The sequence below is a fragment of the Pseudomonas sp. ERMR1:02 genome (genome assembly GCF_002277815.1).
Classification (GTDB): Bacteria; Pseudomonadota; Gammaproteobacteria; order Pseudomonadales; family Pseudomonadaceae; genus Aquipseudomonas.
Window position 1 is genome coordinate 1 of record NZ_NKJI01000012.1, and the last position, 57,671, is coordinate 57,671.

Annotated in this window: 50 protein-coding genes and 5 pseudogenes (1 of these 55 running past the window's edge); 42 read left to right on the top strand and 13 right to left on the bottom strand. The window is 57.9% G+C overall.

The features are described from left to right. Positions 1 to 168 precede the first annotated feature (168 nt). From CES87_RS20280 to map, 7 genes and pseudogenes are all read right to left on the bottom strand, one after another. A pseudogene (locus tag CES87_RS20280) lies at positions 169 to 572 on the bottom strand (SufE family protein). Further along, positions 569 to 1,774, bottom strand: a complete 1,206-nt coding sequence (locus CES87_RS20285) for an aminotransferase class V-fold PLP-dependent enzyme (protein ID WP_128607511.1) — start codon at positions 1,772 to 1,774, stop codon at positions 569 to 571. Before CES87_RS20285 ends, CES87_RS20280 begins: the two are co-directional and overlap by 4 nt. 147 nt (positions 1,775 to 1,921) lie before the next feature. Further along, positions 1,922 to 2,956: a 2,3,4,5-tetrahydropyridine-2,6-dicarboxylate N-succinyltransferase gene (dapD, locus tag CES87_RS20290; protein WP_128607512.1), complete on the bottom strand. Its 1,035-nt coding sequence runs from the start codon at positions 2,954 to 2,956 to the stop codon at positions 1,922 to 1,924. 32 nt (positions 2,957 to 2,988) lie between these two features. Then, positions 2,989 to 3,351, bottom strand: coding sequence for an ArsC family reductase (locus tag CES87_RS20295; protein ID WP_128607513.1), 363 nt, complete (start codon positions 3,349 to 3,351; stop codon positions 2,989 to 2,991). Between the two features lie 157 nt (positions 3,352 to 3,508). Further along, a complete protein-coding gene (dapC, locus tag CES87_RS20300; protein ID WP_128607514.1) occupies positions 3,509 to 4,705 on the bottom strand; it encodes a succinyldiaminopimelate transaminase in 1,197 nt (398 codons plus the stop codon). A gap of 135 nt (positions 4,706 to 4,840) precedes the next feature. Next, positions 4,841 to 7,543 (bottom strand): [protein-PII] uridylyltransferase, encoded by a 2,703-nt coding sequence (locus tag CES87_RS20305; protein WP_128607515.1) that lies wholly within the window; start codon positions 7,541 to 7,543, stop codon positions 4,841 to 4,843. Between the two features lie 44 nt (positions 7,544 to 7,587). Further along, a complete protein-coding gene (gene map / locus CES87_RS20310; RefSeq protein ID WP_128607516.1) occupies positions 7,588 to 8,370 on the bottom strand; it encodes a type I methionyl aminopeptidase in 783 nt (260 codons plus the stop codon). 371 nt (positions 8,371 to 8,741) lie between these two features. Between map and rpsB the strand changes: the two genes are divergently transcribed. The 23 genes and pseudogenes from rpsB to ispD all read left to right on the top strand — a co-directional run bounded on the left by rpsB (position 8,742) and on the right by ispD (position 34,878). Further along, positions 8,742 to 9,479, top strand: coding sequence for a 30S ribosomal protein S2 (gene rpsB, locus CES87_RS20315; protein ID WP_019581025.1), 738 nt, complete (start codon positions 8,742 to 8,744; stop codon positions 9,477 to 9,479). Between the two features lie 190 nt (positions 9,480 to 9,669). Beyond that, complete coding sequence (gene tsf, locus CES87_RS20320; protein ID WP_128607517.1) at positions 9,670 to 10,533, top strand: translation elongation factor Ts; 864 nt, start codon at positions 9,670 to 9,672, stop codon at positions 10,531 to 10,533. Between the two features lie 211 nt (positions 10,534 to 10,744). After that, positions 10,745 to 11,488, top strand: a complete 744-nt coding sequence (gene pyrH / locus CES87_RS20325; protein WP_003189161.1) for a UMP kinase — start codon at positions 10,745 to 10,747, stop codon at positions 11,486 to 11,488. Then, positions 11,485 to 12,042: a ribosome recycling factor gene (frr, locus tag CES87_RS20330; protein ID WP_008000041.1), complete on the top strand. Its 558-nt coding sequence runs from the start codon at positions 11,485 to 11,487 to the stop codon at positions 12,040 to 12,042. Before pyrH ends, frr begins: the two co-directional genes overlap by 4 nt. Positions 12,043 to 12,055: 13 nt before the next feature. Continuing rightward, a complete protein-coding gene (gene uppS, locus CES87_RS20335; RefSeq protein WP_128607518.1) occupies positions 12,056 to 12,811 on the top strand; it encodes a polyprenyl diphosphate synthase in 756 nt (251 codons plus the stop codon). Continuing rightward, positions 12,812 to 13,618 carry a phosphatidate cytidylyltransferase gene (locus CES87_RS20340; protein WP_128607519.1) on the top strand — a complete coding sequence of 269 codons (807 nt, stop codon included), beginning with the start codon at positions 12,812 to 12,814 and terminating at the stop codon, positions 13,616 to 13,618. Beyond that, positions 13,615 to 14,802 (top strand): annotated as a pseudogene (gene ispC / locus CES87_RS20345) (1-deoxy-D-xylulose-5-phosphate reductoisomerase). The gene CES87_RS20340 and the pseudogene ispC overlap by 4 nt, the downstream one beginning before the upstream one ends. Before the next feature lie 53 nt (positions 14,803 to 14,855). Beyond that, positions 14,856 to 16,207 (top strand): annotated as a pseudogene (gene rseP / locus CES87_RS20350) (sigma E protease regulator RseP). Between the two features lie 72 nt (positions 16,208 to 16,279). Further along, positions 16,280 to 18,658 carry an outer membrane protein assembly factor BamA gene (bamA, locus tag CES87_RS20355; RefSeq protein ID WP_128607520.1) on the top strand — a complete coding sequence of 793 codons (2,379 nt, stop codon included), beginning with the start codon at positions 16,280 to 16,282 and terminating at the stop codon, positions 18,656 to 18,658. Positions 18,659 to 18,703: 45 nt separating this feature from the next. After that, the gene (locus tag CES87_RS20360) at positions 18,704 to 19,207 is read left to right on the top strand and encodes an OmpH family outer membrane protein (RefSeq protein WP_095197086.1); all 504 of its coding nucleotides are present in this window, start codon (positions 18,704 to 18,706) and stop codon (positions 19,205 to 19,207) included. A 3-nt stretch (positions 19,208 to 19,210) separates the two neighbouring features. Further along, positions 19,211 to 20,266 (top strand): UDP-3-O-(3-hydroxymyristoyl)glucosamine N-acyltransferase, encoded by a 1,056-nt coding sequence (gene lpxD, locus CES87_RS20365; protein WP_128607521.1) that lies wholly within the window; start codon positions 19,211 to 19,213, stop codon positions 20,264 to 20,266. 108 nt (positions 20,267 to 20,374) lie between these two features. Next, the gene (gene fabZ / locus CES87_RS20370) at positions 20,375 to 20,815 is read left to right on the top strand and encodes a 3-hydroxyacyl-ACP dehydratase FabZ (protein ID WP_128607522.1); all 441 of its coding nucleotides are present in this window, start codon (positions 20,375 to 20,377) and stop codon (positions 20,813 to 20,815) included. Beyond that, positions 20,812 to 21,588, top strand: a complete 777-nt coding sequence (gene lpxA, locus CES87_RS20375; RefSeq protein ID WP_128607523.1) for an acyl-ACP--UDP-N-acetylglucosamine O-acyltransferase — start codon at positions 20,812 to 20,814, stop codon at positions 21,586 to 21,588. Before fabZ ends, lpxA begins: the two co-directional genes overlap by 4 nt. A gap of 2 nt (positions 21,589 to 21,590) precedes the next feature. Then, the gene (gene lpxB / locus CES87_RS20380) at positions 21,591 to 22,721 is read left to right on the top strand and encodes a lipid-A-disaccharide synthase (protein WP_128607524.1); all 1,131 of its coding nucleotides are present in this window, start codon (positions 21,591 to 21,593) and stop codon (positions 22,719 to 22,721) included. Between the two features lie 11 nt (positions 22,722 to 22,732). Further along, on the top strand, positions 22,733 to 23,359 hold the full coding sequence (gene rnhB / locus CES87_RS20385; RefSeq protein WP_128607631.1) for a ribonuclease HII: 627 nt from the start codon (positions 22,733 to 22,735) through the stop codon (positions 23,357 to 23,359). A gap of 77 nt (positions 23,360 to 23,436) precedes the next feature. Beyond that, positions 23,437 to 26,958 carry a DNA polymerase III subunit alpha gene (dnaE, locus tag CES87_RS20390; RefSeq protein WP_128607525.1) on the top strand — a complete coding sequence of 1,174 codons (3,522 nt, stop codon included), beginning with the start codon at positions 23,437 to 23,439 and terminating at the stop codon, positions 26,956 to 26,958. A gap of 153 nt (positions 26,959 to 27,111) precedes the next feature. After that, positions 27,112 to 28,059, top strand: a complete 948-nt coding sequence (locus CES87_RS20395; RefSeq protein WP_128607526.1) for an acetyl-CoA carboxylase carboxyltransferase subunit alpha — start codon at positions 27,112 to 27,114, stop codon at positions 28,057 to 28,059. Between the two features lie 149 nt (positions 28,060 to 28,208). Next, positions 28,209 to 29,525 (top strand): tRNA lysidine(34) synthetase TilS, encoded by a 1,317-nt coding sequence (gene tilS / locus CES87_RS20400; protein WP_128607527.1) that lies wholly within the window; start codon positions 28,209 to 28,211, stop codon positions 29,523 to 29,525. 274 nt (positions 29,526 to 29,799) lie between these two features. Then, positions 29,800 to 31,431: a CTP synthase gene (locus CES87_RS20405; RefSeq protein WP_128607528.1), complete on the top strand. Its 1,632-nt coding sequence runs from the start codon at positions 29,800 to 29,802 to the stop codon at positions 31,429 to 31,431. A gap of 5 nt (positions 31,432 to 31,436) precedes the next feature. After that, on the top strand, positions 31,437 to 32,282 hold the full coding sequence (gene kdsA / locus CES87_RS20410; RefSeq protein WP_128607529.1) for a 3-deoxy-8-phosphooctulonate synthase: 846 nt from the start codon (positions 31,437 to 31,439) through the stop codon (positions 32,280 to 32,282). A 153-nt stretch (positions 32,283 to 32,435) separates the two neighbouring features. Then, positions 32,436 to 33,724 (top strand): annotated as a pseudogene (gene eno / locus CES87_RS20415) (phosphopyruvate hydratase). 171 nt (positions 33,725 to 33,895) lie between these two features. Beyond that, the gene (ftsB, locus tag CES87_RS20420) at positions 33,896 to 34,174 is read left to right on the top strand and encodes a cell division protein FtsB (protein ID WP_095058905.1); all 279 of its coding nucleotides are present in this window, start codon (positions 33,896 to 33,898) and stop codon (positions 34,172 to 34,174) included. Next, complete coding sequence (gene ispD / locus CES87_RS20425) at positions 34,171 to 34,878, top strand: 2-C-methyl-D-erythritol 4-phosphate cytidylyltransferase (protein ID WP_128607530.1); 708 nt, start codon at positions 34,171 to 34,173, stop codon at positions 34,876 to 34,878. The genes ftsB and ispD overlap by 4 nt, the downstream gene beginning before the upstream one ends. A gap of 78 nt (positions 34,879 to 34,956) precedes the next feature. Here the strand turns inward: ispD and CES87_RS20430 are convergent. After that, a pseudogene (locus tag CES87_RS20430) lies at positions 34,957 to 35,852 on the bottom strand (LysR substrate-binding domain-containing protein). A 107-nt stretch (positions 35,853 to 35,959) separates the two neighbouring features. Here CES87_RS20430 and CES87_RS20435 point away from each other — a divergent pair. The 8 genes from CES87_RS20435 (at position 35,960) to rpoS (ending at position 43,098) form a co-directional block, all read left to right on the top strand. Beyond that, positions 35,960 to 37,072 (top strand): S-(hydroxymethyl)glutathione dehydrogenase/class III alcohol dehydrogenase, encoded by a 1,113-nt coding sequence (locus tag CES87_RS20435; RefSeq protein WP_128607531.1) that lies wholly within the window; start codon positions 35,960 to 35,962, stop codon positions 37,070 to 37,072. Between the two features lie 8 nt (positions 37,073 to 37,080). Further along, positions 37,081 to 37,926, top strand: coding sequence for an S-formylglutathione hydrolase (fghA, locus tag CES87_RS20440; RefSeq protein ID WP_128607532.1), 846 nt, complete (start codon positions 37,081 to 37,083; stop codon positions 37,924 to 37,926). 43 nt (positions 37,927 to 37,969) lie between these two features. Further along, positions 37,970 to 38,443, top strand: a complete 474-nt coding sequence (gene ispF / locus CES87_RS20445) for a 2-C-methyl-D-erythritol 2,4-cyclodiphosphate synthase (RefSeq protein WP_128607533.1) — start codon at positions 37,970 to 37,972, stop codon at positions 38,441 to 38,443. After that, positions 38,440 to 39,498 (top strand): tRNA pseudouridine(13) synthase TruD, encoded by a 1,059-nt coding sequence (truD, locus tag CES87_RS20450; protein WP_128607534.1) that lies wholly within the window; start codon positions 38,440 to 38,442, stop codon positions 39,496 to 39,498. Before ispF ends, truD begins: the two co-directional genes overlap by 4 nt. After that, entirely contained in the window at positions 39,486 to 40,235 is a 750-nt protein-coding gene (surE, locus tag CES87_RS20455; RefSeq protein ID WP_128607535.1) for a 5'/3'-nucleotidase SurE, read from the top strand. The genes truD and surE overlap by 13 nt, the downstream gene beginning before the upstream one ends. Positions 40,236 to 40,276: 41 nt before the next feature. Further along, positions 40,277 to 40,912, top strand: coding sequence for a protein-L-isoaspartate(D-aspartate) O-methyltransferase (locus CES87_RS20460; protein WP_172901226.1), 636 nt, complete (start codon positions 40,277 to 40,279; stop codon positions 40,910 to 40,912). A 211-nt stretch (positions 40,913 to 41,123) separates the two neighbouring features. Further along, the gene (locus CES87_RS20465) at positions 41,124 to 41,981 is read left to right on the top strand and encodes a peptidoglycan DD-metalloendopeptidase family protein (RefSeq protein ID WP_128607536.1); all 858 of its coding nucleotides are present in this window, start codon (positions 41,124 to 41,126) and stop codon (positions 41,979 to 41,981) included. 109 nt (positions 41,982 to 42,090) lie between these two features. Continuing rightward, a complete protein-coding gene (gene rpoS / locus CES87_RS20470; protein WP_128607537.1) occupies positions 42,091 to 43,098 on the top strand; it encodes an RNA polymerase sigma factor RpoS in 1,008 nt (335 codons plus the stop codon). Between the two features lie 609 nt (positions 43,099 to 43,707). On the opposite strand, the gene fdxA is transcribed toward rpoS, so the two are convergent. Both fdxA and mutS read right to left on the bottom strand, forming a co-directional pair. Then, a complete protein-coding gene (gene fdxA / locus CES87_RS20475) occupies positions 43,708 to 44,031 on the bottom strand; it encodes a ferredoxin FdxA (RefSeq protein WP_128607538.1) in 324 nt (107 codons plus the stop codon). A gap of 141 nt (positions 44,032 to 44,172) precedes the next feature. Then, a complete protein-coding gene (mutS, locus tag CES87_RS20480) occupies positions 44,173 to 46,752 on the bottom strand; it encodes a DNA mismatch repair protein MutS (protein ID WP_128607539.1) in 2,580 nt (859 codons plus the stop codon). A gap of 187 nt (positions 46,753 to 46,939) precedes the next feature. Here mutS and CES87_RS20485 point away from each other — a divergent pair, with 187 nt between their 5' ends. The 5 genes from CES87_RS20485 (at position 46,940) to recX (ending at position 50,972) form a co-directional block, all read left to right on the top strand. After that, positions 46,940 to 47,674 (top strand): XRE family transcriptional regulator, encoded by a 735-nt coding sequence (locus CES87_RS20485; RefSeq protein WP_128607632.1) that lies wholly within the window; start codon positions 46,940 to 46,942, stop codon positions 47,672 to 47,674. A gap of 441 nt (positions 47,675 to 48,115) precedes the next feature. Continuing rightward, a complete protein-coding gene (locus CES87_RS20490; protein ID WP_128607540.1) occupies positions 48,116 to 48,679 on the top strand; it encodes a glycoside hydrolase family 19 protein in 564 nt (187 codons plus the stop codon). Between the two features lie 171 nt (positions 48,680 to 48,850). Then, complete coding sequence (locus CES87_RS20495) at positions 48,851 to 49,351, top strand: CinA family protein (protein WP_128607541.1); 501 nt, start codon at positions 48,851 to 48,853, stop codon at positions 49,349 to 49,351. Between the two features lie 83 nt (positions 49,352 to 49,434). Beyond that, positions 49,435 to 50,493 carry a recombinase RecA gene (recA, locus tag CES87_RS20500; protein ID WP_128607542.1) on the top strand — a complete coding sequence of 353 codons (1,059 nt, stop codon included), beginning with the start codon at positions 49,435 to 49,437 and terminating at the stop codon, positions 50,491 to 50,493. Between the two features lie 8 nt (positions 50,494 to 50,501). Then, positions 50,502 to 50,972: a recombination regulator RecX gene (gene recX, locus CES87_RS20505; protein ID WP_128607543.1), complete on the top strand. Its 471-nt coding sequence runs from the start codon at positions 50,502 to 50,504 to the stop codon at positions 50,970 to 50,972. A gap of 43 nt (positions 50,973 to 51,015) precedes the next feature. Here the strand turns inward: recX and CES87_RS20510 are convergent, their stop codons facing one another. Further along, positions 51,016 to 52,134 (bottom strand): TIGR00730 family Rossman fold protein, encoded by a 1,119-nt coding sequence (locus CES87_RS20510; RefSeq protein WP_128607544.1) that lies wholly within the window; start codon positions 52,132 to 52,134, stop codon positions 51,016 to 51,018. A 482-nt stretch (positions 52,135 to 52,616) separates the two neighbouring features. On the opposite strand from CES87_RS20510, the gene CES87_RS20515 reads away from it, so the two are divergent. Continuing rightward, the gene (locus tag CES87_RS20515) at positions 52,617 to 52,817 is read left to right on the top strand and encodes a hypothetical protein (protein WP_128607545.1); all 201 of its coding nucleotides are present in this window, start codon (positions 52,617 to 52,619) and stop codon (positions 52,815 to 52,817) included. Here CES87_RS20515 and CES87_RS20520 read toward each other — a convergent pair whose 3' ends face one another. Then, the gene (locus CES87_RS20520) at positions 52,818 to 53,243 is read right to left on the bottom strand and encodes a PA3611 family quorum-sensing-regulated virulence factor (protein ID WP_128607546.1); all 426 of its coding nucleotides are present in this window, start codon (positions 53,241 to 53,243) and stop codon (positions 52,818 to 52,820) included. A 186-nt stretch (positions 53,244 to 53,429) separates the two neighbouring features. Here CES87_RS20520 and CES87_RS20525 point away from each other — a divergent pair, with 186 nt between their 5' ends. From CES87_RS20525 to CES87_RS20535, 3 genes are all read left to right on the top strand, one after another. Continuing rightward, complete coding sequence (locus CES87_RS20525) at positions 53,430 to 54,173, top strand: tRNA-uridine aminocarboxypropyltransferase (RefSeq protein ID WP_128607547.1); 744 nt, start codon at positions 53,430 to 53,432, stop codon at positions 54,171 to 54,173. A 231-nt stretch (positions 54,174 to 54,404) separates the two neighbouring features. Next, positions 54,405 to 55,055 (top strand): response regulator transcription factor ErdR, encoded by a 651-nt coding sequence (erdR, locus tag CES87_RS20530; RefSeq protein WP_128607548.1) that lies wholly within the window; start codon positions 54,405 to 54,407, stop codon positions 55,053 to 55,055. A 75-nt stretch (positions 55,056 to 55,130) separates the two neighbouring features. After that, a complete protein-coding gene (locus CES87_RS20535; RefSeq protein WP_095197038.1) occupies positions 55,131 to 55,493 on the top strand; it encodes a diacylglycerol kinase in 363 nt (120 codons plus the stop codon). Here the strand turns inward: CES87_RS20535 and CES87_RS20540 are convergent. Then, positions 55,490 to 56,416, bottom strand: a complete 927-nt coding sequence (locus tag CES87_RS20540; protein ID WP_128607549.1) for a LysR family transcriptional regulator — start codon at positions 56,414 to 56,416, stop codon at positions 55,490 to 55,492. The genes CES87_RS20535 and CES87_RS20540 overlap by 4 nt on opposite strands. A 133-nt stretch (positions 56,417 to 56,549) precedes the next feature. On the opposite strand from CES87_RS20540, the gene fpr reads away from it, so the two are divergent. Both fpr and CES87_RS20550 read left to right on the top strand, forming a co-directional pair. Next, positions 56,550 to 57,329 carry a ferredoxin-NADP reductase gene (gene fpr / locus CES87_RS20545; protein WP_008054100.1) on the top strand — a complete coding sequence of 260 codons (780 nt, stop codon included), beginning with the start codon at positions 56,550 to 56,552 and terminating at the stop codon, positions 57,327 to 57,329. A 141-nt stretch (positions 57,330 to 57,470) separates the two neighbouring features. After that, a protein-coding gene (locus tag CES87_RS20550) for an IS110 family transposase (RefSeq protein ID WP_128605370.1) crosses the window boundary here: on the top strand, positions 57,471 to 57,671 show its 5' portion. It continues 858 nt past the right edge of the window; the window shows 201 of its 1,059 coding nt (coding positions 1-201); the start codon lies at positions 57,471 to 57,473; the stop codon falls past the right edge of the window.

Consider the following 57,671-nt stretch of genomic DNA (forward strand, 5'->3'; position numbering starts at 1 on the left):
CGACCAAGGCTGTGGACAAGATTGTGGCTGGGGTGAGGCGGCCGGCGGAGCGCGTCAAACCCACCTGACCCCAATAGATGCAAAACCTGTAGGAGCGAGGCTTGCCGCGAAGGCGTCCTGCCTGACACACCGCTTTCGCGGGCAAGCCTCGCTCCTACAGGTGCAGAGTTAACCAGCCAACTCATTCATTCGCTGAAGCACCGCATTCAGACCATTGCTACGCGACTGGGACAACTGGCGACCGAGCCCCAGTTGATTAAACCAGTCCGGCAAATCCACCTGCTGCAACTCAACCGCTGACAATCCATTACCCGTGCAAGCAGCAGCGCCACCAATCCGCGTATCAGCCGCGCGTCACTATTGGCATGGAACTGCCAATGACCGTCGTGCAGTTTGCCCACCAGCCACACCTGGCTTTCACAGCCGTGCACGCGGTTGGTGTCGCACATTTCTTCGTCGCTCAACGCAGGCAGGCGCTCGCCCCATTGCATCAACAGGCGGGCCCGTTGTTCCCAGCCCGCGGCTTTCTGAAAGGTATCCAGCGCTATCACGGCTTCGGCAGGCAAGCTCATCGCAGCAACTCCAGCGCCTGGTCCAGCGCGTCAAAGAACCGTTCCAGATCTTCGGAATCGTTATACAACGCCAACGAAACCCGAATCGCCCCGGCCAGTTCGAAGCTTTTGAGCAGCGGCATGGCGCAGTGGTGACCGGCGCGTACCGCGATCCCTTGTTCTGTCAGCAAGTGCGCCAGATCTGAGTTATGCACGCCCTCGACGGTAAAACTGGCCAGTGCCAAATGCGGCTTGCCCAACAGTCGAATGCCGTTGCGGGCCTCAAGACCCTTGAGCAGATAGTCATGTAGCGCCACTTCATGGGCAGACACGGCATCCTGATCGAGCCCGGCGAGGTAATCCAGAGTTGCGCCCAGGCCAATCACGCTGGCAATCGGCGGCGTGCCCGCCTCGAAACCCAGCGGTGCCGGGCGGAAGCGTGCATCGTGATAGTTGGCGTCCAGCACCATCTCGCCGCCGAACTGCCAGGGGCGCAGTTGTTGCAGTGCTTCGTTGCGCCCGAACAACACGCCCAGGCCATCGGGGCCGTACAGTTTGTGACTGGAGAAGACATAAAAGTCGCACCCCAGTGACTGCACGTCATGTCGGCCATGGACTACGCCCTGAGCGCCGTCGATTACCGTCAAAGCGTTGTGCGCCTTGGCCATCGCCAGCAGCGCGGACAGTGGTTGCCAGGCGCCGATCACGTTGGACAACTGGCTGACCGCCAACAAGCGCGTGCGTGGGCCGATCAATCGAATGGCCGCGTCGAGGTCGATTACGCCGTCCGCATCCAGTGGCAGGATCACCAGTTTCAGTTCGCGGCGGTGAGCCAGTTGCTGCCACGGCAGCAGGTTGGCGTGATGTTCCAGGGCGCTGATGACAATTTCATCGCCCGGATGGAATAGATGTTCCAGACCATAGGCCAGGAGGTTCAGCGCAGAAGTCGCGCCGTGGGTAAAGATGATCTGTCCGCTGTCACCGGCATTGAGCCATTGCGCGGCTTTGCGGCGGCTGTCCTCGAACGCCTGGGTGGCGTGGGCGCCGGGCAGGTGTTGCGCCCGATGCACGTTGGCCGCGCCGTTGGCGTAGTAATGCGCCAGGGCGTCGAGCAAGGCTTGAGGTTTTTGCGTGGTGGCGGCGTTGTCCAGATAGGTCTGGTCTTGCCGTTGCAGAGCGGCGATGGCCGGAAAATCGGCGCGCCAGGGGGAAGGAATCATCATGTTGTCGGGCCCTGCGGGGGGTGCCTCTGACCCTGTAGGAGCGAGCATGCTCGCGAAAAACGCGTCGACGACACGGGCTACCTGATGCCCTGCGTTATCGTTAACGTCCATCGCGAGCATGCTCGCTCCTACAGGAATCTGCTGCGCTTAGTTGTGAGCGTGCAGCGCTTCGTTCAGTTCGATGGCCGACTTGTGGGTTTTGCATTCCACGGCGCCGGTTTCCGAATTGCGGCGGAACAGCAGGTCGGTCTGACCAGCCAATTCACGGGCCTTCACAACTTTGACCAGTTGGTTCTTCTCGTCCAGCAGTGCCACTTTGGTGCCAGCGGTGACGTACAGGCCCGATTCAACAGTATTGCGGTCGCCCAACGGGATGCCGATACCGGCGTTGGCGCCGATCAGGCAGCCTTCGCCAACCTTGATCACGATATTGCCGCCGCCCGACAGGGTGCCCATGGTCGAGCAACCGCCGCCCAGGTCCGAACCCTTGCCGACGAATACGCCAGCGGATACGCGACCTTCGATCATGCCCGGGCCTTCGGTACCAGCGTTGAAATTGATGAAACCTTCGTGCATCACGGTGGTGCCTTCGCCGACGTAGGCGCCCAGACGCAGACGGGCCGCATCAGCGATACGCACGCCGGCCGGTACCACGTAGTCGGTCATTTTCGGGAACTTGTCCACCGAGAACACTTCCAGCAGCTCGCCGCGCAGGCGCGCTTCCAGTTGATGCTCGGCCAGTTCGGTCAGATCGATGGCGCCCTGGCTGGTCCAGGCAACGTTCGGTAGCAACGGGAAGATGCCAGCCAGGTTCAGGCCGTGTGGCTTGACCAGGCGATGGGATAGCAGGTGCAGCTTGAGGTATGCCTCTGGGGTGGACGACAGCTGGGCATCTTCGGCCAGAAGGGTGGCGACCAGCGGCTTGTGGCTTTCGGCCAGACGAGTCAATAGGGCAGCCTGGGCCGCATCTACGCCTTTGACGGCTTCAGCCAGTTGCGCTGCCTGAGTATTGCTGAAGGCAATGGCCTGGTTGCCTTCGCTGTAACCCAGGATCGGCGCGATGGCCGCGACCAGTTCGGCCGATGGGTTGAGCAATGGTTGCGCGTAAAACACTTCCAGCCATGCGCCTTGACGGTTTTGAGTGCCGAGACCAAAGGCCAGGCTGAACAGGGTAGTGGACATGTTGATACCTCTAACAAATTGAAACGGGCTGCTTACTTGAGTGCGGCCGCGTAGATATCTGGCTTGAAGCCAATCAGGGTTCGGTCACCGAGATCGAGCACCGGGCGCTTGATCATCGACGGTTGTGCGAGCATCAGTTCAATGGCTTTCGACTGGTCGAGATCGGCTTTGCGTTCGTCGTCGAGCTTGCGAAAGGTCGTGCCTGCACGGTTCAACACCACTTCCCAGCCGTGCTCGTTGCACCATTGGGCCAGGTGTTCACGGTCAATACCGACCGCTTTGTAATCATGAAAGTCATAGCTGACAGCGTGTTCATCGAGCCAGGTGCGCGCCTTTTTCATGGTGTCGCAGGCTTTGATGCCGAAAAGGTGCAACGTTTTGCTTGAAACGGTCAAGGAATCGCCCCCTTTACAGGTGCTGGATAAAAAAGGTGTCGGATTATGCCATGACCGGACGGTTTCGCGTCGGCTGTGGTCTCGCGATGGTCGTCAACGATAACACTGGCGGCTTGGCATCGCGGCGTTATCGAAACCATCGCGAGCAAGCTCGCTCCTACCGGCGCTGGATGAAGTCGCGAATGCGCTCGGCGGCTTCAACACACTCGGCCAGCGGCGCAACCAATGCCATGCGCACACGCCCGGCACCTGGATTAACGCCATCCACATCGCGCGACAGGTAGGAGCCCGGTACCACCGTCACATGCTCCTGCTCGAATAGGTCGCGGCAGAAGGCTGCGTCGTCACCGGCCACATTCGGCCACAGATAGAAGCTGCCATCAGGGCGTTGCACGTCCAGAACCGGCTCGAGGATTTCCAGTACAGCGTCGAACTTCTCTCGATACAGCGTGCGGTTGGCGCGCACGTGCTCTTCATCGTTCCACGCGGCAACGCTGGCCAGTTGCGTCTGAACCGGCATCGCGCAGCCGTGGTACGTGCGATAGAGCAGGAAACCTTTGAGGATATCCGCATCACCGGCGACAAAACCGGAGCGCAGCCCCGGCAGGTTGGAGCGCTTGGACAGGCTGTGGAACACCACGCAGCGCTTGAAGTCCTTGCGGCCCAGTTCCGCGCAGGCGCTGAGCAGGCCCGGTGGCGGGGTTTGTTCGTCGAAGTACAGCTCGCTGTAGCACTCGTCGGCGGCGATTACGAAGTCATGTTCGTCGGCCAGGGCGATCAGTTTTTTCAGGGTGTCGACCGGGATCAACGCACCGGTCGGGTTGCCCGGCGAGCACAGGAACAGGATCTGGCAGCGTTTCCAGATGTCCGGTGAAACCGCATCGAAATCCGGGTTGAAGCCGTTTTCATCCAGGCATGGCAGGTAATGCGGCTTGGCGCCAGCGAGAAACGCCGCACCTTCATAGATCTGATAGAACGGATTCGGACTGACAACCAGCGCGTCGTCGCCACGGTTGACCACGGTCTGGGTGAAGGCGAACAGCGCTTCACGGGTACCGTTGACCGGCAGCACGTTGCGCGCCGGGTCGATCCAGCCATTGGGAACACCGAAACGGCGCTCGCACCAGGCGGCAATGGCTTCACGCAAAGCCGGGATACCGAGGGTGGTCGGGTATACGGCCATTTGATCCAGATTGCTGGCCAGTGCCTCGGCGACAAAACTTGGCGAGCGGTGCTTTGGCTCACCGATGGACAATGCGATAGGGCGCTTGTCCGGGTTGGGCGTGACGCTGCCGAGCAGGGCGCGCAGTTTCTCGAACGGGTAGGGCTGGAGCTGGGTCAGAGCGTTGTTCATCGATAAATCTCGTTCGGTGTAGGAGCTGGCTTGCCAGCGATGGTCGTTAACGATAACCCGTGCTTGCCGGGTAAACGCGGTGCCTGTGAATCCATCGCTGGCAAGCCAGCTCCTACAAAAGGGCGGGCTGTTGATTCAGATGCTGATGCGCGACAGTTTGATATCGGGGTCCTGGTTGACGCTCAGTTGTTCGACGATAGCGTCCTGCAAGCGACTGCAAAGCAGCGGATCGGACAGCGGCTGATTATTGGCGTCAGTGATGAAGAACACGTCTTCCACGCGCTCGCCGAGGGTGGCGATCTTGGCGTTTTGCAACGACAGGTCGAATTCCAGGAATATCGTGCCAATCCGCGCCAGCAGGCCAGGGCGGTCGGGGGCTGTCAGTTCCAGCACGGTCACCTGGCGTTGCGCATCGTTGTGAATCGTCACCTGCGGTGCGAAGGCGAAATGCTTGAGCTGTCGCGGTACCCGGCGCTGGATGATCGTCGGGTAGTCATCCGGGTTGCGCAGGGCTTCGGTCAGGCCGTCGCGGATCTGTTTGACCCGCGTCGGGTTATCGCCGATCGAGTCGCCGTCGGTATCGAGCACGATGTAGGTGTCGAGGGTGAACTGACTGCTGGAGGTGATGACCCGGGCGTCATGGATGTTCAGGTTGAGCTGGTCCATCGCGGCTACGGTCACCGCGAAGAAGTCGTGCTGGTCCGGCGCATAGATGAAGATCTGCGTGCCACCCTCGAATTCTCGTTGTGTGGTTTCCTTGATCAGTACCAGCGGCCCGCCTTCGGCCGGTTGCTGGAGGATCGCGTCGGTGTGCCAGGCGACATCGCCAGCGGTGTGACGCAAAAAATAGTCATCGCCCAACTGTGCCCACAACTGCTCGACATCGTCTGGATCGGTGCCGCCGCGTACCAGGATGTCCAGAGCAGCGCTTTGGGTCTGGCGGATCTGTTCTTCGCGGTCCACCGGGTTTTCCAGGCCACGACGCAACGCGCGTTTGGTCTCGGTGTAGAGCTGACGCAACAAGCTGGCACGCCAGGAGTTCCACAGCGTGGGGTTGGTGGCGTTGATGTCGGCGACAGTCAGCACGTACAGATAATCAAGGTGGGTTTCGTCACCGACGGTCTGCGCAAAATCGTGGATCACCTGTGGGTCGGACAAGTCCTTGCGCTGGGCGGTGGTCGACATCACCAGATGGTTCTGCACCAGCCAGACGATCAAGCGGCTGTCCCATACGGGAAGCTGGTGACGCTGGCAAAAAGCCTCGGCGTCTACCGCGCCGATTTCCGAGTGGTCGCCATGCCGGCCCTTGCCGATGTCATGGTACAGGCCGGCCAGATAGATCAATTCAGGTTTGGGCAGCTTGCCCATGAGCTTGCTGGCCAACGGGAATTTTTCTGACACCTGTGTGTACTGCAATTTACGCAGGTGTTTGATCAGGTTTAGGGTGTGCGCATCGACCGTATAGATGTGAAACAGATCGTGTTGCATCTGCCCGACGATAAAGCCAAATTCCGGGAGATAACGCCCGAGAATGCCGTAGCGGTTCATCCGGCGCAGGTTGCGGTGAATGCCGATCTTGCACTTGAACAGCTCGATGAACAGGCTGGTGTTGCGGATGTCGTTGCGGAAATCGTCGTCGATCAGGTGGCGGTTTTCGCGCAGCAGGCGAATAGTATCGGCGCGCACGCCCTTGATTTCTGGCTGTTGTGCCATCAGCACAAAGATTTCCAGCATGGCGAACGGGGTGCGGCGAAACACGTTGTCATTGCGCGCTTCGATATAACCGTCGTGCAGCTGGAAGCGCGAGTTGATCGGTTGTGGCGGGGCCTCATCTTCCGGGGCGAGGATGACTTCTTCAAAGTGCTGGATGATCAAGTCGCTGAGCTGGGCAATGCTCATCACCACGCGGTAATACTGTTGCATGAAGTTTTCGATAGCCTGCTTGGCGTCGTCACCTTCGAATCCCAGTAGCTTGGCGATGGTGCGCTGGTGATCAAACAGCAGCCGGTCTTCGGAGCGCCCGGCGAGCATGTGCAGGGCATAACGCACTTTCCACAGAAACTCCTGGGAAGAAGCCAGCAGGGCGTTTTCGCTTTCGACCAGGAAACCTTCGCCCGCCAGTGCCCGCAGGTTCAGGGTGCCGTACTCGCGACGGGCCACCCAGAGAATCGTCTGGATGTCCCGCAGGCCACCAGGCGAGCCTTTGACGTTGGGTTCCAGGTTGTATTCGGTGTCGTTGTACTTGTGGTGACGGGCTTTCTGCTCGGCGTGTTTGGCCAGGAAGAAATCCTTGCTCGGCCACATGTGTGCCGTGCTAGTGACATCCAGCATGCGTTGGCGCAGATGTTCCGGGCCGGTAATGGTTCGGCTTTCCATCAGGTTGGTCACCACCGTCAGGTCGGCGCGGGCCTCGACGGCGCATTCGTCGACCGAACGAACGCTTTGACCGACTTCCAGGCCTATGTCCCACAGCAGCGTGAGAAAACGCTCGATGGAATCGCGGAAAACCTCATGGTCGGCGCTGTCCAGCAGGATCAACAGATCGATGTCGGAGTATGGGTGCAGCTCGCCTCGACCGTAGCCGCCGACCGCGACCAGTGCGATATCAGCGTCTTCACTCCAGTTGAATTGGTCCCAGGCCTTTTGCAGGATGTTATCGACGAACCAGGCACGATCCTCGATCAACCGGCGAATGTCACGGCCGTTGCGAAAGCGCGTGTCGAGCACTTCGCGGGCCTGGCGGATCGCCTTCTTGAAGGCCGCGATCGGGCTTGCCTTCAAGGCCAGTTCAGCCTGGAACTGGCCGCGGTCGAAGAGTTCGGGATCCACCTGCGGCATCGATTGGCTTTCCTATCTATAAGGCTGGGAGCTGTGCGGTCGGATCAGGCCGAAACGCGCGCGATGGTGTCGTCGTTGCGCAAAGTGAAGATCTCGTAACCGGTCTCGGTCACCAGCAGGGTGTGTTCCCACTGTGCCGACAGCTTGCGGTCCTTGGTGATCGCAGTCCAGCCATCGCCCAGCACCTTGGTGTCGGCACGGCCCTGGTTGATCATCGGTTCGATGGTGAAGGTCATGCCGGCCTTCAATTCCATGCCGGTGCCGGCGCGACCGTAGTGCAGGATCTGCGGTTCTTCGTGGAAGACTTTACCGATACCGTGGCCGCAGAATTCGCGAACCACCGAGAAACCGTTCCTTTCAGCGTGCTTCTGGATGATTTCGCCGATGTCGCCGAGGCGGCAGCCGGGTTTGACGATTTCAATCGCCTTGTACATGCATTCCTGGGTCACTTGTGACAGGCGCTCGGCCCATACCGGTACAGTGCCGACGTGGAACATGCGACTGGTATCGCCGTGGTAACCGTCCTTGATGACGGTGACGTCGATGTTGAGGGTGTCGCCATCTTTCAGCGGCTTATCGTTCGGGATGCCGTGGCATACGACGTGGTTGATCGAAGTGCAAATCGACTTCGGGTAGCCCTTGTAGTTGAGCGGGGCAGGGATGGCTTTCTGCTCGTTGACGATATAGTCGTGGCAGATCTGGTTCAGTTGATCGGTGGTCACGCCCGGTTTGACATACTCAGCAATCATTTCCAGCACATCGGCAGCCAGTTTGCCGGCGATGCGCATTTTTGCGATGTCCTCGGGGGTTTTGAGGGTGACGGTCATACAGGCTCTCTCTGCGCTCGACGGCGCTTTACAAACGGAATGGGCATTGTGCGATCGAACTTCGCAGCCCTGAAAAACGCGATTCTATCAGACGATCAGCGCAAATCCGCGCCTCTGTACATCGCTTCCCTCTATAGAATGGAGCATTCCGGGCGGATTCCAAGGGCTGAAACACCCCTCCCGCCAGGATTTCAGAATCCGGGTTCCGTTTTTCCCTTCCCTGTGGTATAAAATGCGCCGCTTTCCGGGGATGCCCCGTGAAGCCTAAATCCACACACGTGTCGACACGATGACCTGGGTGCCTTCAGCTGATGCTGCTGGTTGGTCATTGGGATACGTGGAGGCCAAACCCGACTTATTAAGGAACTATCATGTCCCAAGTCAACATGCGCGATATGCTGAAGGCCGGTGTGCACTTCGGTCACCAGACCCGTTACTGGAACCCGAAAATGGGTAAATACATTTTCGGCGCGCGTAACAAGATCCACATCATCAACCTTGAAAAAACCCTGCCTATGTTCAACGAAGCTCTGACTTTCGTAGAGCGTCTGGCCCAGGGCAAAAACAAGATTCTGTTCGTCGGCACCAAGCGTTCCGCTGGCAAGATCGTTGCTGAAGAAGCAGCACGTTGCGGTTCGCCGTACGTCGATCACCGCTGGTTGGGCGGCATGCTGACCAACTTCAAAACCATCCGTGCTTCCATCAAGCGTCTGCGTGACCTTGAAGTACAAGCCGAAGACGGTACTTTCGCCAAGCTGACCAAGAAAGAAGCGCTGATGCGCTCCCGTGACCTGGAAAAGCTGGATCGTTCCCTGGGTGGTATCAAGGACATGGGCGGTCTGCCAGACGCTCTGTTCGTTATCGACGTTGATCACGAGCGCATCGCGATCACCGAAGCCAACAAGCTGGGCATCCCGGTTATCGGCGTAGTCGATACCAACAGCAGCCCGGAAGGCGTTGACTACATCATCCCAGGCAACGATGACGCAATCCGCGCTATCCAGCTGTACATGGGTTCGATGGCTGACGCCGTTATCCGTGGTCGCAACAATGTTGCTGGCGGCACTGTAGAGTTCGTAGCTGAAGAAACTCAGGCTGCAGCTGAGTAATTGACGCCCTGGCGTTGACTCAGTAAGCAAAAAGGGGGCTTGGCCCCCTTTTTGCCACCTCGAAAACCATTTGTCGGCGCCCACTGTTTTATCTGTAATGTGCGGCAGCTAACAAAGGTGGTTCGGGAAGAATTGAACGCCCGTTCGATCGGGTGGAATGGTTGATAACCTATCCAAGAGGAATTTTGAAATGGCAGAGATTACTGCAGCGTTGGTCAAAGAACTGCGCGAGCGTACTGGCGAAGGCATGATGGACTGCAAAAAGGCCTTGACCAAGGCTGGCGGCGACATCGAAAAAGCCATTGATGACATGCGCGCTTCGGGCGCCATCAAGGCTGCCAAGAAAGCCGGTAACGTTGCCGCTGAAGGCGCAATCGCACTCAAGGAAGACGGTAAATCCGCCGTTCTTCTGGAAGTGAACTCGCAGACCGACTTCCTGGCTCTGCAGGACGACTTCAAGGCATTTGTTGCTGCCAGCGTTGAAAAAGCGTTCGCTGACAAACTGACTGACGTCGCTCCGCTGATCGAAGCTCAAGAAACCGATCGCCTGGTTCTGGTCGGCAAGGTTGGCGAAAACGTCAATATCCGTCGCCTGACTCGCGTTGAAGGTGATGTTGTTGGTGGCTACCTGCACGGCAACAAGATTGGTGTTGCGGTTGTTCTCAAGGGCGGCGACGTTGAGCTGGCCAAAGACATCGCTATGCATGTAGCGGCTACCAACCCTGAATTCCTGCTGCCATCGGAAGTTTCCGCTGAAGCGATCGAGCGCGAGAAAGGCGTGTTCCTGACCCTCAACGCTGACAAGATCGCCGGCAAACCAGAAAACATTGTTGAAAACATGGTCAAAGGCCGTATCAGCAAGTTCCTGGCTGAAGCGAGCCTGGTTGAGCAGGCGTTCGTAAAGAACCCTGAAATCAAGATCGGCGACCTGGCCAAGAAAGCTGGCGCTGAAATCGTTTCCTTCACCTACTTCAAGGTCGGCGAAGGCATCGAGAAGCCAGTTGATAACTTCGCTGAAGAAGTTGCTGCTCAGCTGGCTGCCGCCAAGCAATAAGACGGTTTTTTAACTGTCGCCCTGAAGAGGCTGCCCGCTCACGCGCGCAGCCTCTTTTCAGATGGGGCACCAATTTTTTAATTGGTTTCCTTTTGGAACTGGCTTACAAAGCCATGTTCCGATGGCGCTGAAGCAGTGCCAAGCAAGAGTGAACGCCAGCTGAAAACAGCTCGCAAAGAATTTTTAAAATACGCCGCAGGAGAGATTCGCAATGGCTCAGCAGGGCAGTGGTTATCAGGCTCGCTATAAACGCATTCTACTCAAACTTAGCGGCGAGGCCCTGATGGGCTCGGAAGAGTTCGGGATCGATCCGAAGGTTCTGGATCGCATGGCGCTGGAAGTTGGCCAACTGGTCGGCATCGGCGTTCAGGTCGGTCTGGTAATCGGTGGCGGCAACTTGTTCCGCGGTGCAGCGCTGAGCGCAGCCGGCATGGATCGGGTTACCGGCGACCACATGGGCATGCTGGCCACTGTGATGAACGCACTGGCCATGCGTGATGCGCTCGAACGTGCCAATATCTCCGCTATCGTGATGTCGGCCATTTCCATGGTTGGCGTGACCGATCACTACGATCGCCGCAAAGCCATGCGTCACCTGAACTCCAAGGAAGTCGTGATTTTCGCGGCCGGTACTGGCAACCCTTTCTTCACTACGGACTCGGCTGCCTGCCTGCGTGCGATCGAAATCGATGCTGATGTCGTGCTCAAGGCGACCAAAGTCGATGGCGTATACACCGCTGACCCATTCAAAGACCCGCATGCCGAGAAGTTCGATCATCTGACCTACGATGAAGTGCTGGATCGCAAGCTGGGCGTGATGGATCTGACGGCCATTTGCCTGTGCCGCGACCATAAAATGCCGCTGCGCGTATTTAATATGAACAAGCCCGGCGCCCTGCTGAACATCGTGCATGGTGGCGCTGAAGGGACCCTGATCGAGGAAGGCCAACAATGATCAACGAAATCAAGAAAGACGCTCAAGAGCGCATGCAAAAGTCCGTGGAATCGCTTGCGCACAACTTCGGTCGAATTCGTACCGGCCAAGCGCACCCAAGCATTCTGGAAGGCGTGATGGTGCCGTACTACGGCTCCGACACCCCGATCAAACAGGTGGCGAACATCACCGTTAAAGACGCCCGTACCCTGCAGGTCGTTGCCTTTGAACGCAATATGTTGGGCGCCGTCGACAAAGCCATCGGTAGTGCTGGCCTGAACCTCAACCCGACCAACCTGGGTGAGTTGCTGCTGATCTCCATGCCGGCCCTGACCGAAGAAACCCGTAAGGGCTTCACCAAGCAGGCTCGCGACGTTGCTGAAGACGCGCGTGTTGCGGTGCGCAATATCCGCCGTGATGCGAACAGCCAGCTCAAGGATCTGGTCAAGGAAAAAGAAATCAGCGAAGACGAAGAGCGTCGCGCCACTGGCGAGATCGATGATTTGACCAAAAAGTTCGTGGCTAAAATTGACGCGGACTTGGCGCAGAAAGAAAAAGACCTGATGGCCGTATAAGGGTCGCGTTTTCATGGACAAGACTAAGCAGACTGCGCCGTCCGCGGTGCCGCGCCATGTCGCGATCATCATGGATGGTAATAATCGCTGGGCGAAAAAACGCTTTATGCCGGGTGTCGCCGGTCATAAAGCGGGTGTGGATGCAGTTCGTGCGGTCATCGAGGTGTGTGCCGAAGCCGGGGTTGAAGTATTGACCCTGTTCGCGTTCTCCAGTGAGAACTGGCAACGCCCGGCCGATGAGGTCAGTGCCTTGATGGATCTGTTCTTCAGGGCATTGCGTCGCGAGGCCAAGCGCCTGAATGACAACAACATCAGTTTGCGCATTATTGGCGACCGCTCGCGTTTTCATCCGGAACTTCAAGCTGCCATGCGTGAAGCCGAGGCCATGACTGTCGGCAGCAATCGTTTCATCCTGCAGATCGCCGCCAATTACGGCGGGCAGTGGGATATCGCGCAGGCCGCTCAGCGACTGGCTCGGGAAGTTCAGGCCGGGCACTTGCGTCCGGAAGACATCACGCCAGAATTGCTGCAAACGTGCCTGGCCACCGGCGATCAACCGTTGCCGGACTTGTGCATTCGTACCGGCGGCGAGCATCGCATCAGTAACTTCCTGCTGTGGCAACTGGCTTACGCTGAGTTGTTTTTCTCCGACCTGTTCTGGCCGGACTTCAAACACGACGCCATGCGTAATGCGCTGGCTGATTTCGCATCTCGCCAGCGTCGCTTCGGTAAAACGAGCGAGCAGGTCGAGGCTGGAGCCCGGGTTTAAATGCTTAAACAACGAATCATCACTGCGCTGATCCTGCTGCCGATTGCCCTGTGCGGGTTTTTCCTGCTCGAGGGTTCAGGATTTGCACTGTTCATCGGGCTGGTTGTGACCCTCGGTGCCTGGGAATGGGCGCGTCTGGCGGGCTTCACTGCCCAGTCGATGCGCTTGGCCTATGCCGCTGTAGTCGCGTTGATGCTGTTTGTCATGCATATCCTTCCCGGCCTTGCGCCTTGGGTGTTGGGGGCTTCGGTACTCTGGTGGGGGGTTGCGACCTATCTGGTGCTGACGTATCCACGCTCCAACGAGCACTGGGCCAGTGCGGCCTGCAAGCTGGTGATCGGTCTTTTGATCTTGCTGCCGGCCTGGCAAGGCCTTATTCAGATCAAACAGCAGCCCTTGGGCAACTGGCTGATCATGGCGGTGATGGTGCTGGTCTGGGGGGCCGATATTGGCGCGTACTTTTCCGGCCGGGCCTTCGGCAAGCGCAAGCTAGCGCCGCAGGTCAGTCCTGGAAAGAGCTGGGAAGGCGTTTATGGTGGCTTGACCGTGAGTCTGGTCATCACCGTCGTCGTCGGGTTTGTCCGTGACTGGACCGTTGCCGAGTTGTTCAAGGGCCTGATCGGCGCAGCCGTAATCGTATTTATCTCGGTCGTAGGCGATCTGACCGAAAGCATGTTCAAGCGCAATTCCGGAATCAAGGACAGCAGCAATCTGCTGCCTGGTCACGGCGGTGTGCTGGATCGTATCGACAGCCTGACCGCTGCGATTCCCGTGTTTTCGGTGCTGTTGTGGATGGCAGCACCGTGAGCCGTCCCCAGCAGATTACCGTTCTTGGGGCAACCGGCTCGATCGGTCTGAGCACCCTGGATGTCATCGCGCGCCACCCCGAGCGTTATCAAGTTTTCGCCTTGAGCGGTTTTACCCGTTTGAGTGAGTTGTTGGCGCTATGTGTGCGCCACGCCCCCGGTTCGCCGTAGTACCTGAAGCCAGCGCTGCCCGCGGCTTGCAGGATGATTTGCATGCGGCAGGTTTATCGACCCGTGTGCTGGTGGGGGAAGAAGGTTTGTGCCAGGTCGCCGCCGATCCTGAGGTCGATGCAGTGATGGCGGCCATTGTCGGCGCGGCGGGTTGCGTCCGACCATTGCGGCAGTGGAGGCGGGCAAGAAATCCTCCTGGCCAACAAAGAAGCGCTGGTCATGTCCGGTGCGCTGTTTATGCAAGCCGTGCGCAAGAGCGGTTCGGTTTTGCTGCCGATCGACAGTGAGCACAACGCAATTTTCCAGTGCATGCCACAGGATTTTGCCCGTGGCCTCGGCGCAGTCGGTGTGCGCCGGATTTTGCTCACGGCCTCCGGAGGTCCGTTCCGGCAAACGCCCATGGCGGAACTGGCGCATGTGTCGCCTGAGCAGGCTTGTGCCCACCCGAATTGGTCCATGGGGCGCAAGATTTCGGTCGATTCGGCCAGCATGATGAACAAAGGGCTTGAGTTGATCGAGGCCTGCTGGCTGTTCGATGCCAAGCCATCCCAGGTCGAAGTGGTGATTCATCCTCAGAGTGTGATTCATTCGCTGGTCGACTACATCGATGGCTCTGTATTGGCTCAGTTGGGCAACCCGGACATGCGCACGCCAATCGCCAACGCCCTGGCGTGGCCTGAGCGAATTGATTCGGGTGTGCCGCCGCTGGATCTGTTTGCCATTGCGCGCCTGGACTTCCAGGCACCGGATGAAGAGCGTTTCCCTTGTCTGCGTCTGGCCCGGCAGGCAGCCGAGGCGGGCAATAGTGCGCCGGCGATGCTGAATGCGGCGAACGAAGTCGCTGTTGCGGCGTTTCTCGACGGACGGGTTCGTTACCCGGAAATCGCGAGTATCATCGAGGAAACATTGAATCTCGAGCCTGTGGTGGCGCTGGATGATCTTGAAGCAGTGTTCACGGCAGATGCGAAGGCGCGTGTGCTGGCCGAACAATGGTTGAGTCGTCACGGGCGGTAAGTGCTGCAATGCGTTGACCCATACGGCACTGGATAGGAATGCGGAGAAAGTAGATGAGCGCGCTCTATATGATTGTCGGCACCCTAGTGGCTTTGGGCGTGCTGGTTACCTTCCACGAGTTCGGCCATTTCTGGGTCGCGCGTCGCTGTGGGGTCAAGGTGCTGCGTTTCTCCGTAGGCTTTGGCATGCCGCTGCTTCGCTGGCACGACAAGCAGGGCACTGAGTTCGTGGTGGCTGCCATTCCGCTGGGCGGTTACGTGAAGATGCTCGACGAGCGCGAAGGTGAAGTGCCGGTCGAGCAGCTCGATCATGCTTTCAATCGCAAATCGGTTCGTCAGCGGATTGCTATCGTGGCGGCCGGGCCGATTGCCAACTTTCTATTGGCGCTGCTGTTTTTTTGGGTGTTGGCCATGCTCGGCAGCGAGCAGGTGCGCCCGGTCATCGGTGCCGTAGAGTCAGGTAGCATTGCTGCCAAGGCTGGTTTGAGCGCGGGTCAGGAAATCATCTCCATCGATGGCGAACCGACTTCCGGCTGGGCTGCAGTGAATTTGCAGCTGGTCCGTCGCCTTGGGGAAAGTGGTTCGCTGCAGGTACTGGTCCGGGAGCAGGGTTCCACGGTGGATTCGCCCCGTGAGCTGGCACTGGATAAATGGCTGAAGGGCGCCGATGAGCCGGATCCGATTCGCTCGCTGGGCATCCGTCCGTGGCGTCCGGCATTGCCGCCGATCCTGGCCGAACTTGATCCGAAAGGCCCGGCGCAGACCGCAGGCCTGAAAATGGGTGACCGCCTACTCGCACTTGATGGCAAGTTGCTGGATGACTGGCAGCAAGTGGTGGATACCGTCCGTATGCATCCTGATACCAAAATCATACTGCGGGTCGAGCGTGATGGTGCTCAAATCGACGTCCCTGTCACGCTGGCTGCGCGCGGCGAGAAAAAGGCGCCGAGTGGTTATCTGGGGGCAGGGGTGAAGGCGGTCGATTGGCCGCCGGAGATGATCCGTGAGGTCAGGTTCGGTCCTTTGGCCGCGATCGGCGAGGGGCTCGACGTACATGGACCATGAGCGTGCTGACCCTTGATTCACTGAAGAAAATGTTGTTCGGCGAGCTCTCGGTAAAAAACTTGAGTGGACCGATAACCATTGCTAAAGTGGCGGGCGCTTCGGCCCAGTCGGGTATCGCTGATTTCCTGAATTTCCTTGCTTATCTGAGTATTAGCTTGGGGGTTCTGAATTTGCTGCCCATTCCTGTGCTGGATGGGGGGCATTTGTTGTTTTATCTGATTGAGTGGGCGCGTGGTCGTCCCTTGTCGGATCGGGTGCAAGGTTGGGGGATACAGATCGGTATCAGTTTGGTGGTCGGAGTGATGTTGCTTGCTCTGGTCAATGATCTGAGTCGTCTGTAACGTCGCTGAATTGCGAATCTGCCGCATTTTGCGGCAGTTTGTTTATTGCCAGTTGGAATAAGAAAGGACTTCATGAAACGTCTGCTGCTAACTGCGGTTCTCACCGTATTGATGATCGCCGAAGTTCACGCCGAGTCCTTCACTATCTCTGATATTCGCGTCAATGGCCTCCAGCGGGTCTCCGCGGGTAGCGTCTTTGGTGCTTTGCCGTTGAACGTCGGTGAACAGGCGGATGATCGACGCCTGGTGGAATCCACTCGAGCGTTGTTTAAAACCGGTTTCTTTCAAGATATCCAGCTGGGCCGCGATGGCAACGTCCTTGTCATCACTGTAGTCGAGCGTCCATCGGTTGCCAGTATCGAGATCGAAGGTAACAAGGCGATCTCCACTGAAGACCTGATGAAAGGTCTCAAGCAATCCGGTCTGGCCGAGGGTGAGATCTTCCAGCGCGCCACCCTTGAAGGTGTGCGTAACGAGCTGCAGCGTCAGTACGTCGCTCAGGGCCGCTACTCGGCAACCGTCGACACCGAAGTGGTGCCGCAGCCGCGCAACCGGGTTGGCTTGAAGGTCAACATCAACGAAGGCACCGTTGCGGCTATCCAGCACATCAACGTGGTGGGAAACACGATCTTCCCTGATGAAGACCTGATCGACCTGTTCGAATTAAAGACGACCAACTGGCTCTCGTTCTTCAAGAACGACGACAAGTATGCTCGTGAAAAACTCTCCGGTGACCTGGAGCGTCTGCGTTCCTACTACCTGGATCGCGGCTATATCAACATGGATATCGCTTCGACCCAAGTGTCCATCACTCCGGACAAGAAACACGTTTATATCACCGTCAATATCAACGAGGGTCAGAAGTACACCGTTCGTGACGTCAAGCTGAGCGGCGACCTGAAAGTTCCTGAGGACCAGGTCAAGTCTTTGCTGCTGGTGCAGAAAGGCCAGGTGTTCTCGCGCAAGCTGATGACCACTACTTCCGAACTGATCACCCGTCGTCTGGGTAACGAGGGCTACACCTTCGCCAACGTCAACGGTGTGCCGCAGCCCCATGATGAAGATCACACCGTAGACATCACCTTCGCTGTCGATCCGGGCAAACGTGCCTACGTCAATCGCATCAACTTCCGTGGAAACACCAAGTCGGAAGACGAAGTGCTGCGTCGTGAAATGCGTCAGATGGAAGGCGGTTGGGCTTCGACCTATCTGATCGATCAATCCAAGACCCGTCTTGAGCGCTTGGGCTTCTTCAAGGAAGTCAACGTGGAAACACCGGCCGTACCGGGCGTTGACGACCAGGTTGATGTCAACTACAGCGTGGAAGAACAAGCCTCCGGCTCGATTACCGCCAGCGTCGGTTTCGCCCAGAGTGCGGGTCTGATCCTCGGTGGTTCGATCACCCAGAACAACTTCCTCGGTACCGGTAACAAGGTCAGCATCGGCTTGACCCGCAGCCAATACCAGAGCCGCTATAACTTCGGTTATGTCGACCCCTACTGGACTGCTGATGGCGTGAGCCTGGGTTACAACGCGTTCTACCGTACCACCGACTACAAAGATCTTGATGTCAACGTAGCCAGCTACGCAGTAGACAGTCTGGGTGCAGGTGTCAGCGTCGGTTACCCAATCAGCGAGACTTCGCGTCTCACGTTCGGTTTGACTGCGCAACAAGACAAGATCAAGACAGGTCTTTACACCGTCGACGAAATCTTCGACTTCGTAAACCAGCAAGGTGATCAGTACCTGAACTTCAAGGCATCGGCCGGTTGGTCTGAGTCCACGTTGAACAAAGGTGTGCTGGCGACCCGTGGCCATTCCCAAAGCCTTACCATGGAGGCCACGACTCCAGGCAGTGATTTGTCGTTCTTCAAGCTTGATTACCGCGGTCAGTTGTTCCAGCCGTTGTCTGAAAACTACACCATGCGCCTCCATACCGAGCTAGGTTATGGCGATGGTTATGGTTCCACTGATGGCTTGCCTTTCTATGAAAACTACTATGCTGGTGGTTTCAACTCGGTTCGTGGCTTCAAGGACAGTACTCTGGGTCCTCGCAGTACTCCGAGCCGTGGCGTTAACCCGGGTACCGCGCAGGACCCGGATCAGGATCCATTACCGTTTGGTGGTAACGTCCTGATTCAGGGTGGTGTAGAAGTTCTGTTCCCGTTGCCGTTCGTGAAAGATCAGCGTTCCTTGCGCACCTCGGTATTCTGGGACGTGGGTAATGTGTTCGATTCGACTTGCAAGCAGAGCACTAACGCCGATGGCTCGAAGTCCAACACTCAATGTAACGACATCAGCCTGAGTAATATGGCCAGTTCGGTGGGTGTCGGTGTGACTTGGGTTACTGCCCTTGGTCCGTTGAGCTTCGCGTTAGCGATGCCAGTTAAAAAGCCGGACAGCAATGCCGAGACTCAAGTGTTCCAATTCTCCCTCGGCCAGACGTTCTAAGCGTCTGACCCAAGATAACGACAATGGATTTTGTAGGAGTGCATCGTGCGTAAGTTGACTCAATTGGTTCTCCTGGCTTCCGTACTGGTAGCAGGCCCGGCATTTGCCGACATGAAAATTGCCGTTTTGAACTATCAGATGGCCTTGCTGGAATCCGATGCGGCCAAGAAATACGCCGTAGACGCCGAGAAAAAGTTCGGTCCTCAACTGACCAAGCTCAAGTCTCTGGAAAGCAGTGCCAAGGGTATTCAGGATCGCCTGATGGCCGGTGGCGACAAAATGCAGCAAGGCGAGCGTGAGCGTCTGGAGCTCGAGTTCAAGCAAAAGGCTCGTGACTTCCAGTTCCAGTCCAAGGAGCTGAACGAAGCCAAAGCCGTTGCTGACCGTGAAATGCTGAAGCAGCTCAAGCCGAAACTGGACAGCGCTGTGGAAGAAGTCATCAAGAAAGGTGCTTTTGACCTGGTCTTCGAGCGTGGTGCAGTGATTGATGTCAAGCCTCAGTACGACATCACGCGCCAGGTTATCGAGCGCATGAATCAGCTGAAGTAATCCATGACCGCGACCATTAAGCTCGGCCAATTGGCCGAGTTCCTCGGCGCCACTCTGCGTGGTGACCCGGAGAAAGCAATTACTGGGCTAGCCACCTTGCAGGAGGCTGGCCCAGCTCAGTTGAGCTTTCTCGCAAATCCCCAATACCGAAAGTACCTGGCAGACAGCCAGGCCGCAGCCTTGTTGCTCAAAGCCGCTGATGCTGAAGGTTTTGCCGGGAATGCACTGGTGGTGCCTGATCCGTACGCTGCCTACGCTCGTGTTTCTCACCTGTTCGATCCCAAGCCCAAGGCAGCTGCCGGCATTCATCCCACAGCGGTGATTGCGGCAGACGCAGTGGTAGACCCGGCGGCGAGTATCGGCGCCTTCGTGGTCATCGAAAGCGGGGCGCGAGTTGATGCCGGTACGACCATCGGTGCGCACTGCTTCATCGGTGCCCGTAGCGTTATTGGCGAAGGTGGCTGGCTCGCACCGCGCGTCACGCTGTATCACGACGTGCGCATCGGCAAGCGGGTGGTGATTCAATCCGGTGCCGTGCTGGGTGGCGAAGGCTTCGGATTTGCCAACGAGAAAGGTATCTGGCAGAAAATCGCCCAGATCGGTGGCGTACGGGTCGGCGACGACGTGGAAATTGGCGTGAATACCGCTATCGACCGCGGCGCGCTGGCCGATACCATCATTGGTAATGGTGTGAAGCTCGATAATCAGATTCAGATCGCGCACAACGTTCAGGTGGGTGATCACACGGCCATGGCGGCGTGCGTCGGGATTTCCGGCAGCACCAAAATCGGCAAGCATTGCATGCTCGCCGGTGGCGTAGGGCTGGTGGGGCATATCGACATTTGCGACAACGTTTTCATCACCGGGATGACCATGGTGACTCACTCGATCACAGAGGCGGGCGCTTATTCTTCCGGCACGGCGATGCAGCCGGCAGCCGAGTGGCGCAAAAGCGCGGCACGTATCCGTCAGCTCGATGACATCGCGCGGCGTTTGCGACAGCTGGAAAAGCAAGCAGGGGAAGTGACCCCTGGCGGTAATGCTTCATCAGATGGCTGATACCATTTCCATATCAAGTGTGCGCAGCCGCTAGACTGCGTCCTTGATTTGCTAGCGGAGTGCGCGTCAGTCGCGCGCTCCCAATCTTTACATAGGCTTCCCCCCGAAATGATGGACATCAACGAGATTCGCGAATACCTGCCTCACCGTTACCCGTTCCTGCTGGTGGATCGGGTCGTGGAACTGGATGTGGAAGGCAAGCGCATTCGCGCCTACAAGAATGTCAGCATCAACGAACCGTTCTTCAATGGTCACTTTCCCGCGCATCCAATCATGCCGGGCGTGCTGATCATCGAAGCGATGGCTCAGGCTGCCGGGATCCTTGGTTTTAAAATGCTCGACGTGAAACCAGCCGATGGCACCCTCTACTACTTCGTCGGCTCCGACAAACTGCGCTTCCGCCAGCCGGTGTTGCCGGGCGATCAGTTGATCCTTGAAGCCAAGTTCCTGAGCTGCAAGCGTCAGATCTGGAAATTCGAGTGCCAGGCTTCGGTCGATGGCAAGCCGGTCTGTTCTGCTGAAATCATCTGCGCGGAACGCAAACTATGAGTTTGATTGACCCTCGCGCAATCATCGATCCGACGGCCGTCCTGGCTGACGGCGTCGAGGTCGGCCCGTGGTCGATCATCGGCGCAGGTGTGGAAATCGGCGAGGGAACGGTAATCGGGCCGCACGTGATTCTCAAAGGCCCGACCCGAATCGGTAAGCACAACCGCATCTACCAGTTTTCCTCGGTAGGCGAGGACACGCCGGATTTGAAATACAAGGGCGAAGAAACGCGCCTGGTGATGGGTGATCACAACGTCATCCGCGAAGGTGTGACGATTCACCGTGGAACCATTCAGGACCGTTCGGAAACGACTCTGGGCGACCACAACCTGATCATGGCCTATGCACATATTGGTCATGACAGCGTAATCGGCAACCACTGCATTTTGGTCAACAACACGGCGCTGGCCGGGCATGTGCACGTGGAAGACTGGGCCATCCTGTCCGGTTTTACCCTGGTCCACCAGTATTGCCACATCGGTGCCCACAGCTTTTCCGGCATGGGGACCGCCATTGGCAAGGATGTTCCTGCGTACGTCACGGTATTCGGCAACCCGGCCGAGGCCCGCAGCATGAACTTCGAAGGTATGCGCCGCCGCGGTTTCAGCGAAGACGCCATCCACGCCCTGCGTCGTGCCTACAAAGTGGTCTACCGCCAGGGCCTGACAGTTGAGCAGGCGCTCGCCGAACTGGCCGAATCGTCGATCCAGTTCCCGGAAGTTGCGGTGTTTCGTGACTCCATCCAGTCTTCGACCCGCGGCATCACCCGCTAATCATGGCTAATCTGCGTATTGCGCTGGTGGCGGGTGAGGCTTCCGGCGACATTCTCGGTGCGGGTCTCATGCGCGCGCTCAAGGCCCGTCATCCGGCGGTCGAATTCATCGGTGTCGGTGGTCCGCTGATGCAGGCTGAAGGCCTGACATCCTACTTCCCAATGGAACGCCTGTCGGTCATGGGCCTGGTGGAAGTGCTCGGTCGATTGCGCGAGTTACTGGCACGCCGAAAGAAGCTGGTGGCGGATCTGATCGCCGCAAAACCGGATGTATTCATCGGTATCGATGCTCCGGACTTCAACCTCAATATCGAACTCAAGTTGCGTCAGACCGGGATCAAGACTGTGCATTACGTCAGCCCCTCAGTTTGGGCCTGGCGGCAGAAGCGGGTGCTGAAGATTCGCGAAGGCTGCGACCTGATGCTGACGCTGTTCCCGTTCGAAGCGAAATTCTACGAAGAGAAAGGCGTCCCGGTGCGGTTTGTCGGGCACTCCCTGGCCGATGCGATTCCGCTCGAAGCCGATCGCGCTGCAGCACGGGCCGAGCTGGGCTTGCCTGACGGACCGCTGGTTGCGCTGATGCCGGGCAGTCGTGGCGGCGAAGTCGGTCGTCTCGGTGCGCTGTTTCTCGATACCGCACAGCGCCTGCGGGCCATGCGTCCCGGCGTTCGCTTTGTCATGCCATGCGCCAGTCCTGAGCGCCGCGCGCAGCTTGAAGAAATGCTCGCCGGTCGCGATCTGCCGCTGACCTTGCTCGATGGCAAGTCCCATCTGGCCCTTGCTGCATGCGACGCCGTGTTGATTGCATCCGGAACCGCAACGCTGGAAGCCCTGTTGTACAAGCGGCCAATGGTGGTTGCTTATCGCCTGGCACCGCTGACGTTCTGGATTCTCAAACGCATGGTGAAAAGCCCCTACGTTTCCTTGCCGAATCTGCTGGCCCAGCGCTTGCTGGTGCCCGAGTTGCTGCAGGATGACGCAACGGTTGAGGCTCTGGCCCAGACGTTGTCGCCACTGATCGGGGATGGTCAGGAGCAAACCCGCGGTTTCGATGAAATCCACCGTACCCTGCGCCTGGATGCTTCCAACCAGGCGGCGGATGCGGTACTCAACCTGATCGACCAAGTACAATGAGTAAAACAAGCATGCAGATGGGGCTGGATTTCACCTTGGTCGCTGAAATTGAAGATCTGGTTGCCGGTGTCGACGAAGTCGGTCGTGGCCCGCTCTGTGGCGCAGTAGTGACCGCAGCAGTGATCCTCGATCCGAACCGTCCGATCCTTGGGCTGAACGACTCGAAGAAGCTCACCGAAGCCCGCCGCGAAAAACTCTACGACGAAATCTGCGAAAAAGCCCTGAGCTGGTGCATTGCCCGCGCGGAAGTCGAAGAGATCGACGAGCTGAACATTCTGCACGCCACCATGCTGGCCATGCAGCGCGCCGTGGCCGGGCTGCACATCCAGCCGAAACTCGCGATGATCGATGGGAACCGCTGCCCAAAACTGCCGATGCGCGCCGAAGCTGTGGTTAAGGGCGACAGCAAGGTTCCAGCCATCGCGGCAGCGTCGATTCTGGCGAAGGTCAGCCGTGATCGTGAAATGTCTGCTTTCGAATTGATCTATCCGGGTTACGGCATTGGTGGCCACAAAGGCTACCCGACTCCCGTTCATCTGGAAGCGCTCGCCCGTCTTGGGCCAACGCCGATTCACCGGCGTTCGTTTGCCCCGGTACGGCTCGCTTACGAAGCACGCGAAAGCCTGATCGAGAGTTAGTCGCGAGGCTGATTTTTTTTAACAAGGCCCGGTACAATCCGGGCCTTGTTGTTTTCATGTATACAGACAGGATCACTATGCCGGCTTCATTCGTTCATCTACGCCTGCACACTGAATATTCCCTGGTCGACGGTCTGGTGCGGATAAAACCGCTGGTCAAGACCCTGGTCGGCATGAACATGCCTGCGGTAGCGGTCACTGATCAGAACAACATGTGTTCCCTGGTCAAATTCTATAAAAACGCCATGGGTGCCGGGATCAAGCCGATCTGCGGCGCTGACCTGTGGCTGTCGAACAAGGATCCGGACAATGCGCTGAGCCGAATCAGCCTGCTGGTGATGAACGCCGAGGGTTATCGCAATCTCACTGAGTTGATCTCCCGCGGCTTCATCGATGGCCAGCGCAATGGTTCGATTATCATTGAGCGCGAATGGGTGGCTGAAGCCAATACAGGCTTGATCATGCTGTCGGCGGCGAAAGAGGGCGAGATCGGCCAGGCCATGCTAAGCGGCAACCCAGATGAAGCCGAAACCCTGGCGCGTGAGTGGATGGCGGTGTTTCCGGATCGTTTCTATCTGGAAATCCAGCGTACCAACCGCCCCAACGATGAAGAGCAATTGCACGGTGCCGTGGCCCTGGCCGATAAAATCGGTGCGCCGCTGGTCGCAACCAATGATGTGCGCTTCATCAAGCAGGAAGACTTCGCCGCCCACGAAACCCGTGTTTGTATCGGCGAGGGCCGTGCCCTCGACGATCCGCGGCGTTCGAAGAACTACAGTGATCAGCAATACCTCAAAAGCGCCGAGGAAATGGCGGAGCTGTTCAGCGATATTCCCGAAGCGCTGGAAAACACCGTCGAGATTGCCAAGCGCTGCAATATCGAAGTGAAGCTGGGCACGCACTTTCTGCCCAACTTCCCGATCCCCGATGGCATGACCATCGATGAGTATTTCCGCAAGGTTTCGTTCGAGGGCCTGGAAGAGCGTCTTGCCGTTCTGCTGCCCAAGGACACCACCGAGGACTACGAAGCCAAGCGTCAGGTCTATGTCGATCGGCTGAATTTCGAGCTGGATATCATCATCCAGATGGGCTTCCCTGGTTACTTCCTGATCGTGATGGACTTTATCCAGTGGGCCAAGAGCAACGGCGTTCCGGTGGGCCCTGGTCGAGGGTCGGGTGCCGGGTCGCTGGTGGCCTACGTGCAGAAGATCACCGACCTCGATCCGCTTGAGTACGACTTGCTGTTCGAACGTTTCCTGAACCCGGAGCGGGTCTCCATGCCCGACTTCGACGTCGACTTCTGCATGGATGGTCGCGACCGGGTGATTGACTACGTGGCCGAGAAATACGGCCGCAATGCGGTAAGTCAGATCATCACCTTCGGTTCCATGGCGGCCAAGGCTGTGGTCCGTGACGTGGCGCGGGTGCAGGGCAAGTCCTACGGCCTGGCGGATCGTCTGTCGAAAATGATTCCGTTCGAAGTCGGCATGACCCTGGAAAAGGCTTACGAACAGGAAGAGATCCTGCGCGACTTCATCAAGGTCGATGAAGAGGCGGCGGAAATCTGGGAAATGGCCCGCAAACTCGAAGGCGTTGTGCGTAACGTCGGCAAGCACGCCGGTGGTGTGGTAATCGCGCCGACCAAGCTCACCGACTTCTCGCCGATCTATTGCGACGAAGCCGGCGATGGCCTGGTAACCCAGTTCGACAAGGATGACGTTGAGGCTGCGGGTCTGGTGAAGTTCGACTTCCTGGGACTTCGGACCCTGACGGTCATCGACTGGGCGCTGAAAACGATTAACCGCGACCGCGCCAAGGTAAATGAGCCGCCGCTCGACATCGCGTTTATCCCGCTGGACGACAAACCGACCTACACGCTGCTACAGAAAGCCGAAACCACGGCGGTGTTCCAGCTCGAATCCCGCGGCATGAAAGAGCTGATCAAAAAGCTCAAGCCCGACTGCCTTGAAGACTTGATCGCACTGGTGGCGCTGTTCCGTCCCGGTCCGCTGCAATCAGGCATGGTGGACGACTTCATCAACCGTAAGCACGGCCGAGCCGAACTCGCGTACCCTCACTCGGACTACCAGTACGAAGGCCTCAAGCCGGTGTTGGCGCCTACTTATGGCATCATCCTGTATCAGGAACAGGTGATGCAGATTGCCCAGGTCATGGCCGGTTACACACTCGGCGGTGCAGACATGCTCCGTCGAGCCATGGGTAAGAAAAAGCCCGAAGAAATGGCCAAGCAGCGCGGCGGCTTCATTGAGGGTTGCAAGACCAACAATATCGAGGCGGACCTTGCCGGTAACATTTTCGACCTGGTGGAAAAGTTCGCCGGTTACGGCTTCAACAAGTCCCACTCAGCCGCTTACGGCCTGGTGTCGTACCAGACCGCGTGGCTGAAAACGCACTATCCGGCGCCGTTCATGGCCGCGGTACTGTCGGCGGATATGCACAACACCGACAAGGTCGTGACCTTGATCGAAGAAATTCGCACCATGAAGCTGCGTCTCGACGCGCCGGATGTGAATACCTCTGAGTTCAAGTTCACGGTGAATGACGAAGGCCGCATCATTTATGGTCTCGGCGCGATCAAGGGTGTGGGTGAAGGGCCGGTCGAGGCGATTACCGAGGCGCGTCAGGACGGACCGTTCAAGGATCTGTTCGATTTCTGCGCCCGAGTCGACCTCAAACGCATCAACAAACGTACCCTCGATGGCTTGATCCGCAGCGGTGCATTGGATCGTCTGGGGCCGTATTTCCATGATGAGCCAAAGGCCTATCAGTCCAATATCGACCGCAATCGGGCGGTTTTGCTGACGGCTATGGAAGAGGCAATCAAGGCGGCCGAACAAACCGCCCGTACCCATAACAGTGGTCATGCGGATCTGTTTGGTGGTCTGTTCGTTGAAGAAGATGCCGACGTCTACGCCAATCACCGCAAGGCCAAGGAGCTGACCCTCAAGGAACGACTCAAAGGCGAGAAGGACACCTTGGGCCTGTACCTGACCGGGCACCCGATCGACGAATACGAAGGTGAAATCCGTCGTTTCGCCCGTCAGCGCATCATCGACCTGAAACCTGCGCGCGATACGCAGACCGTTGCCGGCATGATCATCGCCCTGCGGGTAATGAAGAACAAAAAGGGCGACAAGATGGGTTTCATCACTCTTGACGATCGCTCGGGCCGGATCGAAGCGTCGCTGTTTGCCGATGCGTTCCACTCCGCGCAGTCACTATTGCAGACCGACGCAATGGTGGTGGTCGAAGGCGAAGTCAGCAACGATGACTTCTCCGGTGGCCTGCGGTTGCGGGTCAAGCGGGTGATGAGTATGGAGGATGCGCGCACCAACCTGGCCGAGAGTCTGCGCCTGAAGGTCCAGACCCAGGACCTCAAAGGCGATCAGCTACGCTGGTTAGGCGACTTGTTCAAGCGTCACCGTGGTGCATGCCCGATCACCATGGAGTACACCAGCCCCGATGCGAAGGCCTTGCTGCAGTTCGGCGAAGGCTGGCGAATCGATCCGGCGGATGCGTTGATTCAAGCCCTGCGTGACCAGTTCGGGAGAGACAACGTCTTCCTCCAATACCGTTGACGGCCAGGTGCCTTTTTTTGCCATCAAGAATGCGCCCTGACCCCAGCCAAAATATTTAATCTCGACCTGAACGCGCCTCTCCCTTAAGGTAGGGCGCGAATAGACAACCGGCCGGCCCAAGCGCTCTTGGACGTCGACCCATGACGGACGCCTATGAACCCGAATTTTCTTGATTTCGAACAGCCGATCGCCGACCTGCAAGCCAAGATCGAAGAATTGCGCTTGGTCGGTAATGACAATTCGCTGAATATCGGCGATGAGATCTCCCGCCTGCAGGACAAAAGCAGCACGCTGACCGAGGACATCTTCGGCAAGCTGACCAGCTGGCAGATCGCGCGTCTGGCGCGTCACCCGCGGCGCCCGTACACCCTGGACTACATTGAACACATTTTCACCGAGTTCGATGAGTTGCACGGCGACCGTCACTTCTCCGACGACGCCGCCATCGTGGGCGGTATCGCCCGTCTGGACGACCAGCCTGTGATGATCATCGGCCACCAGAAAGGCCGTGAAGTGCGTGAAAAGGTTCGCCGCAACTTCGGCATGCCGCGTCCGGAAGGCTACCGCAAAGCCTGCCGCCTGATGGAAATGGCCGAACGCTTCAAGATGCCGATCCTGACCTTCATCGACACCCCGGGTGCATACCCTGGCATCGACGCTGAAGAGCGTAACCAGAGCGAAGCGATCGCCTGGAACCTGCGCGTCATGGCTCGCCTGAAAACCCCAATCATCGCCACCGTGATCGGTGAAGGTGGTTCCGGTGGTGCGCTGGCGATCGGCGTTTGCGATCAGTTGAACATGCTGCAGTACTCGACCTACGCAGTGATCTCGCCGGAAGGCTGCGCTTCGATTCTGTGGAAAACCGCCGAGAAAGCGCCGGACGCCGCTGAAGCCATGGGCATCACCGCCGAACGCCTCAAAGGACTGGGTATCGTGGACAAAGTGATCGGCGAGCCGTTGGGCGGCGCACACCGTAATCCGGCTGCCGCAGCTGCCTCGATCCGTGCCGAACTGAGTTCGCAACTGGCGATGCTGAAGAAGCTCGACCACAAGGCGCTGCTGGACCGTCGTTACGAGCGCCTGATGAGCTACGGTCTCTGATCTGACCCCGGCTTTAGCTTTAATGTGGGAGCGGGCTTGCTCGCGAAAGCGGTATAACAGTCAACGGATGTGTTGAATGTTGAATCGCTTCCGCGAGCAAGCCCGCTCCCACATTTGTTTTGTGTGAAGTGATCGATAGGAGTCAGCCCATGATTGATCTGTCTGTCAGGCTTCTCCTGAATCTCACCCCATGGCTCAACGCCACAACCTGGCGCATCGCCTTTTCCGGTGGTCTCGACTCCACTGTCCTGCTGCACCTTCTCTCACACCTCGCAAAAACCGAATCCCTGCCCGCGTTAAGCGCTATCCATGTACATCACGGCCTTCAGGCTGTGGCAGACGCGTGGCCGGAGCATTGCCAATCGGTCTGTGAGGGGCTGGGCGTGCCGCTGCGGGTGATCCGTGTTCAGGTCCAATCCGGCGCCAGTCTTGAGCGTGCGGCCCGGGAGGCGCGCTATGCCGCGCTCATCGAAGTCACTCAAGTCAATGAAGTACTGCTGACCGCTCAACACCGTGACGATCAGGCGGAAACCTTGCTGTTTCGCTTGTTACGTGGGGCTGGGGTGAGAGGCTTGTCGGGGATGCCACGGCAGCGTCCGCTGGGAGGAGGGCACCTGCTGCGGCCCTTGCTCGATGTCACCCGTGCCGAGCTGGAGGCCTATGCGGCGGAGCATCAACTGAGCTGGATAGAGGATCCTTCCAACCAGGATCGACAATTCTCGCGTAATTTCCTGCGTCATCAGGTATTCCCGGTGCTATCAGCACGTTGGCCTCAGGCGATGGCGACCATGGCTCGCAGCGCCGCGCATTTGAGTGAAGCGCAGGGGTTGCTTGATGAGCTTGCCCAGATCGACTTGAGCCAGGCACGCACCACCAGTGAATTCGATTGGCTGGGATTGCCGTCGCTGGAACTGGCTTCACTGGAAAATCTTTCCACCGCGCGTCAGCGCAATGCGCTCAGCCATTGGCTTGAGTCGTTAACACGACTGCCGGACAGCGACCATTGGTCGGGTTGGGAGAATTTGCGCGATGCCACCGTCGATGCCCGACCAATCTGGCGGCTGGCGGATGGCGAGCTGCATCGGGCGGGTGGACGGGTCTGGTGGTTGTCCGGTAGCTGGTTGCGTACTTCGCCTGCTGCTGGAACCTGGCCCGACCCCTCGCTGCCGTTGACGTTGCCCGACAACGGTGTGCTCAAGATCACCGGGCGAATCGCCGATGGCCCTTTGCAGATCCGCTATCGTGAAGGGGGAGAAGTGATGGAATTGCCAGGTCGTGGGCACCGCGACCTGAAGCGTTTGCTCAACGAAAGCGGTGTGCCGCTGTTCGTGCGCGGCAGATTGCCGCTGCTCTTCAAAGACGGGCAATTGCTGGCGGTGGCCAATGTTCCTGGACTGGATGGCGGTGCGGCAGGTGGCTGGAGTTTGCAATGGAAGCCGTTGAGCGAAGATCAAGGTTTGAGCTGAAAGGGGCTTTCCGGTAGACTACGCTCCCTTCTTGATACAACTTCTGTGGATTCGCCTGAATTGCAGGAGTTGCCGATTACCAAGCAGTCTTTGCTGGGCGATTCCAAAAAATGTGTAGCGAGCAACGTACCGGTGTTTCATCTTCCGGTCTGTCCCAACGCGGCGGTTTTTTTGAAAGGTGCACTGTAATTAATGCAGGTGATCGGGGGCTTCGGCCTTCCTTCGCTTTCCCCGGCGGCTCGGACCGCTTTAACGCAGACTTCTAGGGTTTTTCATGACGCGCTACATATTCGTCACGGGCGGTGTTGTTTCTTCATTGGGGAAAGGCATTGCATCGGCATCATTGGCGGCCATCCTGGAGGCGCGGGGACTTAAGGTCACCATGCTGAAGCTGGACCCGTACATCAACGTCGACCCGGGCACCATGAGCCCGTTCCAGCACGGTGAAGTGTTCGTCACCCACGACGGCGCCGAGACCGACCTGGACCTGGGCCACTACGAGCGGTTCATCCGCACGACCATGACCCAGAACAACAACTTCACCACGGGCCGTGTCTACGAACACGTGCTGCGCAAAGAGCGTCGTGGTGATTACCTGGGCGCAACCATCCAGGTGATCCCGCACATCACCGACGAAATCAAGCGTCGCATCATCAAGGGCGCCGGCGATGCCGACGTGGCGATGGTCGAGATCGGTGGCACCGTGGGTGACATCGAATCCCAACCGTTCCTCGAAGCGATTCGTCAATTGCGTTTCGAAGTCGGTGCCAAGCGCGCGATGCTGATGCACCTGACACTGGTGCCATACATCGCCACTGCCGGCGAAACCAAAACCAAGCCAACCCAGCACTCGGTCAAGGAGCTGCGCTCCATCGGCCTGCAGCCAGACGTGCTGGTGTGCCGCTCCGATCACCCGATCGATGTCTCTTCGCGTCGCAAGATCGCGCAATTCACCAACGTTGAAGAACGTGCGGTCATTGCGCTGGAAGACGCCGACACCATCTATAAGATCCCGGGCATCCTGCACTCCCAGGGCCTCGATGATTTCGTCGTCGAGCGTTTCGGCCTGCAATGCGGCGGCGCCGATCTGTCTGAGTGGGAAGCGGTAGTCGACGCCAAGCTCAACCCTGAGCATGAAGTCACCATCGCCATGGTCGGCAAGTACATGGAATTGCTGGACGCCTACAAGTCGCTGATCGAAGCGATGAGTCACGCCGGCATCAGCAACCGCACCAAGGTTAATCTGCGCTACATCGATTCCGAAGACATCGAAAACCAGGGCACTGCGCTGCTGGAAGGTGTCGACGCGATCCTGGTCCCAGGCGGCTTCGGTCTGCGTGGCGTGGAAGGCAAAATCACTGCCGTTCAATACGCTCGCGAAAACAAGGTTCCTTACCTGGGCATCTGCCTGGGCATGCAAGTGGCGGTGATCGAGTTCGCTCGTAACGTCATGGGCTGGAAAGACGCCAACTCCACCGAGTTCGATCGTGCAAGCGGTCACCCGGTCGTGGGTCTGATCACCGAGTGGGAAGACGCCACCGGCGCTGTCGAAACCCGTACCGAAACGTCCGATCTGGGCGGAACCATGCGCCTCGGTGCGCAAGATTGCCTGCTGGAGCCGGGTTCCCTGGTGCACGATTGCTATGGCAAGGACGTGATCGTTGAGCGTCACCGCCACCGCTACGAAGTGAACAACAACCTGCTGCCGAAAATCGTCGAAGCCGGCCTGAAAATCTCCGGTCGTTCCGGTGATGGTGCGCTGGTTGAAGTGGTAGAAGCCCCGGACCACCCATGGTTCGTCGCTTGCCAGTTCCACCCGGAGTTCACCTCGACGCCACGCGACGGTCATCCATTGTTCAGCGGTTTCGTTAAAGCTGCTTTGGCTCAACACCAGAAGAAGGCATAAACCTGATGGCTCAGAAGATCATCCGCGTTGGTGATATCGAGATTGCCAACGACAAGCCGATGGTGCTGTTCGGTGGCATGAACGTGCTGGAAAGCCGCGACATGGCGATGCAGGTCTGCGAAGAGTACGTAAAGGTTACCCAGAAACTGGGTATCCCTTACGTGTTCAAGGCCAGCTTCGACAAGGCCAACCGATCCTCCGTGACTTCTTACCGTGGCCCTGGCCTGGAAGAAGGCATGCGGATTTTCCAGGACATCAAGCAAGCCTTCGGCGTGCCGATCATCACCGACGTCCACGAGCCTGATCAGGCCGCGGTCGTCGCTGAAGTCTGCGACATCATTCAGCTGCCGGCCTTCCTGTCGCGCCAGACCGACCTGGTGGTCGCGATGGCCAAGACCGGTGCGGTGATCAACATCAAGAAAGCCCAGTTCCTCGCGCCTCAGGAAATGAAACACATCCTGAACAAGTGCGTGGAAGCGGGTAACGATCAGTTGATCCTCTGCGAGCGTGGTTCAAGCTTCGGTTACAACAACCTGGTCGTCGACATGCTTGGCTTCGGCATCATGAAGCAGTTCGAGTACCCGGTATTCTTCGACGTAACCCACGCCCTGCAAATGCCTGGCGGTCGCTCCGATTCGGCCGGCGGTCGTCGTGCTCAGGTCCTCGATCTGGCGAAAGCCGGGATCAGCCAGTCACTGGCAGGTCTGTTCCTCGAAGCACACCCGGACCCGGACAATGCCAAATGCGACGGCCCTTGCGCCTTGCGTCTGGACAAACTGGAGCCATTCCTGGCCCAGCTCAAAGCTCTGGACGAACTGGTGAAGAGTTTTCCTGTCGTGGAAACCGCTTAACATCGGCGAACACTGTAGGAGCTGGCTTGCCAGCGAAGGGGCCCGAAAGGACGCCTTCGCCAGCAAGCCGGCTCCTACAAAAAGCAATATGACCCACAAGTTATAAATCGAGCGGTACAAAGCGTTTTCGTCAACTTTGGAGTGTTTACAACAATGGCTAAAATCGTCGACATCAAAGGTCGTGAAGTTCTCGACTCCCGTGGCAATCCCACCGTGGAAGCGGATGTGCTTCTCGATAACGGCATCATCGGCAGTGCCTGCGCGCCGTCCGGTGCTTCCACTGGCTCGCGTGAAGCGCTCGAGCTGCGTGATGGCGACAAGAGCCGTTACCTGGGCAAGGGTGTACTCAAAGCCGTAGCCAACATCAACGGTCCGATCCGCGACCTGTTGAAGGGTACAGATCCAAGCGATCAGAAAGCGCTGGACCTGGCGATGATCAAGCTGGACGGTACTGAAAACAAAGGTTCCCTGGGTGCAAACGCGATCCTCGCCGTTTCCCTGGCTGCGGCCAAGGCAGCAGCACAGGACCAGGACCTGCCGCTGTACGCTCACATCGCCAACCTGAACGGCACACCGGGTGTTTACTCGATGCCGGTTCCGATGATGAACATTATCAACGGTGGCGAGCACGCCGATAACAACGTCGACATCCAGGAATTCATGGTTCAGCCGGTTGGCGCCAAGTCTTTCTCGGAAGGTCTGCGCATGGGTACCGAGATTTCCATCACCTCAAAGCTGTGCTGAAGGCCCGTGGCCTGAGCACTGCCGTTGGTGACGAAGGTGGTTTCGCGCCGAACCTGGCTTCCAACGAAGATGCTTTGAAGGTGATCTCCGAAGCCGTGGCCAACGCCGGTTACAAGCTGGGCACCGATGTGACCCTGGCACTGGACTGCGCTGCCAGTGAATTCTACGAAGACGGCAAGTACAACCTGTCCGGCGAAGGCCAGGTGTTCACCGCTGAAGGTTTCGCCGATTACCTGAAAGGCCTGACCGAGCGTTACCCGATCATCTCCATCGAAGATGGCCTGGATGAGTCCGACTGGGCTGGCTGGAAAATCCTCACCGACAAGATCGGCGAGAAGGTTCAGCTAGTAGGCGACGACCTGTTTGTGACCAACACCAAGATCCTGAAAGAAGGCATCGATAAAAAGATCGCCAACTCGATCCTGATCAAGTTCAACCAGATCGGGACCTTGACCGAAACCCTGGAAGCCATCCAGATGGCCAAGGCCGCCGGTTACACCGCCGTGATCTCGCACCGTTCGGGCGAAACCGAAGATTCGACCATTGCCGACCTGGCCGTGGGCACCTCGGCTGGTCAGATCAAGACCGGTTCCCTGTGCCGTTCCGACCGCGTTTCCAAGTACAACCAACTGCTGCGTATCGAAGAGCAGTTGAACGGCAAAGCCAAGTACAACGGTCGCAGCGAATTCCGCGGTTGATCGTTAGCTGATAAAAAGACACCGGATTGTGTCGGAAAAATCGCCTACAGCGACGCTTTTGCCACTAATCTGATGCCTTATAAGCACAAGCCTGGTTCTTCCAGGCTTCGTGCTATCAGTAGCTTTATGTTTTGGTATGGCTGTCTTTTTTCACTGGATACCTGATATTCGATGCGCAGTCCCAATTGGTTGTTCCTCGTCTTGCTCCTGCTGCTGGCTGGCCTGCAGTACCGCCTGTGGGTAGGTAATGGCAGTCTGGCGCAAGTTGCCGAGCTGACTCAGCAGATCGCGGATCAGCAGGCCGAGAACCAGATATTGCTGGAGCGCAATCGGGTGATGGACGCTGAAGTCAGCGAGTTGAAGAAGGGTATGGAGACCGTTGAAGAACGGGCTCGCCATGAGTTGGGCATGGTCAAGGACGGTGAAACCCTTTACCAGTTGGCACAATGAACCTGTCTCTCCCGGCCTTCTGGGCCGTGATTCCTGCCGCGGGCGTCGGTGCCCGTATGGCCGCGGACCGTCCCAAGCAATACTTGCAACTGGGCGGGCGCACTATTCTCGAACACAGCCTTGGCTGTTTCCTTGATCATCCTTGCCTTAAAGGCATAGTGGTCAGTCTTGCTGTTGATGATCCTTATTGGCCAAACCTTGCGTGTGCCAGCGATCCGCGTATTGCCCGGGTCGAGGGTGGGGCCGAGCGTTCCGGGTCGGTGCTCAATGCGTTGCTGCATTTGCACGCGCTAGGCGCCGGCGATGAAGATTGGGTACTGGTTCACGATGCCGCGCGACCGAATCTCAGTCGTGACGATCTGGATAACTTGCTGGCTGAGCTGGCGGATGATCCGGTGGGTGGGCTGCTGGCGGTTCCAGCGCGGGATACGCTCAAGCGGGTCGACAAACACGGTCGCGTCGTCGAAACCGTGGATCGTAGCGTGATCTGGCAGGCTTATACGCCACAGATGTTTCGTCTTGGTGCGTTGCATCGAGCGTTGGCTGATAGCCTTGTCGCCGACGTTGTCATCACCGACGAGGCCTCGGCCATGGAATGGGCTGGCCAGCCTCCACGTTTGATTGAAGGTCGATCCGACAACCTCAAGGTCACTCGCCCCGAGGATCTTGAGTGGTTGAGGCAGCGTTGGGCTAACCGCCGCTAAAAGATCGCAGCCTTCGGCAGCTCCTACAGTAGGTTGCATTCCAATGTAGGAGCTGCCGAAGGCTGCGATCTTTTGCTTTCAAACCTGATACTCCGGCCTCTCTGCCAACCCTACCTTCAGGTAATCCACCAGCTTGCGCACCTTCGGCGACAAATGCCGCTGCTGTGGATACAGCGCCCAAACGGCAGTATTGGGTGGTTGATGTGCTTCCAGCAGTGAAATCAACGCGCCGTTTTTCAGATGCTCCAACACGTAGTAATCCGGTAACTGGCACAATCCGACGCCCTGTAGCGCCGCGTCCAGCACCGCTTGCCCGCTATTGCAGCGCCAGTTTCCCTGCACTCGCTGTGAAAATTCCCGCCCGTTCTGTTCCAGTTGCCAGAGATCCGAACTACCGATGAGGCAGTTGTGCCTGCTCAGTTCCGACAGGCTGTGTGGGCGACCATACCGTTCCAGGTAGGAAGGCGATGCGCAAAGATACATGCGTCGCGGCGCCAGGCGTGTTGCGACCAATCGCGAATCCTGCAGACGTCCCAGACGGATCGCCAGGTCCAGGCCTTCATGCACCAGATCCAGTTGGCGATTGCTCAGTTCAATGTCGATCCTCAGTTGAGGGTAAAGTCCCATAAACGTGTCACCAACGGCACGATAAAACGTTCGCCGTAAGCTACGGCGCAGGTCATGCGCAGCATGCCCTTGGGTTCAGTGGTCAAGTCGCCGACCGCTCGCAATGCCTCTTCGCGACCATCCTGCAAGCGTTGGCAATGTTGCAGAAAGGTTTGCCCGGCCTCGGTCAGGGTGACCCGCCGGGTACTGCGATAAAGCAGGCGGGTTTGTAAACGCTCTTCGAGACGTACGATTTGTCGACTGATGTGGGAGGACGAAACCCCAAGGCGTTCGGCGGCAGCTGTGAATTGACTGCATTCGGCAACGGCGATGAACTCGTCGATACCTTCCCAGCGGTTTTCAGACATCAAGGATTATCCCTGTACAGCAATAATGTTTTGCTTTCGTCCGGATTATTCACTGTAAGTCGCTGTATTACACTCTCAGTCTCGTTTTTATTCACTGGAGAACCACCATGATCAAGTCGCGCGCCGCCGTTGCCTTCGAGGCCAAGAAACCTCTGGAGATCGTTGAAGTCGATGTCGCCATGCCCAAGGCCGGTGAAGTGTTGCTGCGCGTGGTGGCCTCCGGGGTTTGCCATACCGATGCCTACACCCTGTCCGGTGCTGACCCGGAAGGCATTTTTCCATCGATCCTCGGGCACGAAGGCGGGGCGATTGTTGAAGCGATCGGCGAGGGCGTGACTTCTGTCGCGGTGGGCGACCATGTGATTCCGCTGTACACACCGGAATGCCGTCAGTGCAAATTCTGTCTGTCGGGCAAAACCAACCTCTGTCAGGCGATTCGCGCGACTCAGGGCAAAGGTTTGATGCCGGACGGCACTTCGCGTTTTTCCTACAAGGGTCAACCGATTTTCCACTACATGGGTACCTCGACCTTCTCCGAGTACACCGTGCTGCCGGAAATTTCCGTCGCAAAAATTGCCAAGGAAGCGCCGCTGGAAAAAGTCTGTCTGTTGGGTTGCGGTGTGACCACCGGTATCGGTGCGGTGCTCAACACCGCCAAGGTGAAACCGGGTGACACCGTGGCCATTTTCGGCCTCGGCGGCATAGGTCTGTCGGCCGTCATCGGCGCAGTCAAAGCCAAGGCTGCCCGCATCATCGCCATCGACATCAACCCGGCCAAATTCGAAATCGCCAGGCAACTGGGTGCAACCGATTGCGTGAACCCGAAAGATTTCGATCGTCCGATCCAGGAAGTCATCGTCGACATGACCGACGGCGGCGTCGACTTTTCCTTCGAGTGCATCGGCAACGTGCAATTGATGCGTGCCGCACTTGAGTGCTGCCACAAAGGTTGGGGGGAGTCGGTCATCATCGGCGTAGCCGGTGCCGGCCAGGAAATTGCCACCCGTCCGTTCCAGTTGGTCACCGGTCGCGTCTGGCGCGGTTCGGCGTTTGGTGGCGTGCGCGGCCGTACCGAGTTGCCAAGCTACGTGGAAATGGCCGAAACCGGTGAAATCCCGCTGGATACTTTCATCACCCACACCATGGGCCTGGAAGATATCAACAAGGCGTTCGACCTGATGCATGAAGGAAAAAGCATCCGCTCAGTCATTCATTTCTGAGGTCCGCCATGAGCCTGGAAAATATCTCCTGCCAGAAAAGCTTCGGCGGCTGGCACAAACGTTATCGACACCGCTCCGACGTGCTCGGTTGCGACATGGTGTTCGCCGTTTACCTGCCGCCGCAAGCGGAGCAGGGCGGCAAACTGCCGGTGCTGTACTGGTTGTCCGGCCTGACCTGCACTGATGAGAACTTCATGCAGAAAGCAGGGGCCATGCGCATGGCCGCCGAGTTGGGGCTGATCATTGTCGCGCCGGACACCAGTCCTCGCGGCGCCGATGTGCCGGGTGATCCGGACGGTGCCTGGGACTTCGGCCTCGGCGCTGGTTTTTATTTGAATGCCACGCAGGAACCTTGGTCGCGCCACTATCGGATGCATGACTATGTCGTGCAGGAATTGCCGGCACTGGTTGAAGCCCATTTCCCGGCGTCGGACAAGCGCGGCATCAGCGGTCACTCCATGGGTGGCCATGGTGCACTGGTCTGTGCCTTGCGCAATCCGGGGCGTTATCTGTCGGTGTCGGCGTTCTCGCCGATCAACAATCCGATGGACTGCCCTTGGGGGCAAAAAGCCTTTTCCCGTTACTTGGGCGAGGACCGCTCGAAATGGCGAGAATGGGATGCCTGTGCATTGATTGCCGAGGCCGACGAAAAGTTGTCGCTTCTGGTGGATCAAGGCGATCGTGACGATTTCCTCGCCACCCAGCTCAAGCCTGAAGCCCTGCAACAGGCCGCCAAACTGGCCGGTCATCCGCTGACGTTGCGCCTGCAACCGGGCTACGACCACAGCTATTTCTTTATCGCCAGTTTCATCGACGACCACTTGCAGCATCACGGGCGCGCTCTAGGCGTCTAATGCAGGTAGAATCACGCCCTGACAAAAATCGGGGCGTTTTTTTATGCGTATTGGCCACGGCTATGATGTGCACCGTTTCGCTGAAGGCGATTTCATTACTCTGGGCGGCGTGCGTATCGCACACAGCTTCGGGCTGCTCGCTCACTCCGACGGTGACGTCCTGCTGCATGCCTTGAGCGATGCCTTGCTCGGCGCCGCTGCGCTGGGTGATATCGGCAAGCACTTTCCGGATACCGACCCGCAATTCAAGGGCGCCGACAGCCGCGTGCTGTTGCGTCATGTCGTCGCGCTGATTCACGCCAAAGGCTGGAGGGTCGGCAACGTCGATAACACCATCGTCGCCCAAGCGCCGAAAATGGCCCCGCATATCGAATCGATGCGCGCGCTGATTGCCGCGGATCTTCAAGTTGAGTTGGATCAAGTGAACGTAAAAGCTACCACCACCGAGAAGCTCGGCTTTGTCGGTCGCGAAGAAGGTATTGCCGTGCATTCCGTTGCCTTGTTGCTGCGCGCATGAACGAACTGCAACTGCTTGGCCCACGGGCCTATGGTGAGGCCCTCGGCACTGCAGTACTGAAAGCCATCGCGGAAGATTTTCAGGTTGACGAAGTCCTTGATATTCCCCTGAGCGGCGACGGTGAGCACCTGTGGATCTGGGTGGAAAAGCGCGGTTTGAATACGGAAGACGCCGCGCGGCGGATTGCCAAGGCAGCTGGCGTGCCCTTGCGCACTGTCAGTTACGCCGGGCTCAAGGATCGTCAGGCGCTGACCCGTCAGTGGTTCAGCGTACAACTGCCGGGCAAGGCTGATCCGGACCTGTCCGCGGCGGAAAACGACACGCTGAAAATCCTCAAGACCAGCCGGCACAAACGCAAGCTGCAACGCGGTGCCCATTCGGCCAACGGCTTCACTTTGCGCCTGACGCAGTTCGCGGGTGACAAGGCTGCCATCGACGAGCGCCTGCAGTTGATCGCCAAGCAAGGCATCCCTAACTATTTCGGTTCCCAGCGCTTTGGGCATGACGGCGGCAACGTGATCGACGCCCGAGCCTGGGCTGCGCGCAAAGCTTTGCCGGAACAACGCAATGTGCGTTCGCGCCTGCTATCGACCGCCCGCAGTTTCCTGTTCAACCAGGTGTTGGCCGCACGTGTCGCTGACGGCACCTGGCAGCGTGCCCAGGTCGGTGACCTGCTGGCGTTTACCGATAGCCGCAGCTTCTTCCCGGCCGGTGAGGCGGAGTGCAGCGACCCGCGTCTGGCGATTCTCGATCTGCACCCGACGGGGCCGCAGTGGGGCAAAGGTGACTCGCCGGCCACGGGCGCTGTCCATGAATTGGAGCAGGCAATCGCCGCACGCGAAGAGGACCTTCGCGATTGGTTGATTAACGCCGGAATGAGCCACGAACGTCGAATCCTGCGGCTGCCTATTGCCGGGTTGACGTGGCATTATCCCGAGCCTGACATTCTGCAACTGGAATTCGTCCTGCCGGCCGGATGCTTTGCCACCGTATTGGTGCGCGAGCTTGTTGATCTGGTGCCGGTGGGGCAGACGGACAGCCCATGCGTATTCTGATTTCTAACGATGATGGGGTAACCGCACCCGGTCTTGCCGCGCTTTATGCTGCGCTGGCGGATTACACCGAATGCGTGGTTATTGCCCCGGACCAGGACAAAAGTGGCGCCAGCAGCTCGTTGACGCTCGACCGTCCGTTGCACCCGCAGACGCTGGCCAACGGCTTTATTAGCGTCAACGGTACTCCAACCGATTGCGTACACCTGGGCCTCAACGGCTTGCTGGAGCGTGAAGCGGACATGGTGGTTTCGGGGATCAACCTGGGCGCCAATCTGGGCGATGATGTTCTGTATTCCGGAACCGTGGCGGCAGCGCTCGAAGGGCGATTCCTGACGCGTCCTTCGTTTGCCTTTTCGTTGGTCTCACGACAAGTCGAGAACCTTCCCACAGCCGCTTACTTTGCGCGCAAACTGGTCGAAGCCCACGCTGATCTTGAGCTGCCACCGCGTACGGTACTCAACGTGAACATTCCCAACTTGCCGCTGGATCATATCCGCGGTATCCAGTTGACCCGCCTGGGGCATCGCGCCCGCGCGGCAGCACCAATGAAAGTGGTCGATCCGCGCGGCAAGGCCGGTTACTGGATCGCTGCGGCGGGGGACGCTGAAGACGGCGGCCCGGGCACCGACTTTCATGCGGTGATGCAGGGCTATGTTTCCATTACTCCATTGCAACTGGATCGCACCTTCAATGATGCCTTCAGTAGTCTCGATGGCTGGCTGGAGGGGCTGCGCTAATGTCTCGTGAGCAAGACGATATGCTGCGTCGCGGCATCGGCATGACCTCGCAGCGGACCCGCGAACGCCTCATTCAGCGTTTGTACGAGGAGGGGGTGTCCAACGCCAAGGTGCTGGAAGTCATCCGCCGCACACCGCGTCACCTGTTCGTCGATGAAGCGCTGGCTCACCGTGCCTACGAGGACACGGCGCTACCGATCGGACATAACCAGACCATCTCCCAGCCTTATATGGTGGCTCGCATGAGCGAGTTGCTGTTGGAGGCAGGTCCTCTGGACAAGGTGATGGAGATCGGCACGGGTTCGGGCTACCAGACGGCGGTGCTGTCGCAACTGGTCGAGCGGGTGTTTTCGGTTGAGCGCATCAAGGTGCTGCAGGACCGGGCCAAGGAACGCCTGGTCGAGTTGAACTTGCGCAACGTGGTGTTTCGCTGGGGCGATGGATGGGAAGGCTGGCCGGCGTTGGCACCGTACAACGGCATAATCGTGACGGCGGTGGCGACCGACGTGCCTCAGGCGTTGCTCGATCAATTGGCGCCCGGGGGGCGTCTGGTGATCCCGGTCGGGTCCGGTGAAGTGCAACAATTGATGCTGATCATTCGCGAGGAACAGGGTTTTTCCAGGCGTGTTTTGGGAGCGGTACGCTTCGTTCCATTGCTCAACGGGCCACTGGCCTGAGCATTTATTTTAAAGCGCTGAATTCTCTTCGATGGCCTTTGTCTTACAGCGGCGTCGATTGGTTAAACGGGTTGTTTTGTCTTGCAGCAAACGTGTGCGCGAAGCCTTTTCACTTCATTAAGGGTAAAGCCTTCACGGCCCGTTATACTTGCGACATTTCGTGCCGGAACACGGCAAATCACATTTTCAGCCATCAAAAAGGGAGCGGCGGGTGAGTCTCACAGTCATTGCGCAGCGTATGGGTAAAACGAGCTTTCAGCGCCTGGTGACTGGCCTTGTCATGAGCACCTTGCTGGTCGGTTGTTCCAGCAACAAATCCAGTGATGTTCGCGTCCTTGACCGCAACAATGCCGTCGCCCAGCGCCCGGCAGTGACGACGGGGCAGTACGTCGTCCGCCCGAAAGACACCCTGTTCTCGATCGCCTTCCGGTACGGTTGGGACTACAAAGCCCTCGCGGCACGCAACAACATTCCTGCGCCCTACACGATCCATCCGGGTCAGACGATTCGCTTCGATGGTCGCACCGGTTCAACACCGACAGCGGTGGTGAGTTCGTCCAATTCCACACCATCCTCCTCGAGTAAAACCACGATTATCCGTCGTCCGGTCGACGGTGCCACTACGGGTACGGCAGTGGTTGTACCGTCCGTCGCCAACAAGCCAGAGCCCGCACCATTGCCTCCTCCGGGCCCAGCCCCGACCGGCTGGGGGTGGCCATCTAATGGCATTTTAATTGGCAAATTCTCTTCAAACGGTAGTTTGAATAAAGGAATTGATATCGCGGGTGATTTGGGACAGCCTGTTTTAGCTGCGTCTGATGGGACGGTGGTGTACGCCGGGAGTGGCTTAAGGGGCTACGGCGAATTAGTCATCATCAAACACAGCGAAACCTACGTCAGTGCCTACGGACATAACCGCAGGCTGTTGGTTCGGGAGGGGCAGCAGGTCAAGGTCGGACAGACAATTGCCGAAATGGGGTCAACGGGTACAGACCGGGTGAAACTGCATTTTGAGATTCGCCGCCAAGGTAAACCTGTAGATCCGCTGCAATTCCTGCCGCGTCGTTGATCGCTACCAGCCTGTTCCGTCACGTCACGTAGAGGGAACAGGCTTCAGCGTTGCCAAGGATAAAGGCGCCGCTTGAGCTTGAGGTCGAACTCACCAAAGGACTATAACAATGGCTCTCAGTAAAGAAGTGCCGGAGTTTGACATCGACGATGAGGTTCTCCTGATGGAGACCAGCATCGACACGGATTCGATGTCGAATGAAGAAGGGGCGGCTCCACCTTCCGTTCGTGCCAAATCCAAACACTCCGCTTCGTTAAAGCAGCACAAGTACATTGACTACACGCGGGCGCTCGATGCCACGCAGCTGTACCTCAATGAAATCGGCTTTTCCCCTCTGTTGTCCCCCGAAGAAGAAGTTCACTTTGCGCGCCTGTCGCAAAGTGGCGATCCGGCCGGGCGCAAACGAATGATTGAAAGTAACCTGCGACTGGTGGTGAAAATCGCCCGGCGTTACGTCAATCGTGGCTTGTCGCTGCTCGATCTGATCGAAGAGGGCAACCTCGGCTTGATCCGGGCGGTGGAGAAGTTCGATCCTGAGCGTGGCTTCCGCTTTTCGACCTACGCGACCTGGTGGATTCGTCAGACCATCGAGCGTGCGATCATGAATCAGACCCGGACCATCCGGTTGCCGATCCATGTGGTCAAAGAGCTCAACGTGTATCTGCGGGCCGCACGGGAGCTGACGCAAAAACTCGACCATGAACCCTCACCCGAAGAAATTGCCAACCTGCTGGAAAAACCGGTGGGAGAGGTCAAGCGCATGCTGGGCCTGAACGAGCGGGTTTCTTCGGTCGACGTTTCGTTGGGTCCGGATTCGGATAAAACCCTGCTGGACACCCTTACCGACGATCGCCCAACCGATCCATGCGAACTGTTGCAGGATGACGACCTGTCTCAGAGCATCGATCAATGGCTCTCGGAGCTGACCGACAAGCAGCGTGAAGTGGTTGTGCGCCGCTTCGGTCTGCGCGGTCACGAGAGCAGCACCCTTGAAGACGTAGGCCTGGAAATTGGCCTGACCCGGGAACGGGTCAGACAGATTCAGGTTGAAGGCCTGAAGCGTCTTCGGGAGATCCTGGAAAAAAACGGCCTGTCTAGCGAGTCGCTGTTTCAGTAACAGGCTTGTGTAGCAAGCAACAAAAAGCCCCGACTGATTCGGGGCTTTTTGTTGCCCGCTATAACGCTGCCGCATGACCTGATGCCGGTCAGTAATGGAAACTGTAGGAGCGAGCTTGCTCGCGAAAAAACCAAGTGCGCCGCTGGGCATCTCGTTTTACGCGTTACCGTTCTCGACCCTCGCAAGCTCGCTCCTACATTAGGGACCCGGATGTCTCTCGGGTTTGTAGTCTTGGGCTGTAAGTCTTAGCTTACTCTTTCGTAAGTGTTCGTTATTTTTACAGGGTGGCAGTCTGCCGGTGGCTATCGCGACAATAGCTATCTAACTGAAAAATAACTAAATTTTTATAGATTATAAGTATGTGACAGGCTGTTCTGGCTCGGGAGGGCAGTTGCTCTCAGCGAGGATCACATTAGTATCTGGGTTGTGTCGACGGACAGACACACCCTTCAAGGACGAGGGGAAGGACATCGCAGGAAGCGATTCATCAGGACGATGAAATGGAACACAGGGAATAGGGAAAAATGTGGGCGGGTCAAACCGCCCCTTTTTTTGCCTGTAGAAAAGCAAAAAGGCCCTTGTGGGGCCTTTTCAAGAACGCGCGGGTAATCAGCGTTCGAGTTGTTCGATCTTGCCTGGCTTGCCATCCCACTCGGCAGAGTCGGGCAAAGGATCTTTGCGCTCGGTGATGTTCGGCCAGACCTCGGCCAACTCCAGGTTCAATGCGATGAAGTTTTCCATGCCTGCAGGGATTTCATCTTCCGAGAAGATGGCCACGGCAGGGCATTCAGGTTCGCACAGTGCGCAGTCGATGCACTCATCCGGGTGAATCACCAGGAAGTTCGGGCCTTCGTAAAAGCAGTCCACCGGACAGACTTCTACGCAGTCGGTGTACTTGCACTTGATGCAGTTGTCGGTGACGACGAAGGTCATTTCTAATTTTCTCCTCAGGCGCGGCTTGCTGCGCCCCTTCACGTGGGGGTCGCAAGGTTCGGGAGCGATAGTCTGCAGGCCAGGCTATAGCCAGCAGCATCCCAAACCGCGCGAGATTCTAACAGCTTGCAAGGCTATGCGTTAGACCCGTGTCTTTAGTGTATAGAGCATTTCGAGCGCACGACGCGGCGTCATGTCGTCCAGATCAAGCCTGGCCAGTTCATCCAGCACCGGATGCGGCAGGCTGGCGAACATGTCGCTTTGCTGTGGCGCGGCCGTTTTGCCTTTGGCCGGCTTGGGCACTTCATGGGGCAGAGCGGTGTCTTCCAGGCGGCTCAAATGCTCACGGGCGCGCACGATCACTTCACTTGGCACACCGGCCAACTGCGCCACCGCCAAGCCGTAGCTCTGGCTGGCAGGCCCCGGCAGCACGTGGTGCAGGAACACGATGCGTTCGTTGTGCTCAGTGGCATTGAGGTGCACGTTGGCTACCAGGGGTTGGGCTTCCGGCAGTACCGTCAGCTCAAAGTAGTGGGTGGCGAACAGTGTGTAGGCGCGCAAATGCGCCAGTCGTTCCGCCGCCGCCCAGGCCAGGGACAATCCGTCGAAAGTACTGGTGCCGCGTCCGACTTCATCCATCAGCACCAGGCTGCGCTCGGTCGCGTTGTGCAGGATGTTGGCGGTTTCGCTCATTTCGACCATGAAGGTTGAGCGCCCGCCTGCCAGGTCATCGCTGGAACCGATCCGAGTGAAGATCCGGTCGACCAGCGACAATTCACAGCTGGCCGCCGGTACGAAACTGCCGATATGTGCCAGCAGCACGATCAGCGCGGTCTGGCGCATGTAGGTGGACTTACCGCCCATGTTCGGACCGGTGATTACCAGCATGCGCGTATTGTCATCGAGGCTCAGGTCATTGGCCACGAACGGCGTGGTCAGTACTTGTTCAACCACCGGGTGACGGCCCTGGCTGATACGCATGCACGGCTCGCTAACGAAACGCGGGCAGTTCAAGTCGAGGTTCAGCGCGCGCTCGGCCAGGTTGCTCAAGACGTCGAGTTCGGCCAGTGCCGCGGCGGTGTCTTGCAGCGGCGGCAATTGCGCGATGAGGTCTTCGAGCAGCGCTTCGTAGAGCATCTTCTCTCGAGCCAGGGCACGGCTCTTGGCCGACAACGCCTTGTCTTCGAAGGCCTTGAGTTCCGGCGTGATAAATCGCTCGGCACCCTTGAGGGTCTGACGGCGGATATAGTCGGCCGGCGCCGATTCGGCTTGCTTGCTCGGCAGCTCGATGAAGTACCCGTGGATGCGGTTATAGCCGACTTTCAGGTGTGACAGACCGGTGCGGGCCTTTTCGCGGGCTTCGAGATCGATCAGGAACTGCCCCGCGTTCTCGCTGAGCGACTGCAGTTCGTCGAGTTCACTGTCGTAGCCGGTCTTCAGCACGCCGCCATCGCGGATGACTGCGGGCGGGTTGTCGACGATGGCTTTTTCCAGCAGCGCGGCCAGTTCCGGATAGGTGCTGGTGGTGGTCGCCAGTTGTTGCAGGTGCGGGGCCTCAAGCTCGGTCATTGCCACTTGCAGCTCGGGCAGGGCGCCCAGGGCATCGCGCAGGCGTGCGAGATCGCGAGGGCGAGCGTTGCGCAGGCCGATCCGGGCGAGAATGCGCTCGATGTCGCCAATTTCTTTGAGTTGCGGTTGCAGCTTTTCGAAACGGTAACCGTCGAGCAGGCAGGTGATCGAAGTCTGGCGTGACAGCAAAATCTTCAGATCGCGTAGAGGTCGGTTCAGCCAACGGGTCAGCAAACGGCTGCCCATGGCGGTCTGGCAGCGGTCGACCACCGATTGCAGCGTGTTGTCCCGACCGCCGGCCAGGTTGGTGTCCAGTTCCAGGTTGCGCCGGCTTGCGCCGTCCAGCACCACTGTATCGTCCAGGCGTTCATGGCGCAGGCTGCGCAAGTGGGGAAGGGCTGTGCGCTGGGTTTCTTTTGCATAGGCCAGCAGGCAACCGGCGGCGCCGATGGCCAAGGTCAGATTTTCGCAACCAAAACCCTTCAGGTCCTGGGTCGAAAATTGCTGGCAGAGACTTTTCAGCGCCGAATCGCGCTCGAAATCCCACGGCGCACGGCGACGGACCCCACGACGTTTCTCCGCCGGCAGATCTTTGGGCCAGTCATCAGGGATCAGCAGTTCCACCGGATTGACCCGCTCCAGTTCCGCCAGCAGGTTTTCCCAGCCCTTGATTTCCAGCACGCTGAAGTTGCCGCTGGTGATGTCCAGCACCGCCAGGCCGAACAGGCGTTCATCACCCAGAACGGCAGCGATCAAGTTATCCCGACGTTCATCCAGCAGCGCCTCGTCACTTACCGTACCCGGCGTGATGATCCGTACAACTTGACGATCCACCGGCCCTTTACTGGTGGCCGGGTCGCCGACCTGTTCACAGATCACCACCGATTCGCCCAGCTTCACCAGTTTCGCCAGATAACCTTCGGCGGCGTGATAAGGAATCCCGCACATCGGAATCGCCTGCCCGGCCGACTGCCCCCGGGCGGTGAGAGTGATGTCCAGCAACTTGGCGGCCTTCTTCGCGTCCTCATAGAAGATCTCGTAGAAGTCACCCATGCGATAGAACATCAACTGGTCTGGGTGCTGGTTCTTCAGACGCCAGTACTGCTGCATCATCGGCGTGTGGGAAGACAGGTCGGAAACGGCTTTATTCATTGGGGATCGGAAAACTCGTTGAAAGTTGTGGGACAAAGGTGGGGCATCGGCCCGGCTTTTCCGCGATGGGCGCAAGATTAACATGGGCGGTCTGCCGGACGCAGGCATGAACGCCGCGTGGCCCGTTTATGCTGATTATGCGAATCAGCATTTGTTTTCTGTAAAGAGAACAAGCACTGTGCGCGTTATGCAAAAACGCAATGTTTCTACCGTCTTGAGAGCGCTGCTCGATCAGCACGGGATCTCCCCCACGGAGCTTCACCGTCGCACCGGCGTGCCTCAATCCACTCTCTCGCGGATTCTCGGCGGGAAGATCGTCGATCCTTCGGATAAACACATTTCGAAGATCGCCGAGTACTTCGCCGTGAGCACCGATCAGTTGCGCGGCCGCGCGGATGTCGCGCCGGTTGCCAATACCAGGCGTGATGAGTCGCATTCGGAACTCAAGGACATAAGTTTGTGGGACGACGATAGGCCAGTCGATGACGACGAGGTGTCGGTCCCCTTTCTTCGCGAGGTTGAATTGGCTGCGGGATCAGGAAGATTCGTCATCGAAGAGAGTGAGCGCTCTAGCCTGCGCTTCGGCAAGCGAAGCTTGCGTCATAACGGTGTGCAGTTCGACCAGGCAAAATGCGTGACCGTGCGTGGCAACAGTATGTTGCCGGTACTGCGCGACGGTGCCACGGTCGGGGTCAATGCCGGCAAATGCGGGATTGGCGACATCATTGATGGCGACCTTTATGCAATCAACCACAACGGCCAGTTGAGGGTTAAACAACTTTATCGCCTGCCTACCGGAATTCGTCTGCGCAGTTTCAACCGCGATGAACACCCGGATGAGGACTACAGCTTCCAGGAAATGCAGGAAGAGCAAATCGTCATCCTCGGTCACGTCTTCTGGTGGGGCATGTACGCCCGTTAACCTCCCTCGGTGTCAGATAAAACCCGCCCGCAGGCGGTTTTTTTCGCCTGCCAAAAACCCATAGAGTCGTCGTACACGGACTTTTAATGCGCTGATGCATTTTGTTGCGCGATGAAAATGCGTTTATGCATGGCTGTCTATGCGTATATGCATGCTCTTGATTCGTACCGCCCAACGAAGCGGCTCAATAAGAATCACGTACACACATATACACAACGCTCACTAATCACCCAAGGAGGCGTGACATGACGTGCAAACAGCAAGCGTTGCTGGAAATTCTTTCACTGGGTTCGACGACATAACACTGCGCAACAATTGAAGACGCCACCCTTGCTGATAGGGCCTGTAATCTCCGGTGGAACCGGGTTGTCGAGCCATTGGAGGCCTTTGCGCCGCAGACCCAAGCCTGTGAGTTATATCCGTTAATTGTTGGAGTGAGCGATGCATCTTACCGAGCAGCAGTTACGCAAGATCTTTCCAGACGCCCGCTCCCAAGCGGGCGTTTTCATTTCTGTTCTCAACGACTCCATGGCGAACCGCGCCATCAATACGCCCATGCGTATTGCTGCGTTCCTCGCGCAGGTCGGCCATGAGTCGGGGCAGTTGCGATACGTTCGTGAACTAGGCAGCGATCAATACGTAAGCAAATATGATACCGGTACGCTTGCTGCACGTCTGGGCAACACGCCGGAGCCTGATGGCGATGGGCAACGGTATCGTGGTCGGGGTCTGATTCAGGTAACTGGTCGCCACAACTATCGCCAATGCAGCCTCGGGCTGTTTGGCGACGAGCGTCTACTTGAATCGCCTGAACTGCTGGAGCAACCGCAGTGGGCCGCTGAGTCTGCGGCGTGGTTCTGGGAGTGCAACGGTCTCAATGAACTGGCTGATCGCGATCAGTTCAACAGCATTACCCGTCGCATCAATGGCGGTCTGAATGGACTGCAGGATCGCTTGCAGCTCTGGGCGCGGGCGAGGGCAGTGTTATGCCGGTCTTCGGTCTGATTTCAGCGGTGCTCCACGAATTATTGCCATCACCGATGCGGGCGACAGTGGGTGGATTGCCTGCAGGCCTGTCAGGCCTATCATCCGCTAACATCTTGATCGACCCTGTAACTTGCAAGCGTGATGCGCTCGTGTACGGTAGGTCTCATTCCGCCTCAACAGGAGATGACCGTGAAAGTAATCACCCAGCTGGCCGCTGACCTTGGCAGGCACTTGCAGATTCTCAACGCCCATGTCTCCACGGCGGAGTCCTGTACCGGTGGCGGGATCGCCGAGGCAATTACCCGTATCCCCGGCAGTTCGGCGTGGTTCGAGGCCGGCTATGTCACTTACTCCAATCTACAGAAGAACCTGCAGTTGAATGTACCTGTGGAGTTGTTTACCACGGTGGGGGCGGTCAGTCGTGAGGTGGTCGAGGCGATGGCTAGAGGCGCCCAGGACAAAAGTCGTGCGTTTTTTGCCGTGGCGGTCAGTGGCGTGGCTGGGCCGGACGGTGGTTCGCCGAGCAAACCGGTAGGTACGGTGTGGCTGGCCTGGGGCGTGGGTGAGCGGGTGTTCAGCGAGTTGCAGCACTTTCCCGGTGACCGCGACGAGGTCCGCCGACAAACGGTGAAGGCCGCGCTAGAGGGGCTGCTGCGCCATGCCGCGGCAGAAATCGCAAATGAGGGGTAGGCGATCCTCAACCGCTGTGGAATAATACTGTCTACTTATACAGGTGTTGGCCGTCAGGCCTTATTGATTACGTGAGGACTTTAATGGACGACAACAAGAAGAAAGCCTTGGCTGCGGCCCTGGGTCAGATCGAACGTCAATTCGGCAAGGGTGCCGTCATGCGTATGGGCGATCAGGACCGTCAGGCGATTCCGGCCATCTCCACTGGCTCTCTGGGTCTGGACATCGCACTGGGCATTGGCGGTCTGCCAAAAGGCCGTATTGTTGAAATCTACGGTCCTGAGTCTTCCGGTAAAACCACTCTGACATTGTCCGTGATCGCCCAGGCTCAAAAAGCCGGCGCGACCTGCGCATTCGTCGATGCCGAACACGCCCTTGACCCTGAATACGCCGGCAAGCTGGGCGTCAACGTCGACGACCTGCTGGTATCCCAGCCGGACACCGGCGAGCAAGCCCTGGAAATCACCGACATGCTGGTGCGTTCCAACGCGGTTGACGTGATCATCGTCGACTCCGTGGCGGCTCTGGTGCCAAAGGCTGAAATCGAAGGCGAAATGGGTGACATGCACGTGGGCCTGCAAGCCCGATTGATGTCCCAGGCGCTGCGTAAAATCACCGGTAACATCAAGAACGCCAACTGCCTGGTGATCTTCATCAACCAGATCCGTATGAAAATCGGTGTGATGTTCGGCAGCCCGGAAACCACCACTGGTGGTAACGCGCTGAAGTTCTACGCATCGGTTCGTCTGGACATCCGCCGTACTGGCGCGGTGAAAGAAGGTGATGAAGTCGTCGGCAGCGAAACCCGCGTCAAGGTTGTGAAGAACAAGGTAGCTTCGCCTTTCCGTCAGGCAGAGTTCCAGATTCTTTATGGCAAGGGCATCTACCTCAATGGCGAGATGATTGACCTGGGCGTTCTGCACGGCTTCGTCGAGAAATCCGGTGCCTGGTATGCCTACAACGGCACCAAGATCGGTCAGGGCAAGGCCAACTCAGCCAAGTTCCTGGCGGACAACCCGGAAATCGCCGCAACGCTGGAGAAGCAGCTGCGTGACAAGTTGCTGACTCCGTCAGTGATCGCGGACTCCAAGGCCTCTGCCGTCAAAGAGACCGAAGACGATTTGGCTGACGCTGATATCTGATTGCTCCGATGACGACCGCCGTACTCGATACACTCGTCGCGGTGCGGCGAACCGCAATGGACCTGCTCGCGCGACGCGAGCACGGTCGAGTCGAGCTGACGCGTAAACTGCGTCAGCGCGGCGCTCTCCCCGAAATGATCGAAGTAGCACTCGACCGATTGACAGAAGAGGGCTTGCTCTCCGAATCCCGTTACCTCGAAAGCTTCGTTTCCTACCGTTCCCGTTCCGGTTATGGCCCTTTGCGCATTCGCGAAGAGTTGAGCCAGCGCGGTCTGCAGCGTAGCGATATCGATCTCGCCTTGCGCGAGAGCGGGATCGACTGGCAGGTACAGCTGGAAGACACCTGGCGGCGCAAGTTCTCCGGGCAACTCCCGATAGAAGCACGGGAACGCGCCAAGCAAGGCAGGTTCCTGGCATATCGGGGATATTCCATGGAAATGATCAGCCGCTTGTTCAGTGGCCGAGGGATGGACGATTGACTGAAACGGCTCGCTATTTCGATAGCGGGCCGTTTTTTTTGCCTCAAGTAACCTTTGAGGGTTCCCGCGTGCGTTGCTGTGCCTGAGGCTTGGGTTGCGCCCAGTTTTCCGGCAGGTTGATGTAATCCACCAGCTCTCGCAACCGGCCATGGTCACGGGCGTTGAAGTTGAAGGCCAGTCGAGCCAAATGGCTGAACTGCGCTTCATCGTGCTCTTCGCCGCTATATGCATGCTGGTGAAAATGATCGCTCAGGCACAGGTCCGCGAATGCCTCCTGCATCTGTTCGAGTGCCCGGTCACTGAGCTTGTGGTTCATGCGAATCACGAACTGATGCTTGAGCCAGCGGCTGGAGTGGAAGTTGCTGTAAAACTGGTTGATGTGTTCGACGGCTTCCTCGGCGCTGTAGACCAGTCTCACCAGTTTCATGTCGGTAGGCAGGATATAACGATTTTCCTCCAGTTGCTGGTGGATGAAGTCCAGCGCCCCTTGCCAGAACCTGCCACCCGGCGCGTCCAGTAGCACTACCGGCACCAGCGGGCTTTTGCCGGTCTGGATCAGTGTCAGCACCTCCAGCGCTTCATCCAGGGTGCCGAAGCCGCCAGGACACAGCACCAGTGCATCGGCCTCCTTGACGAAGAACAGCTTGCGGGTGAAGAAGAAGTGGAAGGGCAGCAGGTTGGTTGTGCCGTTGACGGTGGGATTGGCGTGCTGCTCGAAGGGCAAGGTGATGTTGAAGCCCAGACTGTGTGTCAGGCCGGCACCTTCGTGGGCTGCAGCCATGATCCCGCCACCGGCACCGGTGATGACCATCATGTCCGAGCGTGCCAGCGCGGCACCGAGCTCCCGGGCCAGCGCGTACAGCGGATGTTCTATCGGTGTGCGGGCCGAGCCGAACACGGTGACTTTGCGTCGGCCCTTGAACTGTTCCAGCACCCGAAACGCGTGCTCCAGTTCGCGCAGGGCTTGAAGGGTGATCTTGGCATTCCAGCGATTGTGGTCTTCCTGGGCCATGCGCAGCACGGTCAGGATCATGTCGCGGTAGATGGGTATGTTCGGGCTGTTGGGTGAAATCAGATTGAGTTGTTCTTCGACCTTGCTGATGAGGTCGTGGCCGCTTTCTTGAAAATGACGGCTCAGGAGGTCATTCGGTTGGTAAGGCATTCAACTTCTCCTTCTGCACAGAACCCTCGGCTTCGACAACGCATTCGTCGACGCCACGACACTTCATGTGTCGCTGTCTGCCCAAGCCCATGCCTGGGCGATCCACTTGACCCGAATGGTCATCGGGTCATCCATACAGGCTCTGTTTTTCCCTTGGATGAAAGAAACGTTCGCACAACACAAGCGTAACGGGCAGCCCCTTTCCTGCCCTGAAAAGTTAACGTGGATACACTGAAATTTAGACCCTTACAGTGATTTGCGCTGCCTTGATCATTGCGCCGCAATTTTTTTCATGGCAACCGCTTATTGATGATTTGCAAAGTGATTTCACCGCCCGTCTGAACTTGTGCCGGGTGTTCTGTACTCTGATTTACTAAGTTACAGGTGTCATACGACAGCTTTGCGTCAAAGGCAGGGCGCACGGTACAAGCGGTAGAAGGATTTATCGCTCCATAAGAGCGAGGTGCAAGGAGGCGGGAGTCATGGCCAGAGTCATTCTGGAAATAGAGATCGATACGCAACTGTATCGATTGCTGAAGTCATCAGCCGAGACCAATCATTTGAGTCTCGAAGAGGAGTGCTGCCGACGACTGGAGGGAGCAGATCGGCGCTCGCGTTACTTGCAGGCACTGTTGGCAGATCTGCGCGCCGAGGATGAACAGCGGCGCGCCAAATCCAGATAGTTACTTCTTCTTCGCCGGTGTGACTTTCGGGCAATCCGATTCCTGGAAGCTTGCTGAGCCGACTGGGCGATTGGTTTTGACCTCGGTAAAGTCGTAACGCATGACCGCGCCCTTCTTCATCAGCTTGCGAAACCCTTCGTTTCTGCATACGGAGGCACCCAGCTGGAAGTACACCGCTTTCGGATCTTCGCGCATCTTCTGCGCGTGGCTGCTCTGCACGCTCAGGTGGTTGATCAGCACGTTGCCTTCGGCGGTGTAGCCTTGGTCAAGAATGTCTTCGTTGATCGCCCGTGGCGTGCCGACGCTGCTTTGTTCGGCGACATTTCGCAGCTCTCTGTTCAGATTCTGCTCACTCAGGGACGCAGCCTGAGCGTTGAAGGACGACGCCAGCAGAATGGCAGCGGTGGGAACGATAAGGCGCAGCATGAAACTCTCCTGGTTCAGTGACTGGTGGTTCGACCTGTCACGTGACTGTGCGTTCAGTGGCGGCGAATTATAGGGGAGCCTGTCTGGACGGTACAGGCTTGCGCCGGCCGCTCTGGTAAACTGCCGGTCTTTATTGCCCTGAGTGCTATTCGTGTCGAGTTTCCCTGTTTGCCGGTGTTGCCCACGATGAACCATGCCCCCAATGCCGTAGCCCGCCTGCGCGATCAACGCGAAGACGAAGGTATCAAGCCGATTCAGGCCCGAGGCTGGCGCGCAACCCGTTGCCGTGCCTGCCGTGTGATCGAGAGCCATTGTCTGTGCGCTTGGCGTCCGCAGGTCGAGACCCGATCCGGGGTGTGCCTGATCATGACCAGCAAGGAGGTGTTCAAGCCAAGCAATACCGGCTGGCTGATCGCCGATGTGGTGCGCGATAACTACGCGTTCATCTGGTCGCGGACCGAAATTGATCAGCAGTTGCTGGCGTTGTTGTCCGATCCGCAATGGCAACCCTATCTGGTATTTCCGGGCGAATATGTCGAGCCTGAGCGGGTGACCCACAGTGTGGCGCTTGATAGCGCCAGGCGACCGCTGTTCATTTTGCTGGACGCGACCTGGACCGAAGCCCGCAAGATATTCCGCAAAAGCCCTTATTTTGACGCATTGCCGATCCTTAGCCTGCTGCCTGAAAAACTCTCTCGCTATCAATTGCGTCGATCTACCCGCAGCGAACACCTGTGCACCGCGGAAGTCGCGGCGCTGTGCCTTGATCTGGCGGGCGATGTGCAGGCGGCGTCGGCACTGGATGCCTATTTCGATGTGTTCAGCCAACATTATCTCGGCGCTAAACGACAACTTGAAATGAACGTTGAAACACCCGCACATGCCGAGTTGCTGCCATTTGTACAGAATACTGCCTCTGTTATCTGCTGATTGTTGTCCATACTGCAAAGAACTGTAGTGGCCACGTGGCTTGACCCCCTGGCTTCGCTGGGCATGCTTGGCGCCGATCAGGGCGCGGCCGAAGTTTGATACGCCGTCTTCTTATGTGAATAGCTACGTAAATAGCTACGTGAATACTCACGTATTGGCGTTGAACGTGCCCCGTAGGTGCAGCTCCGTGGCTGTACCTCGAGTTGTTTGAAAAACAGGATCATTTGAAAAATGGCCACATACGAAATCCTGATTGCCGATGATCACCCGCTTTTTCGTTCCGCCTTGCATCAAGCGTTGACCCTTGGCCTTGGCCCGAATGTCCGTCTGGTGGAAGTGGCGAGCATTGCCGAGCTGGAAACCCGCCTGACAGAAAAGTCCGACTGGGATCTGGTGCTGCTCGATTTAAACATGCCGGGGGCATACGGTTTTTCCGGGCTGGTGCTTTTGCGCGGCCAGTACCCGCAGATTCCGGTGGTAATGGTCTCCGCCCAGGAAGAAGCCTCGGTGATGGTCAAGTCCCGTGAATTCGGCGCCAGCGGCTTTATTCCCAAGTCCAGCGACCTGAGCGTGATCCAGAAGGCCGTGCGTGCGGTACTTGATGGCGATGTGTACTGGCCACCGCAAGCATTCGAAGCGGTCAGCGTTTCCGGCGAGGCCAAAGCGGCCAGTGAAGGACTTGCCAGCCTGACCCCGCAGCAGTTCCGGGTGTTGACGATGGTCTGCGAGGGTTTGCTGAACAAACAGATTGCCTACGAATTGAGTGTTTCCGAAGCGACCATCAAGGCCCACGTGACCGCAATTTTCCGTAAACTGAATGTGCGAACCCGTACCCAGGCAGCGCTGCTCCTGCAACAACTTGAGTCAATTTCGAGCCATTGAGGGCTGGCGTCTTCACGCTTTTTTGACTTGGGTTAATCTAGTTTTTCCACTCCTTTTTGGTCAGTTGCCTACACTATGTCCCCTTTCAAAGGCCAGACCGGCCTGAAACGCATCCTTAATGCCTCTGGCTATTCCTTTGATGGCCTGCGCGCAGCCTTTACCGGTGAAGCAGCTTTCCGCCAGCTGGTTTTGCTCAACGTCATTCTGATCCCCTTGTCGTTCTTCCTGAACGTCAGTCGTGTCGAGCAGGCGCTGCTGATTGCAGTCTGCTTGTTGGCCCTGATTGTCGAGTTGCTTAACTCGGCAGTAGAAGCGGCCATCGACCGCATTTCCCTTGAGCGGCACCCGCTATCAAAAAACGCCAAGGACATGGGAAGCGCCGCGCAACTGGTGGCGTTGACCATGATCGCGTTGGTGTGGGCAGTGATTCTGCTTTAGGCGATTGTCGGCAGTACGATCTCGTCGCTGCGCTGGACCCCAGCGGTGAAAGCGCGGCACAGATCGAGGAACTCGCGCATCGCCGACGTCTGGTACTTCTGTTTGTGCCAGATGAAGTAGAACTGCCGCGCGAGGTCCAGATCCGGTGTCTCTACCGGCACCAGGCTGCCTCGGCGGAATGCGTCCCGCAGTGCCAGCCGCGAGATACAGCCAATCCCCAGACCAGACTCCACCGCGCGCTTGATCGCTTCGGTGTGCTCCAGTTCCAGTCGGATGTTCAGCGCGCTGCGGTGATGACGCATGGCCTGATCGAACGTCAGCCGTGTCCCCGAGCCTTGTTCGCGCAGAATCCAGGCTTCATGGCTCAGTTCGTCCATGGTCGCGGTGCCGCGTTTGGCCAGCGGATGCTGTGGCGCGCAAAACACCACCAACTCATCTTCGACCCAGCTCTGCACTTCGATGTCCGGGTGGCTGCAGTCGCCTTCGATTAGACCCAGATCAATTTCGTAGTGGGCCACCTGTTGCACGATATTGGCGGTGTTCTGCACATGGAGCTTGACCTGGCTTTCCGGGTGGCGCTGCATGAAACCGCCGATCAGCAGGGTTGCCAGGTAATTGCCGATGGTCAGGGTTGCGCCCACCGCCAGTGAGCCGAAACCGGATTTGCCATTGAGCAGGTCTTCGATTTCCTTGGCCTGATCGAGCACCGCCACCGCTTGCGGAAGCAGCTGTTTGCCGAGGGCGTTAAGGCTCAGCCGTTTACCGGCGCGGTCGAACAGCTGGCAGCTGGACTGGCGCTCCAGTTCGGTGACCGACGTGCTCGCCGCTGATTGCGAAAGGTTGAGCAAGCCCGCAGCACGGGACACGCTTTCCTGCTGGGCAACGGCGACGAATACTTGAAGTTGACGGAGAGTAAATCGCATATCGATATAACCGATAACCCTTATCTTAATAATCCATTTAACAGATATTGTCTCTGCTATTAGAATGCGATGCAATTGCGCACCGGTCATTTAGTGCAGTGATGCGTAGACAAATCCCCAGGAGTCCCTGTACATGAGCAACATGAACCACGAGCGTGTCCTCAGTGTTCACCACTGGAACGACACTCTGTTCAGCTTCAAGTGCACCCGTGATCCGGGCCTGCGCTTCGAGAACGGTCAGTTCGTGATGATCGGCCTGCAACAACCCAATGGCCGCCCGCTTATGCGCGCTTACTCGATTGCCAGCCCGAACTGGGAAGAGCATCTCGAATTTTTCAGCATCAAGGTGCCTGATGGTCCGCTGACTTCCCAGCTGCAGCATCTGAAGGAAGGCGACGAGATCATCATCAGCAAGAAGCCTACCGGCACGCTGGTGCTGGATGACCTGAAGCCTGGCAAACATTTGTACCTGCTCAGCACCGGTACCGGCCTGGCGCCTTTCATGAGCGTCATCCAGGATCCGGAAACCTACGAGCGTTTCGAAAAAGTGATCCTGTGCCACGGCGTGCGTTACGTCAACGAAGTTGCCTATCGCGAGTTCATCACCGAGCACCTGCCGCAGAACGAGTTCTTCGGCGACGCCCTGCGTGACAAGTTGATCTACTACCCGACCGTGACCCGCGAACCGTTCGAGAACGAAGGTCGTCTGACCGACCTGATGCGCAGCGGCAAGCTGTTCAGCGACATCGGCCTGCCACCGATCAACCCGCAGGACGACCGCGCCATGTTGTGCGGCAGCCCGAGCATGCTCGACGAAACCAGCGAAGTGCTGAACAGCTTCGGCCTGAAAGTCTCGCCGCGGATGCGCGAGCCGGGTGATTACCTGATCGAGCGTGCGTTCGTCGAGAAGTGACCGCAGGTCACCTGTAATTGGATGGACTCGCCCAAGCCGAGGCGTCAATGCGCCACGGTGGCAGTCTAAACAGCCAACGACAGCGAGGGCGAGTCCATGAAAAAGCATACTTCGATTGATCAATCCGTGTCTTCTTCCGATTTGTCGGCCTGCACAACCGTGGCGGTCGATCTGGCCAAGCAGGTCTTTCAGGTCGCCGGTGAAGACGTCCTCGGCCAGGTGCACTACGAGCAGCGGATCAAGTCGCGCGAGGCGTTTTATGAGTTTCTCCGCCAGTTGCCGCCTCATGTCGTGGTGCTGATGGAGACCGGCCCGGGGGCTCAAGCCTGGGCCCGGCAGCTG

Coding starts and splice junctions, on each gene's coding strand:
- tsf (WP_128607517.1), top strand. CDS start 9,670: ATGGCAGAGATTACTGCAGCGTTGGTCAAAGAACTGCGCGAGCGTACT.
- dapC (WP_128607514.1), bottom strand. CDS start 4,705: ATGAACAACGCTCTGACCCAGCTCCAGCCCTACCCGTTCGAGAAACTG.
- CES87_RS20435 (WP_128607531.1), top strand. CDS start 35,960: ATGATCAAGTCGCGCGCCGCCGTTGCCTTCGAGGCCAAGAAACCTCTG.
- truD (WP_128607534.1), top strand. CDS start 38,440: ATGAACGAACTGCAACTGCTTGGCCCACGGGCCTATGGTGAGGCCCTC.
- frr (WP_008000041.1), top strand. CDS start 11,485: ATGATCAACGAAATCAAGAAAGACGCTCAAGAGCGCATGCAAAAGTCC.
- CES87_RS20305 (WP_128607515.1), bottom strand. CDS start 7,543: ATGCCGCAGGTGGATCCCGAACTCTTCGACCGCGGCCAGTTCCAGGCT.
- uppS (WP_128607518.1), top strand. CDS start 12,056: ATGGACAAGACTAAGCAGACTGCGCCGTCCGCGGTGCCGCGCCATGTC.
- CES87_RS20460 (WP_172901226.1), top strand. CDS start 40,277: ATGACCTCGCAGCGGACCCGCGAACGCCTCATTCAGCGTTTGTACGAG.
- tilS (WP_128607527.1), top strand. CDS start 28,209: ATGATTGATCTGTCTGTCAGGCTTCTCCTGAATCTCACCCCATGGCTC.
- rnhB (WP_128607631.1), top strand. CDS start 22,733: ATGCAGATGGGGCTGGATTTCACCTTGGTCGCTGAAATTGAAGATCTG.
- ispD (WP_128607530.1), top strand. CDS start 34,171: ATGAACCTGTCTCTCCCGGCCTTCTGGGCCGTGATTCCTGCCGCGGGC.
- mutS (WP_128607539.1), bottom strand. CDS start 46,752: ATGAATAAAGCCGTTTCCGACCTGTCTTCCCACACGCCGATGATGCAG.
- CES87_RS20540 (WP_128607549.1), bottom strand. CDS start 56,416: ATGCGATTTACTCTCCGTCAACTTCAAGTATTCGTCGCCGTTGCCCAG.
- lpxA (WP_128607523.1), top strand. CDS start 20,812: ATGAGTTTGATTGACCCTCGCGCAATCATCGATCCGACGGCCGTCCTG.
- rpoS (WP_128607537.1), top strand. CDS start 42,091: ATGGCTCTCAGTAAAGAAGTGCCGGAGTTTGACATCGACGATGAGGTT.
- fpr (WP_008054100.1), top strand. CDS start 56,550: ATGAGCAACATGAACCACGAGCGTGTCCTCAGTGTTCACCACTGGAAC.
- CES87_RS20340 (WP_128607519.1), top strand. CDS start 12,812: ATGCTTAAACAACGAATCATCACTGCGCTGATCCTGCTGCCGATTGCC.
- ftsB (WP_095058905.1), top strand. CDS start 33,896: ATGCGCAGTCCCAATTGGTTGTTCCTCGTCTTGCTCCTGCTGCTGGCT.
- CES87_RS20405 (WP_128607528.1), top strand. CDS start 29,800: ATGACGCGCTACATATTCGTCACGGGCGGTGTTGTTTCTTCATTGGGG.
- fdxA (WP_128607538.1), bottom strand. CDS start 44,031: ATGACCTTCGTCGTCACCGACAACTGCATCAAGTGCAAGTACACCGAC.
- map (WP_128607516.1), bottom strand. CDS start 8,370: ATGACCGTCACCCTCAAAACCCCCGAGGACATCGCAAAAATGCGCATC.
- fghA (WP_128607532.1), top strand. CDS start 37,081: ATGAGCCTGGAAAATATCTCCTGCCAGAAAAGCTTCGGCGGCTGGCAC.
- CES87_RS20285 (WP_128607511.1), bottom strand. CDS start 1,774: ATGATGATTCCTTCCCCCTGGCGCGCCGATTTTCCGGCCATCGCCGCT.
- CES87_RS20520 (WP_128607546.1), bottom strand. CDS start 53,243: ATGCTGCGCCTTATCGTTCCCACCGCTGCCATTCTGCTGGCGTCGTCC.
- CES87_RS20510 (WP_128607544.1), bottom strand. CDS start 52,134: ATGCCTTACCAACCGAATGACCTCCTGAGCCGTCATTTTCAAGAAAGC.
- CES87_RS20485 (WP_128607632.1), top strand. CDS start 46,940: ATGCAAAAACGCAATGTTTCTACCGTCTTGAGAGCGCTGCTCGATCAG.
- rpsB (WP_019581025.1), top strand. CDS start 8,742: ATGTCCCAAGTCAACATGCGCGATATGCTGAAGGCCGGTGTGCACTTC.
- lpxD (WP_128607521.1), top strand. CDS start 19,211: ATGACCGCGACCATTAAGCTCGGCCAATTGGCCGAGTTCCTCGGCGCC.
- CES87_RS20515 (WP_128607545.1), top strand. CDS start 52,617: ATGGCCAGAGTCATTCTGGAAATAGAGATCGATACGCAACTGTATCGA.
- CES87_RS20490 (WP_128607540.1), top strand. CDS start 48,116: ATGCATCTTACCGAGCAGCAGTTACGCAAGATCTTTCCAGACGCCCGC.
- pyrH (WP_003189161.1), top strand. CDS start 10,745: ATGGCTCAGCAGGGCAGTGGTTATCAGGCTCGCTATAAACGCATTCTA.
- dnaE (WP_128607525.1), top strand. CDS start 23,437: ATGCCGGCTTCATTCGTTCATCTACGCCTGCACACTGAATATTCCCTG.
- CES87_RS20525 (WP_128607547.1), top strand. CDS start 53,430: ATGAACCATGCCCCCAATGCCGTAGCCCGCCTGCGCGATCAACGCGAA.
- CES87_RS20395 (WP_128607526.1), top strand. CDS start 27,112: ATGAACCCGAATTTTCTTGATTTCGAACAGCCGATCGCCGACCTGCAA.
- erdR (WP_128607548.1), top strand. CDS start 54,405: ATGGCCACATACGAAATCCTGATTGCCGATGATCACCCGCTTTTTCGT.
- bamA (WP_128607520.1), top strand. CDS start 16,280: ATGAAACGTCTGCTGCTAACTGCGGTTCTCACCGTATTGATGATCGCC.
- ispF (WP_128607533.1), top strand. CDS start 37,970: ATGCGTATTGGCCACGGCTATGATGTGCACCGTTTCGCTGAAGGCGAT.
- dapD (WP_128607512.1), bottom strand. CDS start 2,956: ATGTCCACTACCCTGTTCAGCCTGGCCTTTGGTCTCGGCACTCAAAAC.
- surE (WP_128607535.1), top strand. CDS start 39,486: ATGCGTATTCTGATTTCTAACGATGATGGGGTAACCGCACCCGGTCTT.
- fabZ (WP_128607522.1), top strand. CDS start 20,375: ATGATGGACATCAACGAGATTCGCGAATACCTGCCTCACCGTTACCCG.
- recX (WP_128607543.1), top strand. CDS start 50,502: ATGACGACCGCCGTACTCGATACACTCGTCGCGGTGCGGCGAACCGCA.
- recA (WP_128607542.1), top strand. CDS start 49,435: ATGGACGACAACAAGAAGAAAGCCTTGGCTGCGGCCCTGGGTCAGATC.
- kdsA (WP_128607529.1), top strand. CDS start 31,437: ATGGCTCAGAAGATCATCCGCGTTGGTGATATCGAGATTGCCAACGAC.
- lpxB (WP_128607524.1), top strand. CDS start 21,591: ATGGCTAATCTGCGTATTGCGCTGGTGGCGGGTGAGGCTTCCGGCGAC.
- CES87_RS20535 (WP_095197038.1), top strand. CDS start 55,131: ATGTCCCCTTTCAAAGGCCAGACCGGCCTGAAACGCATCCTTAATGCC.